Here is a 52,949-nt window from a genome sequence, read left to right on the forward strand (position 1 = left end):
TGAATGTCCATGATAATACTCCTAGGTTTGCGACCGAAGCAGGTCGCGTCTAGCAAGTATTTAGGATGAGGGGCAAAAGGATGGCTTTATCTTGTTCCTGCCGCAAAGCGGCTTCGTTCAACTAGTGGTTCAAATCGCTCGCTTCGTTCACTGGGACGGGCCCCGCCCCTTAACCAAACGTTAGGTTCCGAAACATGGTCGCACATCGACTGTTTTTGTTTTTATCCTGCACGGTCTATGTTGCGGGTTGTGCGGGTATCATGGGGAGTTCACACTAACTCATAATGGGGCAGAAGTGAGCTAAAGCAACCTGTCGGATCTAATTGCATCGTGATTTGAATATTGACAGGTTAAGTCACTAATCCAGTTCAATCGTGTGTTCAGTTCGACCTGTTCTTAGACCACTATTTTCACCTTCATACGTGTCACCCGATAACATTACGCTTCATGCCCTGTCGTCAGCTTTAACCAATCCCAATACACATAATGAGCCGTGGGCAGTAATGCACTAATGCCGGTGGCTGATGATGGCCGGTACCTAAGAGTGTTGTTCCGCTTGGTTCTATGATCCTGTCGTGTTTACCTGCAGTGGTGTCCGCTAATCTCACGCTGGCTAATTGCTTGTTGGGATAAAGGGAATGGATAGGGCGGATAGATGCTGATACCTCGCATCAATGTTCATGTTTACGTTTTTGTCAGCGGTTTTACCTGCAGATGTACTAGTCGTTCAGGCATTTGCTAATGTCTGTGGGTGAAGCCGGCATAAATAAGACTGATATAGGCGTGTTGAGCGACGATGACGAGTGAGAATACCACACGTTTTTCTTGCCTTAGTTGTTGCTTATATGTTGTATCATGATGGAGCTATTACACCATTATGCTTCAATAATTCTTCGATGCGGCCTAGATAATCCCTAGATCCCCTCAAAAAGTTGGGAGCACTCAAACCCATGCAGCAGTAAGGCTACAGGCATATCGTTGCATCAACCCTACAGGAGGATGCAATGACTCGCTTTTGTTGCTTTTGTGTTAACGTTTGAGGGGTGTAAAGGGTAGGGCAAAAGGTGAGGTTTTTGGCAGTTATGGGTGAATTGATGGCGCCCAAATGGATCCTTCTATTCGGCTCACTGATTCGGTCGCGGCCTCATCCTGCGAAGGCGTTATCCGCTCCCCGTTTTTAGTCATCGAAAGCAGGCGAACTGGGATGATCTGCACACTGTTTCTGGGTGATTGAACGCGTTTTTAGGCTCATGCGGCCTTAACCTTAATTGTTATTGATATGTTTCTATTCAATGGGTGTTGTTCAGTGTGTTGCACCAATATGGTTCAACCGTTTTTCGATGCGGCCTAGATAATCCCTAGATAGCCTCAAAAAGTTGGGAGCACTCTAGCCCATGCAGCAGTAAGGCTACAGGCGAGTCATTGCATCAACCCTAGTGGAGGATGCAATAGTGTGCATTTGTTGCTTTGGTGTTAAATATTGGCAATAGGGTTAAGAGGGTAAAAGCCAAGGTTTTAAACGGTTTTAGACGGTTTTAGGTGAATTGCTTCTGTCTAGGACTAGGCTCATTTTAACCGAGTGTCACTTTACCTATATTAGTCATCATGCATGGATAGAAAGGGAGCGATGATCATGTGCAATTATGATGAATTTAGATTTTCAGATGGGCGGATTTTGTGTCTCGCCGATACTCACGGTTTGATTGAAGGCGAACGCGACACCTTATGGTGATGAGAATCACTCTCAACTCGATGTAGATGCGAACCATTATCATCACGGGTCCTTCTGGCGCGGTTGATTGCGGGGGCGGCGACACGCAGTGCTTCACTACATATGAGGATTTTAGAGGGCTTGGTTGTTGTTTTATTAGCGGGCTTTTAGGGGGCGTTCATAATTTTGAACGCTATATATGGTATTGATTATAAATAATTATTTTCGCTACTTTCTCAGAGGGACAAAAATTAGGTATGCTCGGATATACCAACTTCAACAGATCGATTTTGTGATCCTTTGATCCTTTCTTAATTATTGACTTTGGTTCTGACAATGTATGTTTTTCGTGAGGTTGTTGCTGATATGTGAGCGATGTATCGATTGTTGCATAGGGAATCAAATGGTTCTAAGTTACTATTGCTTGAATTAGGACGATAGCTTTGATTAGTTAAAGCTTTTCATTCCACATGGAGGTATTTATGGACGATCTTTCTCCCTCGGATTTAAAAACGATACTGCATTCTAAACGAGCTAATGTTTATTACCTCGAATACTGCCGAGTGATGCAGAAAGACGGTCGTGTGCTTTACTTAACTGAAGCAAAAAACGAAAACCAATATTTCAATATCCCCATCGCCAACACCACAGTTTTGTTATTGGGCAATGGCACGTCCATCACCCAAGCTGCCATGCGAATGCTGGCGCAGGCAGGTGTCTTAGTCGGCTTTTGTGGCGGTGGCGGCACGCCACTTTATATGACCTGCGAAGTGGAATGGCTGACGCCCCAGAGTGAATACCGGCCCACTGAATATTTGCACGGTTGGATGCAATTTTGGTTCGATGATGAAAAACGATTACTCGCCGCGAAAACCTTTCAGCAAGCCCGCATCCAATTTATCGAGCAAGTGTGGCAGAGGGATCGCGAACTCAAAACGGAAGGCTTTATTTTTAAGGATCCGGCAATCCAAGCTGCGCTTGAGACTTTTCATGCCCGCACAGAGGTGGCAACCAAACAGTCGGACCTGCTATTGACCGAAGCTCAGTTAACCAAAGTGCTATACAAGCACGCCGCCAATAATACCCAACTCAAAGATTTTACCCGTCAACACCAAAGCACCGATATCGCTAATGACTTTTTAAACCACGGCAATTATTTAGCCTATGGACTTGCAGCTAGTTGCCTCTGGGTGTTGGGCATTCCGCATGGTTTTGCCGTGATGCACGGGAAAACTCGCCGCGGAGCATTAGTGTTCGATGTCGCTGATCTCATCAAAGACGCCATAGTGCTGCCGTGGGCTTTTGTTTGCGCCAAAGAGAACGCCACTGAACAAGAATTTCGTCAGCAAGTATTGCAGGCATTTACCGATCATAAAGCATTAGATTTTATGTTTAATACGGTGAAAGACGTTGCACTTCAGGACTACAGTGCAGAGCAAATTGCAGCCCAAGGCTTATAAGGTACAACAGCTATGATGGTGACATTCATCAGTCAGTGCGAGAAAAATGCCCTGAAAAAGACCCGCCGTGTGCTTGATGCTTTTGCTAACCGGATAGGCGATAACACTTGGCAAACCCTGATCACCGAAGATGGCCTGTTAACGGTTAAGAAAATGCTCAAACAAACTGCAAGTCGAAGTACTGCAGTGAGTTGCCACTGGATCCGCTCACGTTCTAGAACTCAGCTCTTGTGGGTCGTGGGAAATCGATTGAAATTTAATGAACAAGGCATAGTGCCGGTGAATCGCACTCAGCTTAATTTGGAACATAAAGAATGGGAGCAGGGCTGGCATTTAAATGAAGTAATTGTCCTTGCGTCGAGTATTGCTGGATTATTTCATGATTTTGGAAAAGCGAATGATTTATTTCAGCTAAAGCTTAAAGGGTTAACCGAGTCTAAGGGGGAACCCTATCGGCATGAGTGGGTGTCTCTGCGATTATTTGAAGCCTTTGCTAATGGTTTAGTGGATAAGGATTGGCTGGAGAAATTGGCCAACATTGATAAAAACAGTACTGATATAGAACAGCAGGTTTTGTCTAGGCTGTTTAAAGAAGATTCCGGATATCAGCGACCTTTTGATCAACTTGCACCATTTGCTAAATTGGTGGCTTGGTTGATTGTATCGCACCACCGACTTCCGCTCGCCCATGTAGGTAGCGTACATACAAAGGAAATAGACTGCTGGCTCTCTCATTGTTTTAGTTGCCATTGGAATTCAGCGAATGCAGAAAACATGACGGCAATAGATACGGATCTTATCAGGCAAAATTGGCAGTTTAGTCAAGGTACGCCACTCTTAAGTCGGCCTTGGCAGCATAAAGCCCGAAACTTATCCGAACGTGCGCTCAATTGTCCATTGATATTTACTGAACAAGTTTGGCTTGAGCAACGCTTTGTTGGACATATGGCGCGCTTGTCGTTGATGCTCGCCGATCATTATTATTCCTCTCTTCCCGCTGAAAAATCTAAAGTTCAGTGGCGAGATAAAACTTACAACGCCTTTGCTAATACTGATCATAATAGAGTGCCACAGGCGGGTAATGCGTTAAAGCAACAGCTTGATGAGCATAATATTGGTGTAGCGGTGAATGCCCAGCGCTTTGCACAAAACTTACCTGCTTTAAAATATACTTTACCAGCGATTGCCCAACATAAGTTATTTAGTCAGAACGCGACAAACGGCAAGTATCGCTGGCAAGATAAGGCTTTTGCTCAAGCTAAGTTGATAGCTAAAGGCAGTGAGAGACAAGGTTTTTTCGGGGTTAATATGGCCTCAACCGGATGCGGGAAAACCATAGCCAATGCCCGCATTATGTATGGTTTAGCAGATGAACGAGAAGGTTGCCGTTTTTCAGTCGCACTAGGTTTACGAACGCTTACCTTACAAACGGGTGATGCTTATCGGGATTTACTTAAACTTGGGGATGATGAGCTAGCGGTACTGATTGGTTCACAGGCCGTTAGCACCTTACATCAACTGAACAATGCAACACCGCAGCATAAGCAGATTGGTAGTGAGTCGGCAGAGGATCTTTTCGAACAATTATTTATTAGTTATCAAGGTCAAATTTATGATGGGCGGTTAAAGCACTGGCTTGCTGCGAGTCCTAAATTGGAGCAATTAGTGAGTGCGCCCATTTTGGTTAGCACCATTGATCATCTAATGCCTGCAACTGAAAGCTTGCGAGGAGGTAAACAAATTGCGCCTATGTTGCGATTACTCACCTCTGATTTAATTTTAGATGAGCCGGATGATTTTGGACTTGAGGACTTACCCGCACTATGTCGCTTAGTGAACTGGGCAGGCATGTTAGGTTCTAGAGTTTTACTGTCATCAGCGACACTGCCGCCATCGTTGATCAAAACACTATTTGATGCCTATCATGCTGGCCGCCAGCATTTTAATCGGGCGCATTTCGCCACGACCGAACAGCCTCCAATCTGGTGTGCTTGGTTTGATGAATATAAAAGTGAAACTTTAGAGATATCCAACTCAAGATCTTATATTGAGCAACATAAAATTTTTGTGAGTAAAAGAGTTAAAAAGCTCGCTTGCCAACAAGTCGTTCGTAGGGGAGAGCTGGTAAAGCTTGAATTAGCATCGCCAACCACCCTTGAACAGTGTGTTGCCACCACGCTACACAGATGTCTACACCAGCTACATGATATGCACCATGTTGTACATCCATCAGGGCGTAAGGTGTCTTTAGGTGTTGTGCGTATGGCTAATATAAATCCAATGATCGCTGTTGCTAAGTTACTGATTAACATGTCACCGCAAGCCGATTACAGTATCCATTACTGTGTTTACCATTCGCAGTTCCCATTAGCACATCGCTCTTACAAAGAAAGTCGCCTCGATAACGCCTTATCACGTCACGATGAAGCCAATTTGTGGCGCCAGCCTGAAATTCAGCAGGCATTATCAATGACCAATACTTCGAATAATATTTTCATCGTGTTAGGCACTTCAGTCGTTGAAGTGGGGCGCGATCATGACTATGACTGGGCTATTGCTGAACCTAGTTCATTGCGAGCTTTAATCCAACTTGCAGGACGTATTCAACGTCATCGTCAGCAGGTACCTAAGACGGCTAATTTATTAGTTTTAAATAAAAATATTCGGGCACTAAAAAATGAGCATCCAGCGTACTGTAAGCCAGGGTTTGAAAGTGCCGCTTTACCCTTACTACAACATGATTTAACCCAATTACTGACTACTGAACTCGATGCCATTTCGGCAATTCCAAGAATTATGGAGCCTGTGCCCAGTGCTAATGGCAGTGAATTTCAATATAGCGATCTGCACAAAAAACAACATGCTCAGGCAGTAAACTCCTTTTGGGGGCAGGAACATCGTGCTTTGCAACTGGCGTTAGGACCTGTTGGCAAAGACAAAGCTGGAGTCATTTTTTATCGCAGTTATAAAGAGGCCAATCTGTGGTGGAAGCATGATGTTGCTTGGAGCGGGGAGTTTATTCGCCAAACCGCATTTCGCCAATCGCAACCCCAAGAGGCATTTTTATTGCGATTACCAGAAGATGAAATATTAACCTGGTGTCAATTAGATACCACACATAAACCCTATCAATATCCCACGTTAAACCATCGTTTTAACTCTGAAATAGTCCCGTTAGCTAAAGGATGTTTCTGGTGGTTTAAACCATCGACCGAACAAATATATCAAGACTTGGCTGACTTACTGGACAGTTCGATCACTAAAGTGAGTGAGCAATTTGGTGAGATTAACCTTCGAATGGCAAATAAAGATCAACCCGCCCTAGTGTGGGCATGGCACGAACAACTTGGTGTGTACGAATGTAAAGACAATAAGGACAGCCCATGGAATTAACTTTAAGCGATGCGCTTGCCGATTATATCGCTCAGCGTAAGCAAACCAAGCTTGAACCGCTACAAAAAGCACGGGATAAGATACTTGAAAAAACACAGGATCCTATCGAAATAGCAACAGCAAATAGGGAATATGCCGAAGTTGCAGCACCGATTGAAACGGACTTTAATCCGGTGAATTGGTTAACTGATGCTGCAAAACGCGCCAAACAGATTAGTCTAGCAACCCATGCGGCTAAGTTTACCCACAGTGATGCTAAAGCCAGCAGTATATTGGTAGCGGATACTGCGCCAGAATCGCAGAGCTATCTGAACACGGCGAGTCTAGCGAATAAAGCGATAGATGCTGTCGGTAATGCGGCGGCACTTGATGTGGCAAAACTGCTGAAAATATCAGTCAATGGTGAAAGTCTCATCAAGCAGCTACAAGCTCAGCATGTTGATGCTTTAACTGCATTTACTCAAGATACTGAATTACTTAAAGAGTGGCAGCTTGGATTTGCTAGAGCATTGGCAGATGAAAAACTAACGGGACATACCTTAACTAAGCAATTGTACTTTCCAGTATCAACGGCGCTTAATGGCGATGAATCACAACACTATCACTTACTGTGTCCTTTGTTTTCTTCATCCTTAGCCCATGAGTTATATCATCACGTCACATCAACTCGTTTTGGCGATGAGCCCAAAGCAATTAGAGAGGCGCGTAAAAAAGGTCATTTTCACGCATCGCTCGAGAAGATATTCCCGGCAACAGCAGTGCAAAACTTTGGTGGCTCAAAACCACAAAATATCTCTCAACTTAATAGCGAGCGGTATGGACAAAGTTTCTTACTCAATTGCGCGCCACCGCATTATCAAGCTCAAAGCAAGCCGCCGCTCACGAGTGCCAGTATTTTTAGCCGCCAATTGCGGTTTAAAACCGCAGGTTTTATTCGCGAATTTAAAGCGTTTTTGGCTGGGGTAACCGCGCAAGAAAACAATTTTAAAGCGCGATATCAACGGGATTATGGTTTTGTGTTGCCAATTATCGATGTGCTACTTAATGAGGCCGCCATTATTCAAAATATGACGGAATTTGCAGGTTGGGCAACGTCGGCTGAGTGTCAATTAAAAACCGCTCACGGTCTTTGGCTCGATGTCGCCAACCCAGAACCGCGTTTTCAGCAGGAGCGTGCCAAAGGCGATTGGCAAGACATCATCGCCAACGATTTTGCGACTTGGTTATTGGCTCAGCTGCAAGATAAAGAACGATATGTGCTAGGTGATATTGAACATCAGTATGTTAAGAAATTATGTCTAGTGCAGCTTAAAACCTTTGAGCGTCATACACCTAAACATGGAGATGCATAGAATGTCGCAGTATTTATTAATTAAAAAACTCGATGTGCAAAATGCGAATGCCATTGCAGGGTTGACCTATGGGTTTCCGGCGATAACGAATTTTTTAGGTTTTGCCCATGCTTTATCACGCAAGTTATCTCGTGAGCTTGATGTGAGCTTAGGTGGCGTTTGCGTCGTGAGTCACAAAAACAGGGTGCATGCTCGCCAACCTAAAGGCTGGGGAGATTATGTTTTTGCCTTGACTCGTAATCCATTAACTCAACAAGGAAATACCGCACCAATCAATGAAGAAGGGCGCATGAACTTGCAAGTTTCTTTATTGATCGAAATTAAGGGGTTAATTCAAGGCGATAATCAAACAGAGCAAATGCTCATAGACCAGATTAACGCTTTGTTACCTGCAATGAGGCTAGCGGGAGGGCAGATCACTCACTACGGGCAAATTGAGATATTGAGCGACCACGAACAGCAGCAAAAAGCACTACGGCGTTTAATGCCGGGATTTATCTTAATCGATCGTAGCGATTACCTTGCGAGCCATGTTAATGGATTACAGCAAGAGGTCGTTCATGGTGCTAAGCCAAGCCTATTTGATGCTTGGTGTGATTTTGCCACCCTAAATTATCAGGCAACTCGGTTAGATACGGAACCTGAAATAAGCGGACCATCAGATACCATCAAAGCGGATTGGCATTATGTGCCAAAGCCTCAAGCGGGTTATTTAGTTCCTATTGCAACAGGTTATTGTGCTATCTCGCCAGTATACGAAGCGGGGCAGGTTGCCAATGTGCGGGATAAGTCAGTCCCTGTGGCATTTGCCGAAACCGCTTACAGCGTAGGCGAATGGCTAAGTATTCATCGGTTAATTGATATTAGCGCGGGAATATGGCGCTACAGCTACCAACATCCTTGGTACTTAGCAAAGACAGAACCATTTCAAGTAGATATACCATCCATTGCAGATGTTGACGCTGCATTAACCTCATTTAATTTAGATGACTATTAATTAATAACGGAGCATTAATCATGGCAGATATCAAACTGAGTACACCATCAGTGTTAGCTTTTGAAGCAAAATTGCTTCCATCCGACGCCCTTATGTTTGCGGGCAATTGGGATGAAAATGTATGGCAACCTATCATAGTGGGAGAAAAAGCCGTAAGAGGAACGATTTCAAACCGATTAAAAGCCGCAACGGCAAACGATCCTGCAAAACTTGATGCCGAAGTCTCTAAGGCGAATTTACAAACGGTTGATATTGCAGCGCTTCCCCACCATACAGACACGCTAAAATTAGTGTTTACCCTACGCATCCTGAGTGACTTACACATACCGTCAACGTGTAACGATCCAGCCTATCAGGAAGCCTTAGCCGCAAAAGTGAAGCAATATCAAATTGAAACTCAATTTAGTGAACTGGCAAAACGCTATGCGCAGAATATCGCTAATGGCCGTTTTTTATGGCGCAACCGTGTTGGAGCACAAGCGGTGAAAATTGTCGTAACAGCCAATAATCAGCACTTTACCTTTGATAGTTATGATTTCAATCTACGTGATTTTGCCGATGATCAGCAGATAAACGAGCTGGCGAAAATAATTCAATTTGGCTTAATGGAAAAACACGCCCTGATTAAGGTCGAGGCATACAGCCAACTTGGACAAGGCCAAGCGGTATTCCCTTCACAGGAATTAGTGATGGGCGGTGGTAAGGGAGATAAGAGTAAGTTCCTTTATCAACTTGATGGACAAGCGGCAATGCACTCGCAAAAAATCGGTAATGCATTGCGTACGATTGACACTTGGCACCCCGATTTTGAAGAAATTGGACCGATTGCGGTTGAACCCTACGGTTCTGTGACTAACCGCGGTGCGGCCTACCGTCAACCGAAAGAAAAAAACGATTTTTATAATTTGTTAGATGCTTGGATGCTCAAAGACAAGATCCCTAGCATTGAACAACAACACTATGTTATGGCCATGCTGATCCGTGGCGGTGTGTTTGGTGAATAAGGAGTTGCGATGAATCATTATCTAGACATTACCTTATTGCCCAACGAGGAAGTGGGGCATTATTTCCTCTGGGAGAAACTCTATCATCAAGTGCATCTTGCTTTGGTCGAGCATAAAAATCGGGTAGGGCAATTTGAGATTGCTGCTGCATTTCCACAGTTTAATGAAATGGATAACAGTTTAGGCTCAAAATTACGTTTGCTGGCAACTCAACCTCAGCATTTGGAAGATCTAAAGGTAAGCAATTGGCTGCGTCATTTTACCGACTACTTGCATATCAGTAGTATCCGTCCCGTGCCCGAAAAAATAGAAGTTTATGTAGCTTATTCGCGCCCAGCAATCCGTGCGAATAAAGCGCGGGAAATCGCTCGAAGAATGAAGCGTCATAATGAAACGTTAGTGCAAGCTACAGCGCATTTTGAAGGTTTTAAGCCTAAAAAGACCAAAGCGCCCTTTGTTTATATGCAAAGTTACACTAAGGATTCGCGCTTTCCTTTATTTATTCAACAAACACATAGTGCTGTAGTAAAGGAGGGAAGTGTTTCGTTTGACAGTTATGGATTATCAAGCAGAGGCTATTTACCCAAGTTTTAACCTTATAATTTATGCTCTTTAACAAATTAAATAGAAACAGTGAGTTACTGCAGTGTGTTTTTCGTAAGGGAAAATAATGTTTTTTATCCTAACGAATTGTAGTTACTCACTTTTAAACTAGTAATCTATTGTTCACCGCCGCACAGGCGGCTTAGAAATAACGTATCCCAAGAACCCGCTAAGCCCTTAGGTTCACCGCCGCACAGGCGGCTTAGAAACGTTCGGGCCTTTGCCTCAGGTAATGATCCCTGTTCACCGCCGCACAGGCGGCTTAGAAATGATGCTCCGCCTCCTGTAGCTCCAAGTGATGGTTCACCGCCGCACAGGCGGCTTAGAAATTACCGTCAAGCAGGACAGCAAGGCCTTGAGTGTTCACCGCCGCACAGGCGGCTTAGAAAACCAAGCGCTGACATCAATAGATGGCTGACTTGTTCACCGCCGCACAGGCGGCTTAGAAAACCGGCACAGAACAGAGCACAGCCACCGGCACGTTCACCGCCGCACAGGCGGCTTAGAAAAATAGGTGCCCAACAAAAGAAATTGCGCATTAGTTCACCGCCGCACAGGCGGCTTAGAAAACCTATTTTTGGTGAACTATTAAGGACTCGCTGTTCACCGCCGCACAGGCGGCTTAGAAATTTCGACTGGTCATTATGCGCACCAGTCGCGGGTTCACCGCCGCACAGGCGGCTTAGAAAACAATGCGCCAGCGCAGGGGACGCCAAAGGCGGTTCACCGCCGCACAGGCGGCTTAGAAATGAGTGTGACGCTGCTTTTAGTGAAAAAGGTGGTTCACCGCCGCACAGGCGGCTTAGAAATTACCGAGTGGCAGGAAATAAACTGTATTTGAGTTCACCGCCGCACAGGCGGCTTAGAAAACGGAGAAACGAATGAAACTTAACGATGTTGCGTTCACCGCCGCACAGGCGGCTTAGAAAAGTGAGATACAACTCCTTGGAGTTATAAGGCAGTTCACCGCCGCACAGGCGGCTTAGAAATGTCATACTGCGCAGCGACAGGGGACGGGCACGTTCACCGCCGCACAGGCGGCTTAGAAATATAGAACGTGCCAAGGCGCATTCTGACCAGCGTTCACCGCCGCACAGGCGGCTTAGAAAAAATCCCCGCCAAGTACCAACGCCAAGCGGCCGTTCACCGCCGCACAGGCGGCTTAGAAAATCGGGTCTTGTAACGGTGTTCTTCCAGATGCGTTCACCGCCGCACAGGCGGCTTAGAAAGCAAAAATCACTCAAGGCCATAACGTGTTTGGGTTCACCGCCGCACAGGCGGCTTAGAAATTGTATCGAGTTAAAAGCATCACCCGCAAAAAGTTCACCGCCGCACAGGCGGCTTAGAAAGTGTTGAGCGCGGGCTTTGCGGAATTGCTGACGTTCACCGCCGCACAGGCGGCTTAGAAACACCATAGCCCAAACCCCTTTTGCCTCACTTTGTTCACCGCCGCACAGGCGGCTTAGAAATTGATGCGATCAACAAGGCGACTGCAGCTAAGGTTCACCGCCGCACAGGCGGCTTAGAAATGCAAATAATTGACCTGACAACTCAACATATTGTTCACCGCCGCACAGGCGGCTTAGAAAATGGTATGGGTTCCTTTGTCTTAGTTCTGTTTGTTCACCGCCGCACAGGCGGCTTAGAAAGTAAAGCCAGCCCTGGCTTGCTCTAAATGAATGTTCACCGCCGCACAGGCGGCTTAGAAAAGTAGAGGCACCGCCACCTTGCTCCATCTTGCGTTCACCGCCGCACAGGCGGCTTAGAAAAAATGTTGGTTCACCTTTTCCGGCTTCATCATGTTCACCGCCGCACAGGCGGCTTAGAAATTGGGAATATAAATGGTAACGCTGGAATATCAGTTCACCGCCGCACAGGCGGCTTAGAAACGGCTCTTATAAGACTTCAACGGCGGTATGGTGTTCACCGCCGCACAGGCGGCTTAGAAAAGAACCCGAAATTAATAGCGTTGGTTCTGTTAGTTCACCGCCGCACAGGCGGCTTAGAAATTGGAGCATAGCGAGTCGGCCGCCAGACCTAAGTTCACCGCCGCACAGGCGGCTTAGAAAATCGATGCCAGCAATGCCAGCTATGCCTTGTAGTTCACCGCCGCACAGGCGGCTTAGAAATAAAGGTAAGCGCCTTGCTACGGCCATCGAGTGTTCACCGCCGCACAGGCGGCTTAGAAAACCATGCGCTTGATGATGCAATGCATGAGGCTGTTCACCGCCGCACAGGCGGCTTAGAAAAACTTGGGCTGAAATCCCGAGCAAACCAGTTCGTTCACCGCCGCACAGGCGGCTTAGAAAGCCTAACCCTTCATAAATGGCTTGAGCAAGTGGTTCACCGCCGCACAGGCGGCTTAGAAAGCCAACGGCGCACGTATTGCCAAGGTCGAGTTGTTCACCGCCGCACAGGCGGCTTAGAAAGGTGATGAAGATGATCGATGTGGTGGAAGGTAGTTCACCGCCGCACAGGCGGCTTAGAAAAACGAATAGCATTTTAACTTGAGATAGGTCTAGTTCACCGCCGCACAGGCGGCTTAGAAATGACTAGGGTTTGAAATGTTATCCGCTGTTTTGTTCACCGCCGCACAGGCGGCTTAGAAAACCTGGCGCATTCCAATTGCATACACCAAGAAGTTCACCGCCGCACAGGCGGCTTAGAAAAACTTCCAGCCATCTTGGTTCGTTGCGCTCATGTTCACCGCCGCACAGGCGGCTTAGAAACGGCTAAAGGGCAGGTTATCATTGCCACGATGGTTCACCGCCGCACAGGCGGCTTAGAAAAAGCGACAATGGCCCAAATCAATACCGGTGCTGTTCACCGCCGCACAGGCGGCTTAGAAATTACCTTCGAGCTTGCGCAAAATAATAGAGACGTTCACCGCCGCACAGGCGGCTTAGAAATATGAAGGAAAGCCGCTTGATGTTGACGCTCTGTTCACCGCCGCACAGGCGGCTTAGAAACGTCAAAAATGACATACCGAAATTACTTCGCACGTTCACCGCCGCACAGGCGGCTTAGAAAAGCTAGAGCGATTCTCGCAAGCTCGCCCACCCGTTCACCGCCGCACAGGCGGCTTAGAAAGCCATTCACTCAGTCACCATTGCTAAATAACTGTTCACCGCCGCACAGGCGGCTTAGAAATATGTAAGATTGACAGACAGGGCAATGGGATTGTTCACCGCCGCACAGGCGGCTTAGAAATTCTAGCCACTCCACCAGCTCAATGCCAATTTGTTCACCGCCGCACAGGCGGCTTAGAAATTCTCAATAACATCTAGAGGCTTCATGCCCTCGTTCACCGCCGCACAGGCGGCTTAGAAACTAATAACACCTCGATAAAAGCCCCTACCTCTGTTCACCGCCGCACAGGCGGCTTAGAAAGTGATGAAACGGTACGCCAGGATGTTTGCACAGTTCACCGCCGCACAGGCGGCTTAGAAAGCAGAAACCACATCAATGAAAATGACACTATCGTTCACCGCCGCACAGGCGGCTTAGAAATTAGACACTTCTTGCCAGCGCTGGCGCAATAGGTTCACCGCCGCACAGGCGGCTTAGAAAACGAACAGGAGCTTGATTACTTTGAGTATCAGGTTCACCGCCGCACAGGCGGCTTAGAAAAATTAAAGGATATTAATAGCAAGCTTGATTTTGTTCACCGCCGCACAGGCGGCTTAGAAACAGGAATAAAAAGTGATAGCAAAAAACAATCAGTTCACCGCCGCACAGGCGGCTTAGAAAACCATTCCAGCCGTGCCAAAACTGCGCCCTAAGTTCACCGCCGCACAGGCGGCTTAGAAATGCTGTCCAATTTTGCCCTATCCGTGCTCTAGGTTCACCGCCGCACAGGCGGCTTAGAAAAGTTACCCACTCGTGTAATTGATTTACTTGAGGTTCACCGCCGCACAGGCGGCTTAGAAATGTTAGTAATTCGGTTTATGGTGACGAGAAGCGTTCACCGCCGCACAGGCGGCTTAGAAAAACCCGCCTATCCTATGGCGTAGTGCCTAAACGTTCACCGCCGCACAGGCGGCTTAGAAATGGATACACTTTCAGGAGTTGCCGGCTCAGACGTTCACCGCCGCACAGGCGGCTTAGAAAAATGGTTCGTGGGCAGTCTTCGGCATACACGCGTTCACCGCCGCACAGGCGGCTTAGAAAATAACGCTAATGTCCCCGACGCATAATTGGTAGTTCACCGCCGCACAGGCGGCTTAGAAATGAGTGTGAAAGCGGGTTAGTTCGCAGACGTAGTTCACCGCCGCACAGGCGGCTTAGAAAATTGGAGTTCATCACATAAATGTGGCCGTGACGTTCACCGCCGCACAGGCGGCTTAGAAAAATCCAGCGATCCGTCACTGTATCGCTAAATCGTTCACCGCCGCACAGGCGGCTTAGAAATGTTTCGCCATGGCGGTTTAGTCTTACAATGAGTTCACCGCCGCACAGGCGGCTTAGAAATTTCTAGAGAGGATTTGAAATGTATCATAAAGGTTCACCGCCGCACAGGCGGCTTAGAAAGTACACGTTGTCAACTAGCATCAGGGAATTATGTTCACCGCCGCACAGGCGGCTTAGAAATCGGGAAGTGGTTAAGGAAGTTATGCAATATAGTTCACCGCCGCACAGGCGGCTTAGAAAAGAATATTATCATCCTCGCCGTTTTCATTAAAGTTCACCGCCGCACAGGCGGCTTAGAAATGCCAGCGCAACAGCACATGGCAATGCGGGTTGTTCACCGCCGCACAGGCGGCTTAGAAAATAATGGCCGAAGATATTTAAATTTGGCTTAAGTTCACCGCCGCACAGGCGGCTTAGAAAAACTTTTACAGCAGTCACATCGATGTCATTAGGTTCACCGCCGCACAGGCGGCTTAGAAACAAGGCACGATTAATCGCTGTGTCACTGAATTGTTCACCGCCGCACAGGCGGCTTAGAAAATTACGGGGCGCACTTTTTTAACGGGTCTGGCGTTCACCGCCGCACAGGCGGCTTAGAAAACAACTGCGCACAATGTGTTAACAGATTCATGGTTCACCGCCGCACAGGCGGCTTAGAAACAAAGGGCAGATGACGCATATTTTACGCCACAGTTCACCGCCGCACAGGCGGCTTAGAAAATGCCATTACGCCAAGGCCCCATGCTGTCATTGTTCACCGCCGCACAGGCGGCTTAGAAATGCCGTGCAAGTCATGCCAACGCTGGATTAACGTTCACCGCCGCACAGGCGGCTTAGAAATTGTCAGCGCTTAGCTGTGTACGGCAAGCAAAGTTCACCGCCGCACAGGCGGCTTAGAAAGCTAAAAACGGTTATCCGCCCTTTAGTTTTACGTTCACCGCCGCACAGGCGGCTTAGAAATAAAGCGCTTAGATATCGAAAGTCTGTGCGCTGTTCACCGCCGCACAGGCGGCTTAGAAAGATCACATGGTCGAAGAAAGAATCAGAAGCGGGTTCACCGCCGCACAGGCGGCTTAGAAAAGTGATAAACGTCGTATCAGTGACATCGCAATGTTCACCGCCGCACAGGCGGCTTAGAAATAAGACTTTATCAGGTAAAAACATTTTACGTAGTTCACCGCCGCACAGGCGGCTTAGAAAAAGGAGCACAACGACTATCGGGACAGTATTCAGTTCACCGCCGCACAGGCGGCTTAGAAAAGTGTAAATCTTGCCGTTAATCATCGAGTGAAGTTCACCGCCGCACAGGCGGCTTAGAAAATAGGCTCTAGCAGCCCTGCTAACGTGATTGGGTTCACCGCCGCACAGGCGGCTTAGAAACAACCACGGGCGACATTGTGACAAGTGGTGTGGTTCACCGCCGCACAGGCGGCTTAGAAAACACAACAGGGGTTGTACGAGGTAACAGGGACGTTCACCGCCGCACAGGCGGCTTAGAAATGTATATGGCGGCAGGTCTGGAATAGCAATCAGTTCACCGCCGCACAGGCGGCTTAGAAACTGAACCAGCATAAATAACTGTTGGAACTGTAGTTCACCGCCGCACAGGCGGCTTAGAAAAATTGAAGCCCGAGCATAATAATCGCTTTAGTGTTCACCGCCGCACAGGCGGCTTAGAAATGTAAGGACTACAGCTTAAGGCGTTTGCAATGGTTCACCGCCGCACAGGCGGCTTAGAAAATCGATATCAATTGCGCTATCCGCTAATAGCTGTTCACCGCCGCACAGGCGGCTTAGAAATAACCAAGTACCGCTAAACGCAGAAGCAGCGTGTTCACCGCCGCACAGGCGGCTTAGAAAATGCTGCGCCGTGGAAAACCAATTATCCAAGAGTTCACCGCCGCACAGGCGGCTTAGAAAGAGCGCCGTGACAGCATAGTGCAACGTAACGGGTTCACCGCCGCACAGGCGGCTTAGAAATTCTCGGCTGCTAACTGGGCATCAATATAATCGTTCACCGCCGCACAGGCGGCTTAGAAAAGTTAGCGGAGATGCTAAAAGGCATCAAAGCAGTTCACCGCCGCACAGGCGGCTTAGAAATGACAGGCTTTGTAACAAACAGCATTTCACAAGTTCACCGCCGCGCAGGCGGCTTAGAAACGGCTGGCGGTTAGAAACTCGTTTAAATGAGGGTTCACCGCCGCACAGGCAGCTCAGAGATTCATCAGTATGCGATTGTTCAATGCCATACAGGCTGTTCATAAAATCTATGGCAAGTTGATTTTTGAGCGCGATTTTAATGGAGTGATTCTGCTATACTCCGCGCCAAGATATCAAATGACAAATCATTATTTTAGTTTTGTGTACAAGCGTGTGTACAAACTGATTGAACAACGAGTAAGACTTAATAAATATGTCTATAGAAATCAATAAGCGACGCACTTTTGCTATTATATCGCACCCCGACGCGGGTAAAACAACCATTACCGAAAAAGTGCTGTTATTCGGAAACGCTTTGCAAAAAGCGGGAACGGTTAAAGGCAAAAAATCGGGTCAGCATGCTAAGTCTGACTGGATGGAAATGGAGAAGGACCGTGGTATTTCTATTACTACGTCTGTGATGCAATTCCCCTATGGTGGCGCCCTCGTTAACCTACTCGACACGCCTGGTCACGAAGACTTCTCTGAAGATACCTATCGTACACTGACCGCTGTTGACTCTTGTCTGATGGTCATCGACTCTGCTAAAGGTGTTGAAGAGCGTACTATTAAGTTGATGGAAGTGACACGTCTGCGCGATACGCCGATCGTGACTTTCATGAACAAACTCGACCGCGATATCCGTGATCCTATCGATCTGATGGATGAAGTCGAAAGCGTGCTGAATATTGCCTGCGCACCTATTACTTGGCCTATTGGCAGCGGTAAAGAATTCAAAGGTATTTACCATATACTGCGTGATGAAGTGGTCTTGTATCAAGGCGGTATGGGACACACTATTCAAGAGCGTCGTGTAATTAAAGGCATTAATAACCCTGATCTTGAGAAAGCGATTGGCAGTTACGCTGCTGATTTGCGCGATGAGATGGAATTAGTGCGCGGCGCGTCGCATGAATTTGACCATGCGGCTTTCTTGAAAGGTGAGCTGACGCCAGTGTTCTTCGGTACCGCGTTAGGTAACTTTGGTGTGGATCATATTCTTGACGGTATCGTTGAGTGGGCACCTAAGCCATTACCGCGCGAAAGCGATGCACGCGTAGTTATGCCTGAAGAAGAGAAATTCACCGGTTTCGTGTTCAAGATCCAAGCTAACATGGATCCAAAACACCGTGACCGTGTCGCCTTTATGCGTGTGTGTTCTGGCCGTTACGAGCAAGGCATGAAAATGCACCATGTGCGTATTGGTAAAGATGTTAACGTTAGCGATGCATTAACCTTTATGGCGGGCGATCGTGAGCGTGCCGAGGAAGCTTACCCAGGCGATATCATCGGTTTACATAACCATGGCACTATCCGTATTGGCGATACTTTTACCCAAGGCGAAAAATTCCGTTTCACTGGTGTGCCTAACTTCGCCCCTGAAATGTTCCGCCGTATTCGTCTGCGCGATCCGCTTAAGCAAAAGCAACTGTTAAAAGGCTTAGTACAGTTGTCAGAAGAAGGCGCTGTGCAAGTATTCCGCCCAATCGATACTAACGATTTAATTGTTGGCGCCGTGGGTGTGCTGCAGTTTGAAGTGGTTGTTGGTCGTCTTAAGAGCGAATATAACGTTGAAGCCATTTACGAAGGTATTAGCGTTTCGACTGCTCGCTGGGTTTATTGTAAGGATGAGCGTAAGCTTGAAGAGTTCCGCCGCAAGTGTAGCCAAAACTTAGCACTCGATGGTGGTGACAACTTAACCTATATTGCGCCAACTATGGTCAACCTGAATCTTTCGATGGAAAGGTATCCTGATATTGAGTTTGCGAAAACCCGCGAGCACTAATTAGGTTCGGTTTAGAATAGTTGTTGAAATGGCGGTGAATTCACCGCCATTTTTGTATCTAATGAAATCTAAAAACGGTTCTGGATGTGAATGATGGCGAATTGGATCACAAAAACATGGCAGGTTTATATTCAGTGGTGCGACCGCATGGGGCTGACACCTGAAAATCGTCGTTGTTGTATGCCACGCCTTGAAGATCCGCCATTAGCGGTAAAATGCGCTAAAGCGACTACGGCTGACGAAACTGCATTGCCGCCTGAAGCGCATTCAAACGGCAAATCGACCACAGAGTGAGGTATTTGCAGTGATTGATACCCACGCACATCTAGATTTTGCCGAGTTTGATCTTGACCGTGATACTGTAGTGCAGCGAATGCACAGTGTTGGGGTTAATAATCTGATTATTCCTGGCGTGTCCCCGCAGCACTGGCACAAACAGCTCGCTGTTGCCGCACAATATCAAACCTATTTTGCCCTTGGCATCCATCCTTGGTTTTGCCCAGAGAATGTTGATGCAGGGATCTTAGCATTAACATCTAAAGTTGCCGCGTTGCTCGAATGTCCTCGTTTTGTTGCTATTGGTGAATGTGGCTTAGATAAACTTTATTCCGCTACTTGGCCGCAGCAGTTAGCGTTTTTTGAGGCGCAATTGACGTTAGCTAAATCCGTTAATCTGCCGGTGATTATTCATAGTGTTAAAGCACATCCCGAGGTTTTGGCCTGTTTAAAAAAGTATCAATTGCCTAGAGGCGGTGTGATACATGCTTTTTCTGGCAGTGTTGAGATAGCACAGGAATATATTAAGTTAGGTTTTAAGCTGGGAATTGGTGGTTTGATTATGAATCCCAATGCCAAAAAATTACTCAAAACAGTCACTGAACTCCCACTCGAACACCTCATACTTGAGACTGATTCTCCGGCAATGACGCCGATAAATGTTACTGAAAAACGTAACCAACCCGCTAACCTTGTTCTTTTTATAGACAAAATCGCTACTTTGCAAAAAAAATCAAGTGTTCTAATATCAGAACACTTGATGTCGAATGCTGTGCAACTGTTTGACCTTTAGTTGTTTTTAAATAAACAGGTGTAGGTCGCACTAGCATTCTGCACTAAGCGATTGAAATTAAACTCCAAAAATATGATCAAAACGACGATTTTCGACTTAGGCTCGGGTATAATCTGACTCGGAAATAGGTTGATTAACAACATAATTAAAAAGTGTTAACAATAGGGTGATGGTTAATGGATATATTAATGAGTTTAGTAGGGGTGGTCACCCTACTTGCGATAGGTTTCCTCCTATCGAATAACAAAAAAGCAATTAATTTGCGTACAGTGGGTGGCGCGTTAGCTATTCAGGCCGCTTTCGGTGGTTTTGTACTGTACGTTCCAGTTGGTAAAGATATCCTGAAAAGTGTATCTGATTTTGTGTCAAGTATTATTAGTTATGCACAAAACGGTATCGGTTTCCTGTTTGGTGATTTAGCTAATTTTAAACTTGGCTTCATCTTCGCAGTGAACGTGTTACCCGTTATCGTGTTCTTCTCTTCTCTGATCGCGGTTCTATATTACTTAGGCGTTATGCAGTGGATCATCCGTATCATCGGTGGTGGTTTACAAATAGCATTGGGCACAAGCCGTACAGAATCAATGTCAGCAACAGCTAACATCTTCGTGGGTCAAACTGAAGCTCCTCTGGTTGTTCGTCCATTCATCCCAACTATGACGCAGTCTGAACTGTTTGCGATCATGGTCGGTGGTTTGGCATCAATCGCGGGTTCAGTATTAGCTGGTTACGCGCAGATGGGTGTACCTATCGAGTACTTAGTTGCCGCATCATTCATGGCAGCACCAGGTGGTCTATTAATGGCTAAACTGATGCACCCTGAAACTGAAGTCGCTAAAAATGACATGAGCGATTTGCCAGAAGATCCTGACAAACCAGCTAACGTGTTGGACGCAGCTGCAGCAGGTGCTTCATCTGGTATGCATTTAGCGCTGAACGTAGGTGCTATGTTGTTAGCCTTCGTTGGTTTAATTGCCATGCTCAACGGTTTGCTTGGTTGGCTTGGTGGATGGGTTGGTCTTGAAGGGCTAACACTTGAATTGATCCTCGGTTATGTGTTCATGCCTTTAGCATTCCTTATCGGTGTGCCTTGGAATGAAGCATTAGTCGCTGGTTCTTTCATTGGTCAAAAGATCATTGTTAACGAATTCGTTGCTTACTTAAACTTTGCTCCATACCTGAAAGACATCGCTGATGGCGGTATGGTTGTGGCTGAAACAGGTTTAGCAATGACAGACAGAACAAAAGCGATTATCTCGTTTGCTCTGTGTGGTTTCGCTAACTTGTCATCAATCGCGATTCTGCTTGGTGGTTTAGGTGCAATGGCTCCTAACCGTCGTCATGATTTAGCTACTATGGGTATTCGTGCGGTTATCGCCGGCTCTTTAGCTAACTTAATGAGTGCGACACTTGCTGGTCTGTTCTTAGCTATCTAAGTCAATGAACGGCAGTAGGGGGAAACCCCACTAACTGGGTCCTGACCATGCAGGGCAGGACCTAAGTTAATTCAACCATTTTCCAGTAGTGCCAGTAGTGATTCCTGTAGTGAATAGTTTCTCCAATTGAAAGACACAGAATGCAACTGAGATGTCGCTGTTATTCTGTCTTAAATGTCGCGGGAACACGGTTAAGTTAATTAATCGTAATGCAGAAGTCGCGACTTTGTTCACAATTAAGAATTTTGTGTTTGTGATTTTACGCTAGATTATTGAGATTTTATTTAATCTAGGTAGAATGCGAGCGCCACAAAAAGAACGCTACCCTCGATGGTAGTAAACAAGATAAATGGGGTTGATGATGAAAAACGTTAAAACTTTAGCTTTAGCTGCTACAGCAGTAGCTGCAATCTCTGGCAACGCATTTGCCGCTGATCGTTCTGATATTTATGCCACTGATTATAAGTGGATGCAGTTTAATGCTATGTATGCTGTTAATGAATTACCACGTGGTGATGCTGATGATGGCGGCCATGACTACTTAGAAATGGAATTTGGTGGTCGTAAGGGGATCGTTGATTTATATGGTTATGTAGACGTCTTCAATTTAGCTAACAGCAGCTCAGGTGATAAAACTGGTGGCGATAGCAAGATGTTTATGAAATTTGCGCCACGTTTCTCTTTAGATGCTATTACTGGTAAAGATTTATCTTTTGGCCCAGTACAAGAAGTTTACTTCTCTACTCTGTTCAACTGGGGCGGTGGTGCAATCCAAGGCCAAAGCATTTCTTTTGATGTTGAAGATCATCCAGGTCCACAAAAAATTAATAATCCAGGCGATGTCAATATGTCGTTTTGGGGTATTGGTGCCGATGTAATGGTACCATGGTTAGGCAAAACAGGTATGAACCTGTATGCAACCTACGATTTTAATGCTAAGGATTGGAATGGTTACCAATTCTCTATGAACTGGTTCAAGCCTTTCTATTTCTTCGACAACAAGAGCTTTGTTTCCTTCCAAGGCTATGTTGATTATCAGTTTGGTGCTGATGAAGTAAATAAATACGACTCTAATGGCCAATTTGTAAGTACTACATTTACTTCTAATGGTGGTGCTGCATACTTCGGTCTGCACTGGCATTCAGATAACTATGCGCTTGGTTACGGCCTGAAAGCATATAGCGATGTTTATTTGCTGAAGGATGAAGGCACATTTGGTTTAGAGACCAAAGGTTTTGCTCACTACTTCACTGCAACTTACAAGTTCTAATCTCTTGTAATCATTGCTTGTTGGAGCCGCATTATGCGGCTCCATCTTTGTTTTACCATGAGTCTTTATCTAAGCCTATTAGGCTAACAAGTGGGTTTATATAAAGGTTTGTGTTTTTCTCGCGCTAAAATGGATTTTTCGCGGAAAAGTAGGTGCAAGATTTTATTCGTATCCTCTCTTCCGGTCTTCAAGGATTCAAGTCGTGGTCACTTATAAGTTATTTTAAGTGTCAGGATGCCTATTGTTCTTTATGACTTAGGCAAGATTGAATACCTACAACAAGGTAGTTTGTACAAGCAAATTACTCGGCACCGCCTGAAGGCCCGGCCATATAAAAATAATCAAAATAATGCCACCTCTCAAGCGTTGCTTTTATGCGACTGATTTCTATTCATTTAATTTTTATTTTGGAGAGCTATTATGACTGATTTAAAAAAAGCAGCACAACGCGCCATTGAGTTGATGGACTTAACGACTTTGAATGATGACGACACAGATCAAAAAGTGATCGACCTGTGCCACAAAGCGAAAACGGCTGCGGGCAATACTGCCGCTATCTGCATTTACCCACGTTTCATCCCGATTGCACGCAAGACGTTAGATGAAATTGGTGCTGAAGATATCCAAATTGCCACTGTGACTAATTTTCCCCATGGCAATGATGACATTGCCATTGCTGTGCTAGAAACTCGCGCTGCCGTTGCCTATGGTGCTGACGAAGTTGACGTGGTATTCCCATACCGCGCACTGATGGAAGGCAATGAAACAATTGGTTTTGAATTAGTTAAAGCCTGTAAAGAAGCCTGTGGTGAAGTCTTGTTAAAAGTCATCATCGAATCTGGCGTGTTAGCTGATCCTGCGCTTATCCGCCGTGCATCTGAGCTTTCAATCGATGCAGGTGCTGACTTTATTAAAACCTCTACTGGTAAAGTGCCTGTAAACGCCACACTCGAAGCGGCTGAAATCATGTTAACTGTGATCAGCGAGAAGAATACCCAAGTAGGCTTCAAGCCTGCCGGTGGTGTGCGTGATGCTGCACAAGCAGCTGAATTCCTCGGTGTTGCTGAGCGTATTTTAGGTGCTGATTGGGTTTCACCACGTACCTTTAGATTTGGTGCTTCAAGTTTACTAAACAGCTTGTTACACACACTAGAATTAGCTGATACGCCTAAGCCGACTCAAGGCTATTAATTGCAAACTATCGCTGATTAATACTATCAGCGTATAGCGAGCCTAATTAAGTGTGACCTAAATCTATTTGGCAAACTCAAAACTTCGATAGTATGAACTTGTAATATTGCTACAGTTTTGATGTTTCATTGCAAAGATAAGCACTAGCGACAGGGTTGTTAGTGCCTATCTTGGAGGCAGTATCATGTTTCTAGCTCAAGAGATTATTCGTAAAAAACGTAATGGTTTAGCGCTAAGTTCCGCAGAAATACAGTTCTTTGTTCAAGGTATCACTACTAACGCAGTGTCCGAAGGCCAGATCGCGGCATTAGGCATGGCTGTGTACTTTAATGACATGAATATGGATGAAAGAATCGCTTTAACAACAGCGATGCGTGATTCTGGCACTGTACTTAATTGGCAGTCATTGGGACTCAATGGCCCTGTTATTGACAAGCACAGCACTGGCGGTGTGGGCGATGTGATTAGCCTCATGCTCGGCCCTATGGCTGCGGCTTGTGGCGGTTATGTGCCTATGATTTCTGGGCGCGGCCTAGGTCATACGGGCGGCACGCTCGATAAGTTTGATGCCATTCCGGGTTACCAAACTGAGCCTTCAAGTGAATTGTTCCGTAAAGTGGTTAAAGAAGTCGGAGTGGCGATTATTGGCCAAACGGGCGATCTCGTTCCTGCCGATAAACGCTTCTATTCTATCCGCGATAATACCGCCACCGTTGAATCCATTTCCCTCATCACAGCATCGATTCTGTCTAAGAAATTAGCCTGTAATTTAGATGCGCTGGCGATGGACGTGAAAGTTGGTAGCGGCGCTTTTATGCCAACCTATGAGGCATCGGAAGAATTAGCTCGCAGTATCGCCGCCGTTGCTAATGGCGCGGGCACTAAAACGACAGCTTTGCTTACCGATATGAATCAAGTGCTTGCATCTTGTGCAGGTAACGCGGTTGAAGTGAAAGAAGCCATCGATTTTTTAACGGGTGCTTACCGTAACCCGCGTTTATATGAAGTCACTATGGGTCTTTGTGCTGAGATGCTGCTCCTTGGCGGTCTTGCAAGCAATGAAGCCGATGCTCGCGCTAAACTGAATCGTGTACTCGACAATGGCCGCGCTGCAGAACTCTTTGGCAAGATGGTGTCGGGTCTTGGTGGTCCGGTTGATTTTGTTGAAAACTACAGTAAATACCTGCCGCAGTCACAAATTATTCGTCCCGTCTTTGCCGATATGCAAGGTTATGCCTATAGCATGGATACCCGTGAATTAGGTTTAGCGGTTGTGACCTTAGGTGGCGGCCGCCGTAAGCCCGGCGATGCACTAGACTATAGTGTTGGCTTAACCCAAGTGTGTGCCCTAGGCGATAAAGTGGATTCATCGACGCCGATTGCCGTTATCCATGCACAATCTGAAGCCGCCTTCGCGGAAGCGGAACTCGCGGTGAAAAAAGCGATTCACATTGGTGAAACCGCTCCAGAAAAAACACCTGAGATCTATGCCTATATTCGTGCATCGGATCTTTAAGGAAGAATTATGAAACGTACCATTATTATGATGTTGGACTCCTTTGGAGTCGGTGCTTCTGCTGATGCAGCAAGTTTTGGTGATGTCGGTTCCGATACCTTTGGCCATATTGCTAAAGTATGCGCCGAAGGCAAAGCCGATATTGGCCGTGAAGGCCCGCTGAAATTACCTAACTTAGCGCGCTTAGGTTTAGGCCATGCAGCGATGGAAAGTACTGGCGCCTTTGCCCCCGGTTTTGGCGATAATGTTGAGCTGATTGGTGCTTATGGTCATGCACAAGAGTTAAGTTCGGGTAAAGATACGCCGAGCGGTCACTGGGAGATGGCGGGCGTGCCCGTACTATTCGAGTGGGGTTATTTCAGCGAGCATCAAAATTCTTTTCCTAAAGAACTGACGGATAAGATCTTAGCCCGTGCAGGTCTGGATGGATTCTTAGGTAATTGCCATGCCTCAGGTACAACTATTTTAGAAGAGTTAGGCGAAGAGCACATGCGCTCTGGCAAGCCTATTTTCTACACCTCTGCTGATTCAGTATTCCAAATCGCTTGTCATGAAGAAACCTTCGGTTTAGACAATCTCTATCGTCTTTGCGAAATAACCCGTGAAGAGTTAGAGCCTTACAACATAGGTCGCGTCATTGCCCGTCCATTTGATGGTACTGGTCCAAGTGATTTTGCCCGTACTGGCAATCGTAAGGATTATTCGCTCGCGCCACCTGCAAAAACTGTACTCGATAAGCTGAAAGAGGCTGGCGGTGAAGTAGTGAGTGTGGGCAAGATTGCCGACATTTATGCTTACTGTGGTATCACTAAAAAAGTGAAGGCGAACGGCTTAGAAGCACTTTTCGATGCGACCTTAGCCGAAGTGAAATCTGCGGGTGATAGCACTATAGTGTTTACTAACTTCGTTGATTTCGACTCTCACTACGGTCATCGCCGTGATGTTGCTGGCTACGCCAAAGGGCTGGAATATTTCGATGCCCGTTTGCCTGAAATGCTCGCATTATTAGGTGAAGACGATCTGCTGATTTTAACGGCGGATCACGGTTGCGATCCAACATGGCAAGGCACTGATCATACCCGTGAATATGTGCCAGTATTAGCTTTTGGCGCTGGATTGAAAGCGGGATCGCTGGGGCGTCGTAACAGCTTTGCCGATATCGGCCAATCTATTGCGAGCCACTTTAAGCTTGAACCTATGGCCTATGGCGAATCGTTCCTTTAGGCAAATTAGCATTTATTTCGATTTGGCGGCTGACATTTGCCGTCAGTAAACAAAGACTTAAGTCTTAATAAAATAAACAGGGGTTATTTCGATGGCAACACCACACATTAATGCTGTAGAGGGCGCATTCGCTGAGACAATGCTGTTTCCAGGCGATCCATTACGTGCAAAATATATTGCTGAAACATTCTTAGAAAATGTTGAGCAAGTGACTGATGTTCGAAACATGCTAGGTTTTACTGGTACTTACAAAGGTAAGCGTATTTCAGTAATGGGTTCTGGCATGGGTATTCCTTCATGCTCTATTTATGCAACTGAATTAATTCGTGATTACGGCGTTAAGAACCTGATCCGTGTGGGTACTTGTGGTGCGATCAGCACTGACGTTAAAGTACGTGACGTGATCATCGGTATGGGTGCATGTACTGACTCAGCGGTTAACCGTTTACGTTTTAAAGGCCAAGATTTTGCCGCTATCGCTAACTATGAGCTGATGAATGCGGTTATCGAATCTGCGAAAGTTCGTGGCACTAAAGTTCGCGTAGGTAACATTTTCTCTGCGGACCTGTTCTACACTCCTGATCCACAAATGTTTGACGTGATGGAGAAGATGGGCGTATTAGGCGTAGAAATGGAAGCGGCGGGTTTGTACGGCGTTGCCCATGAGTTTGGTGCGCGTGCCCTGTGCGTTGTGACTGTATCTGACCACATCCGCACCGGTGAAAAGACTTCTGCAGAAGAACGTCAAACCACATTCAATGACATGATCATCATGACATTAGAAGCGGCGATTACACTGTAACTGTTACGCTGTAAGAGTGTGCTACTGAAAAAGGGTTCGCAATGCGAACCCTTTTTTATGCCAATTTTTAGCGGCTGTTCTATTCGACTTTGTTATTAATGGTTTGGTTATTAGAAATTGCTTGTTTATGGCTTATCTAGAGCTTAGCTATCAATAGATTAGTGATTTACCTTATCTATCGAAATAGATATTAACCTGTTGAATCTGTGTCGAGATCACTTGGTTCACTGGGTGTTTTTGGCGTCGAGGTTTCGGCCGCAGCGGCTGTTGCTTTAGTCGCGTGTTTTACCCGACGGACACTTTTCACTTTAGGTTTAACCTTAACAGGTGCCGCTTGTTCCGCATCGTTTGCCGCGTTTTCAACTGCTGTATTATCCTGTAATTCCAATGATTTTTTTGACGTTTTTTCGGCCTTAGTTTGCACGCTGGTCTGAGTGAGCTTATCGGTATTTGCCTCTGTCACTGCTTTTGGCGCCTTAGTGGGTTTAGCCGCTTTTTCTTGTGGGTTATCAGTGGTCGACACCAGTTGATCTTCGGTTAGCTCTTGCGCCAAACCATCATTAACACTTTCTGATGGCTCTTCAGCTATGGATCGTTTCTCAGGTTTTTTCGGCGCTTGACGCAACTTAACCCGAAAGCGGCGGCGGTCGAAGTCGGCACGTTTGAAAGACAAAGAGCGTGAAAGCAACATACCAATCAAGCCTGCAACCAGCAGCATGATTTGTTGTTGCTCCATGTTTAAATTATGGGCTTCTTTGATTTCATTGAAAAATAACTTGGTATCAAGCCTGACTTCGACATAACCTAGATTTTTCCCTTCTTGGATCACGGGCTCTACATAGGGAGGATATTTGCTTAGCAGCAAATTCATTTCTTCCGAGTCAGGATCAACTACATCCTTAGTGATGCTTTGAGCGAAGGATAGCCGCATGCCTTGGTCACTGAAGATGGCGGCGGACATCACCTTAGGATCTTCCACTAAAGCGCTGGCGAGCCATTGCAACTGCTCATCATTTTGCAGTTGTAGCGCGGGTGCTGCACCATAAGCAGTTTGCTGTACCAGTAATCTGGCCATCTTTTGAGTTTGGGACTTTAGAAGCAACTGACCTTGTAGTAGGCTTGTCTGCCATAATTGCACTAAGCCGAATATTAAGGCGAAGGCGGCGGCAATTTGGATCAGTCTACTGATTTTATGGCTTTTCTTTAGCCCTTTAAGATATAACACTTTGACCCTTAAAATGTAGAGCGCTTGCCTAATCATAATTGATTCTGAGTGAGCCCGATAGTTGGAGAATTTAAGTCCGATGGAAAGCTTGAACCAAGATGCGCTTTTTTTGTGGTTAGTCTCTGACCATTCCCCAAGGTTTGAACACCAAGGGCAAGTGTTTGAACGTTATCAAGAGTCAGCATATCCCGCTGGTGTTTCACGTGTGCGAATTATTTATCAAGATGCCGCGGTAGAGGGCGCAATATCGGCCTGGATTGCGGCATTGCCTTCGTCTGATGTTATCGGTATTTCACATATCGAACGCCAAGTCGGCTTACATTGTATCGAGTTGGCACTGGTAAATTTGCCTTCTCAGGCGCAGTTAGTAGCATTCCCGCAGTCTTTGGCTGAACTGCATGTCATCAATTTTGATTTACCTCGTTTGAACCATCCCGGCTTATTAGTGATGGACATGGACTCCACGGCGATTCAGATTGAATGTATTGATGAATTAGCGGCCATGGCGGGTGTTGGCGAGCGCGTGGCGGCGATTACTGAACGTGCTATGCAAGGTGAGCTAGATTTTGAGCAGAGTCTGCGTCAGCGCGTGGCACAGCTTAAGGGCGCCGATGCCAGTATTATCACGACCTTGTGCGACAACTTGCCTTTAATGCCTGGGCTTGAGTCCATACTGTTAGAACTTAAATCCCATGACTGGCGTTTAGTGGTGGCATCTGGCGGCTTTACGCCTTTTGTGGGTCATTTAAAACAGCTTCTAAGCTTAGATGCGGCCTTTGCTAATGAGTTAGTCATCACTGATGGCAAACTCGCGGGTGAAGTGACGGGTAAAGTCGTGGATGCGCAGTTTAAGGCGGATGTGGTTGAGCGTTGCAGTGAGCAGTGGGACATTCCCAAAGGTCAAAGCGTCGCTATCGGCGATGGCGCCAATGATATCCCTATGGTGATGGCAGCGGATTTTGGTATCGCTTTCCATGCTAAACCTAAGCTGGCAGCGGCGGCGGATGCCAATATTCGCCACCTCGACCTGCGCGTTTTACCTTATCTGTTGCAAATCTAGGTTATTCATTTATTTGAAATATGAGTCGAGATGAAAGCCTAAATCAGGGCTGAGTTAGAGTAATGACTCTTGTCTTTTATTGATGAGCTGGTAGTTTAGGGAGATTGATAAACTACCAGTGACTCATTTTGACTCAGCTCGCTCAAGGCTCAACATCACCCATTTCACAGTCTTCAATCTTTCTGCAGTACCGCGATGGCCAACTGCATCTACGTCAGTTATTACCGTCGGTGCCTGATTTTTCTAAGACGCCTATTCTCATGCTCCATGGTGCCATGTCTAACGGTCGGGTGTTCTATAGCCAAAGTGGCCGTGGCCTAGGTTGTTTTTTGGTTAAGGCGGGATTTGTGGTGTATGTGTTGGATACCGCTGGCAGAGGGCTCAGTTTGCCGAAAATCGATCGGGATTTTACCTTAGGGCAAGGTGAAGTGATCCGCGAGCAATTACCTTTAGTGCAGCAGGCGATTCTCGAGTTACATCAAAAAGCCTGCCAAGAACAGGCGGCTAAGCATGATTGCAAAATCGTGCCGCCTTCGCAGGTGCATTGGTGCGCCCATTCATGGGGCGGGGTGTTAATGGCGAGCAGTCTGGCCCGTTATCCTGAGTTACAACAAAGTGTTCGTTCATTGCTGACCTTCGGTAGCAAGCGGACGATTCGGGTTAAATCCTTCAAAAAGTGGTTAATGGTTGATGTTTTTTGGAATCGTTTAGCGCCAGGTTTAGCTATGGGCCAAGGTTACCTTGCTGCCGATAAGCTGCGCATCGGTATGGACAATGAGAGTCGCGCCTCATTAGTTCAAAGTATCGATTGGGTGCGAGGAGATTGGCTCGATCACGACGATGGATTTGATTATGCGAAAGCGGCAACATTCGCTAATTGGCCACCAGCTTGGTTTATCTCAGGGCAGAGCGATACTGTGCTTGGGCATCCAGAAGATGTGGCTGATATGGTCGCAGAGTGCGGCTTTAAACGGGTGAAATCAACGCTTCTTTCTAAGGATAATGGTTTTAAACATGATTATGGTCATGCCGATATGCTGACGCATATAGATGCTAGCAGTGATCATTTTCCTAAGATTAGGGATTGGTATTTAAGTTTTGATCTGGCGGTATTAAACAATTAAGACTGTTTTTTATGGATTGCAGGGTATCTTAGTTCAACCTCTTGGGTAATATCTAACAGTTCACCGACACCAATTATCCGCCATAACTGTTCTTCTAATTGTTTAGCTTTATGGTTTGCATGAATATTAATGTATTCCAATTCGCGACGCAGATAACTCATGTCTGGCTTTTCAGTCGCACCTCGGTAAACGCGTAGGGCGAGGAATCGGCCTAACGCTTTGCTCTGATTGATAAAGGTTATCTGAGCATCCACATCACCGACTTCTGTGGCTGAAGTGCATTTCAAAAAGATTTTGCCACGAGATTGACGTATCAACTGGACAAACACTTCAATGAAATCCATATCTTGCTGGGGTTTCATCTGGCGAATAGGTTCGAGGATATCCCGCTTAAAGAATCCATCCTTTAGCAGCGGTGCTAAATTATATTGCAGAGTATCTGACGTGCCAGCGGCAAAAATATCGCTGATCTCATCCTGTTGTGTACCTACGCCTAAACACGCGACTTGAGCCGATTTTGTCGTTTTTTCAACAAAGTAGGGCACAGAATGCAAATCATGCATCAAAATATTTTTTAAACCATCGGCAAGTTCATTCGCTTCACTATTGTTCTCAGTCAGTTGTTCTAACTTTTCCTTATTATGGGCAATCAGTTTATTTAAAAACTCGACCCCCACATGGGGTGTATGGCCCATGACTGCGGTTAAATGCAGTGTTACACCATTCTTACGGGTGCGCACTAAACGGTAAGGGAGATTATCTAACTGTGTTTTCCCCGCAATGGTTTGTAGTTTAGGGAAGCTTAACAGTAGAGGTTTATTCGATGAGAACTCTGTCGGATTGTCTAAGGTTAATTGCATGCCACGGCTAGAAATATCTAAAGTAATGCCCGTGGCTTTTAGCTTGTCTTGCGTCACGTTGACTAAGGTTTTAAAGGCGAAACGAGCCTCTTGGCGTCGCTCGCTAAACTGCATGGAAACTAACTTAATTTGATTGGCGGTTAATCGTTGTTGACCAAAGGTTTTAAGGGCATTGGCATTACTGTTGTCTTGCCAGGCTTTGTAATGCCCTCTGGCATCTTCATTGCTGATATCGATGAGCTGCAGTAAATGACTAAACTGCGATAACTGCTGTTCGACCAGTGGGCTGAATTTAGCCTCATCGCCCGGCAGGGTTGCGCGGCGATAGCCCTTATCATGATAAATTTTATCTTGGGTAACTTTAAAGATCCGCCAGCTAGGTTTGGTCGATGCAAAGCCTAGGAATAAAGGCATCATGCCCTTAGCTTTAAGCTCCGCTAAGGTGGCAGAGTAAAAATATAAGCAGCCTTGGGCATTATAGGTAAAGCTAAAAAATAGCCCGTGGTCGGGATTTTCTGGATGACTCAGCAATGCCGATACTCGGCTTGGGGTCAGCATGGCTGGTAATTGGCTGACATCATTTTCATCTTGAAAGTAATGCACTATCTGTTGGTTGTCACGGCTGAGCAGCATGTGACTCAAACCTTGGGTTTGAGTATTGAAATACAAAGGCAAGTGGGGCAGGTGAGGTAAATAATGGCGTTCAAATCCGAGTCCTGTTGCACTCACTATCACATCATTGACATCTACCTTGTAACGCAGTTTATAGCCGCGGATTAAATTGCCGAGCATTTCACTTAAGGCTTCACTGCCACCAAGGCGTTTGAGCCTTAGCCAAATATATTCGCCATTGGTTTGGCTATCGACAATCTGATAATCCACGCCGAGCTGGAGATCGGGATAGTAAAACTCTTCACTGAGTTCCAGTAACTTAACTTTGAGTGGTTGGTCGAGATCGAAGGGATGATTGGCGGCGAGGCGAATACGGGCACCGCCGATAGATAAATCTGCCGTGATCCCAGGTACTTCACCTCGACCGGATTGTGATGCCGCAATGCGAATACTGTAATTCATCCGCTCCTCAGCGCGGTTGAAATAACTGCCTAATACTACGCCTGGCACCATAAAAGGTTCTGGTTCGGCGGCTTCAACCTGAGTCACACCTTGGCGTAATTTTACCCGACGCTGTTGATGGGCATTGAGCACATATTCATACACACCTAAGGTATATTGGTTGCGAAACAGTGACATGGCCTCATGCATACTGCTTTTGGCTGGCTCATCTAAAAAATGTCGCTGTTGACCTAACATGACTTCAGTACAAGGAAGCTCTGATTTATCCCTGAGATCGATAATTCGGGTGCAAGGCGAAGCCAAACGACTCAATTCCATTTTCACAAGAAAACGGGTCGAATTGGTTTCATCTATCGTCAGCTGCTGAAAAATCTCTTGGAAGTTAGGTTCCATGAGTAACGGCTTGAGCTGTTCGATGAGTGCACTGTGGTTATCTAGACTCATGTAGGGTTCTTTTCTAATGCTGATTTTATGCCGTGCTGTGTTAGTCTTATGTCGGCAGTATTCATCGTTACTTAAATTGATTTTATACAGATTTTAATAAGTTATGGCAAAGAATAAAACGGCGTACGTATGTAATGAGTGTGGACAAGACTTTCCCCGTTGGCAAGGGCAATGCAGTGCTTGTCAGGAATGGAATACGATTACTGAGGTCAGGCTCGGTGCGGCTTCTCCTGGGCGCAGCACTAAGTTTGTCGGTTACGCTGGTGCGAGCAGCAATGAAGTGAAGACATTAGATCAAATCGATCTTAATGCTCTGCCGCGAATATTGAGTCATTTCGGGGAGTTAGACCGAGTGCTCGGTGGCGGAATCGTGCCAGGTTCTGCCATTTTGATTGGCGGTCATCCAGGCGCGGGTAAGAGTACGCTTTTATTGCAAACCCTGTGTCATCTGGCCGAGCAAATGCCTGCACTCTATGTCACAGGTGAAGAATCCTTGCAGCAAGTGGCCATGCGCGCCCATCGCCTTGGTTTACCAACCAATAAACTGCGGATGTTGTCTGAAACCAGCGTTGAACAAATTTGCGAAGTGGCCCTCAAAGAATTACCAAAGGTCATAGTGGTTGATTCGATTCAAGTGATGCACATGAGCGATGTGGCATCGAGCCCAGGCAGTGTGTCGCAAGTACGTGAATCCGCCTCTTACTTAACGCGTTTTGCGAAGGAAAATGGTATTGCCGTGATCATGGTCGGCCATGTGACTAAAGATGGTAGTCTGGCAGGGCCTAAGGTATTGGAGCATTGTATTGACTGTTCAGTGATGTTCGAAGGCGATAGCGATAGTCGTTATCGCACCTTGCGTTCCCACAAAAACCGTTTCGGTGCGATCAACGAGTTAGGCGTATTTGCCATGACAGAGCGCGGCTTAAAAGAAGTCGCCAATCCTTCGGCAATTTTCCTTTCCCGTGGTGAAGAAGAATCTTCTGGCTCGCTTGTTATGGTGGTCTGGGAAGGCACGCGGCCGCTACTGGTGGAACTGCAAGTGTTGGTGGATAACTCGGCCATGTCTAACCCGCGGCGCGTGGCGGTGGGTATGGATGCTAACCGTTTAGCTATGCTGCTTGCCGTGATGCACCGCCACGGCGGTTTACAGATGTCGGATCAGGATGTGTTTGTGAACGTGGTGGGCGGCGTGAAAGTGACAGAAACCAGTGCCGACTTAACGTTACTCTTGGCTATGGTATCGAGTTTTCGCGGTGATATTTTGCCTAGCGATTTAGTGGCCTTTGGTGAGGTCGGGTTGTCCGGTGAAATTCGTCCTGTGCCCAATGGGCAAGAGCGATTAGTTGAAGCCGCTAAACATGGTTTTAAGCGCGCCATCGTGCCTAAGGCCAATGTGCCGAAAAAGCCTCCTGCGGGAATGGAGGTCGTGGGTGTGTCTAAGTTATCTGAAGCGCTAGAAGCGATTTAGCATCAAACGCTCTCAAGCGAGATAAACGCCCGCAAGCAAAACAGCGCCATTAGGCGCTGTTTGTGTTTATGAGCGAGTGTTTTAATCTGTGATATTGTGTTTTTCGATAAACAACATAAGTTCGCGATTCAGCAAGGAAGCATCGCCTAAGTTAAGCTCCACCATACGTTTTAGGTGGCTGATACTGTCGACGTCGATAAAGTTACACTTCAAGCCTAATTGGGCATTTTTTTGATGGACCAACTCAGTTTCCATACGGATCTCTATGTCAGATTCGGGCAAGATAAAGCTGAGGGTAATAGCATCACCCGAGTGAATAAAATTTTGCGGCTCTTCGACCAGGGCACCATTTAGACTCAAATCGAGAATGGTTGTCTCCCACTGTGCAACACCTTGTTGTAGATGTGCATTCGTGGCAAATAGAATCCGCGAAAACTTGCGCCTTTCGTCCATACCCAATCCTTTTTCTTTCATAGTCTGCTAAGTGTAGTCCCATCAGTGTCCCTAAGCATATGTCATATTGATGTGACTGTAAAAGCAGAGCAATTTTTTGTTCAATAAAGCTACCGAGATCGCATATTTAACCTTTCACTCATATGCAAATATGAAAAAGTATGAATAATTCACGTAAGTAAAATAAGAGAAATTGAAAATGGCTTACAGTGTGCTGGTTGTCGACGATGAAGCGGTTATCCGTGCGCGATTAAAGGGATATTTTGAAAAGGAAGGTTATCGCGTCGTTGAGGCGGCCGATGGCGAGCAGATGTGGTACGAGTTTAATCGCCAACATATCGATTTGATCATGCTAGATATCAATTTGCCCGGTGTCGATGGTTTGAGCCTGACCCGTGAGCTGCGCAGCCGCTCCCATGTGGGCATAATTCTGGTCTCTGGGCGGGATGAATCTATCGACAAAATCGTTGGTCTCGAAATGGGCGCCGATGATTATGTGACTAAACCTTTCGAGCTGAGGGAGTTGCTGGTTAGGGTTAAAAACCTTCTATGGCGGATTTCCCTTGTGAAGCAAGCCGAGCTGGCGGTCGCCGAAGAATTATCCCAACCGGACGATGTGTTAAGTTTCGAAGGTTATCAACTCGAACTCAACAGCCGTAAATTACGCCATGGCGATGTGTTGATCAAACTCACCAAAGCGGAATTTGAGTTACTGGTCGCATTTGCTCTGCATCCGCAGCAGGTCTTATCCCGTGAGCGTTTAATGCAGCAAACCAGTCACCGTAATCTGGATGTCAATGACAGAACCATAGATGTGATCATTCGCCGCCTTCGCAATAAACTCGACACTGAATTGTTTGTCACTGTTCATGGGGAAGGTTATTTATTTGCCGCTAAAGTGGACGATTAATGCGAGTGAGGTCGCACTTGGTACAGAGGGTAAAAGTCGGCCTCCGCTAGACTGAAATCTAATTGAGACAAAGTGTTAGAGGATGATGTTCGCTTGATGATCGCAGGGCCTATATCGCCAAATGGCTGAGCGCCTTCGAGTTGTTTCACTGTAACATCAATGGCGAGTTTTCCCTGTAATACGACTAGATCATCATTACTGTAGATGACTTTTTCCCGTTTGAGCCCACGCACAATGGCGGGGGACAAGTAACTGCTTACTAGCTTGACTCTGTTACTTAATCCCTTTTGTTTCAAGGTACTAATGGCGGCCTCAATCGCCACTGCGCTGCCGAGAATATAATCTGGCTGCTGAGCTTTAAGTAGCATCTGCAACTGGTCACGATACAAATTGCGATTATTATCGGCGTGCTGAATGGCACTAATCTTGACTTGGCTCCCTTCAAGCGCCTGACGTATACCTTGCTCAACTAAATCAGTGCCACCTAAGTTTTCTGGTCCGGCTAAGAGTGCCAAATTTGCCGTTTGTTGCGGATGTTGTGATGTTGCATCGGCTTTGATGAAGTTACCCGCCAGTAGCCCCATTTGATACCAGTTGACGCCAATATGAGTTTTGACTTGGTCGCTATTAAGTTTATTGACTAGGGCTAACACGGGTTTAGTCAGTGGCGCGGTAAATTGGGCAAGTAAATTAGGGCTGACTGAGCCCAGTAAGATGGCATCATAGTCGCCTTGCATACAGCTTTGCAGCTGAGCCAGTTGTTTATCTTTATGGTAATAACTGCCTGCTTCGAAGAGATCGAGTGAGACGCCAAGTGCTTTCGCATGTTGGATCAGTCCATAATCAATGCCAATCCAGTAGGCATCTTTAAGGTGTGGAACTAGGGCGCAGATCCGCCAAGGCTTTTGAGCTTTTGTCAGCGGTAAGTAGTTTAATGTTTGGGATTGCTGGATTTTGACATTGAATGGCGTGCGCTGCTCTAATGGCCAAGTGAGGGTTTCACTTGTCGCATAGCCTGAAAACACGAGGCCAAATGTGGCGAGTGTGAACAATCGTTGCCAATATTTTCGCATCATCCCGTATTATCCGCTAAGCATAATCTTGGATGGCATTGTAACAGTTTAAGGAAGATGTGTGGCTCCTTTATCTTTATCGCGAACCAGTTTAACCGGTCGATTAATGCTCGCCTTCAGTGTGTTAGGCGTATTGCTGATGCTGCTTGTTAGCTTAGGTAGCTTGAGTCTACATTGGCTAAAACAGGCCGATAGATACTTGTACGAAGAGTCACTCCCCGCATCCCAAGCGGCGAGGCAGCTAGTGCAAGCTTCTAATGCCTTGTCCGATGGTGTGCAGCAGTTAGGGCGGGTAGAAGATGAGCGTCAACGGGAGTTTATTGGTCGTAAACTGAGCCTTGAAAGTGTCAATATGTTTAATGGCATCAAAACCTTAACTATATTGGATGTTAACGAAGGCCAAAATCTTAACCAGCTGGCCGAACAAATCATCAGCCAATTAACCTCACTGGGCAAAAGTGTGGGTAGGCGTTTGACCATGGGCGATGAACTGCAGCTTAAGGCCCATGATTTGTCCATCGCCGCAGGACATGCCTCCGAATTACTTCAATCTGAGCTCGCCGTCGTGAATTCTGCCATCTTGGCGAAGTTGAGTCAGGCCTATCCTGATATGGCAGGCGCGAAGCGCAGCGGCCGATTACTCGACGATGTGATTGAGGGCGAACTTGATATTCAAGAGCAGCTCAATCGTGCCCTTAAGTTAGTTCATCAAATTGCCTTGTTAAGTCAGTTATTTGAATCCTCCGAATTGCAGTCAGAATTGCAATTAAGTGTGCCGAATTTGCTGGCGACGTTTGCAAGCACGAATCCTTCCCCGAGTTTTACGCTTCCTGAGCCTGAGATGGCGACGGCAATGGACAGGGCGCTTGCCCATAAGACGGATTCAGCGCTTGCTTCGAGTGACATCAATATCGATTTGATGGCACTCGATAATGTGCCCGAGATAATTCGCGATCCGGGGCGTTTGCAGGCGTTAAAAACCGAATTAGCAGTGTTAGCGCACACACCACAAATCATTAAATTACAGCGGGAATTAAGCCAAACACTGCAGCAGCAACAGCGTCAGCAGCAAGAATTAGCCGAAAAACTTTATGGACTCAATACGCTGGTGGATAGAGCCCTAAATCAACAGCAACAACAGGCTGAATTAGCACGTAGTGATTATCTACACCAATTGTCCCTTGCTAGGCTTGGGCTTTGGGGCACAGGTGCCTTGATGTTTGTGGTAATTGGCTTTGTGATCTATCGAGTCATTTATCGCGGTATCGCCCTTAGGTTAAATCAGGCGACCGAGGCTATGTCCCGCTTGAGCTTAGGTGACACGGACGTGAGTTTAGAGGCCCACGGGGATGATGAACTGACTGCGATGGCAAATGCTATCGAAGCCTTCAAGCGTAAAACTGCCCATAATCTTAAATTACAGGCTGATTTACGTCAGGTGGCAGATGAGTTGACCGAGCATAAAAAGGCGTTGGAGCAAACGGTTGCTGCCCGTACGCAAGAGCTGGCCGATACCAATAATCGCCTCGATGCCGAAGCTAAGGGCCATGCTAAAGCAAGGCAAATAGCTGAAGAGGCTAGTCAGGCAAAATCCCAATTCCTTGCGACCATGAGCCACGAAATTCGTACGCCTCTCAACGGTTTACTCGGTACATTAACTTTGCTCGGTCACAGTGAACTACCACCAGCGCAGCAGCAAATGTTAGCGCTATCGCAATATAGCGGCACTTTATTGCAAACCGTGTTGAACGACATTTTGGATTTTTCGCGCCTTGAACAAGGGAAACTCAGCCACGAGCCAAGGCCGACCGATATCAATACCTTGCTCGATGAAGTGCTGGCGATCATGGTTGCGGGTGCAAATTTAGCTGGGCTCAGCCTCAAAATGAACAAGCCTAAGTTACCAAGCTGCATCAATATCGATGGGCCTAAGTTGCGCCAAGTATTGTTCAACCTAATCGGCAATGGCATTAAATTTACGCAAGAGGGCTGCGTGACGCTAACTGTGAGTCTGCAAGGCACTCAACTGTCTTTTGTTGTGCAGGACACGGGCGTTGGTATTGTGCCTGCGGCACTTGATAAACTTTTTGTGCCCTACAGTGCTTTACCTAATCAAGGTCGCAGTCGCGGCACGGGTTTAGGGCTCGCCATTTGTAAGCAATTGGTTGAGTTAATGGATGCTAGCGGCCGCGGGATTTGGGTTAAAAGTCAGCCAGGAAAAGGCAGTGAGTTTGGTTTTGAACTCGCCTTTAATGAATGCGATATGACCAATACCAAAGCGGTAAAAGAGAGGGTGTTAGTGCCAGCTCGCCAAGTGATGGTGGTAGAAGACAATAAAGTGAATGCTATGGTGGCGCAGGGATTTTTAGCGCACTTAGGTCACAAGTCAGTTCTTGCTGTCAGTTGCCAACAGGCGCTTGAATTTGTTGAGTCTAGCGGCGTGGTTTTCGATGCTGTGATGCTGGATATTCAGCTCAGTGATGGCACTGGAATCGATTTATTGCCGCAGTTAAAAATGTTGATTGCCAATCCTAGTGTGAAATTTGCAGCCTTTACCGCCCAAATGCAGAGCGAGGATTTACAGCATTACCGCGAGGCGGGATTTGATGCTGTATTGGCTAAGCCTCTAAGTCTACAAACCCTTACAGAATGGCTTGGTGTTGCGGTTTCTCCCTTGTCTGCATCCATTTCATCATCGACCGTGAATGACCTGTTATCTGCGCCGCTTCAAGTCACAACGGAAGCTAAGATTGCAACGACAATAGCGGATGTCGATGATGAGCCGTTATTAGATCTCAAGCAGTTAGCGCAGGATAAGGATGTACTCGGCAGCGAAGCTATGATGTCTATGCTCGATCTTTTTAGTGATTCGAGTCGTGAGCAGCTTGCCAAACTGTCTCTAGCTAATCCCAAGGAAGAGGTCGCCAAATTGCTGCACGGGCTTAAGGGCAGCAGTGCCAGTATGGGATTGATAGCGTTAGCTAAATTATGTAAGGAGTTAGAGCTGGCGCTAAAAGCCAGTGCAAATAAAGACAGTGTAGATAAAGCCAGTGCAAATAACGCGTTGGAGCTTAGTGAATTTCAACGCCTTGAGTCTTGCTGGCAGACATCGATTGCCGCCTTGAGCCAATGGTTAGCTGCACAAAACGACTGAACTTGCCTGCTTATAAAACCACCTGCTCATCAACCTATTGGATAGCGTTAGCCTAAAGATAAGTCGTTCTAGAATGTTTAGCTAATTATCGCCTAAGCGGGTTCAAGCTGTGCGATATCTTGCTTAACCCAAGCTAAGGTGAGTGTGGCAACGGCACTATAAAAACCGTTTTTATCGCATTGAGTGAGTTGGTTAATAAATTTTGCTAACCAAGAGTCGATGCAGGTTTGCAAAAAGCTTAATTGGACACTGTCTTCACTGTGACAACATAAGTGCGCCATATAGGCGAGCATCACGGCCAAATGGTCGGCGGGCTCAGGGAAATGACTCTGCACTTGCAGTTTACTCTGGTGTAAAAATTCACTCATCTGCTGATGTTGCTGGCCAAACAGCATCGGTTCATCCTCACCACTTAAATACAGGCTAGCGTAGGGTGAAGCGCTGTGTTTGGTGCCAACGAGAAATAAGCCGCAGTAATCCGCCGCGAGTTCGAGTAACGCCTCATCATCTTTTATCCCATTGAGCGTGCTGCGAATTTTATCTACTGACTGAGTTAAATTAGCCTCTAGGCTAAGCTGTTCCCAGAATTGCTGCGCCGCTTCGCTGGTGAGTTCCTTAAGTCTTTGCTCGTCAACTTCGCGGGCGAACAGTGATGATAACAGCTGATAAACCAAGGCTCTGGCGTGGTTGATATCGACTTGACTCATTGTATATTCCTCAACACGCCCTAGTTTTGGCGCTAAGATTGGATGCAGAGACGCGCCGCGTTCGGCGCATCCAGCGTTTCGGTTCTAAAGTTAGATTTCGACTTCGATAGGGCCATCGAAGGAGCTGATCTTAGGCACTTTGCCTTGGTATTTCTCAAACTCGACTAAGCAAGTATAGGCTGAGCAAGCTTGGGCAAGTTTAGAGGTGCCTATGTCTAAAGTGAGGGTGTTAGGATCGCCATAACTACACAGGGCGCCGACTTCAGCCCCACCTTCAGTGCTACCATCTTTACCTACTGGCCCATACCATGCGCCTTCGTGAATCCGCACAATACCAGTAGGGAAGTTGTCCGATACCACAGCGCCCGCCAACAGTTGGCCACGGTCGTTAAAGACTCTCACTATATCGCCATCTTTGATGCCGCGCGCTTTTGCGTCGACAGGGCTGATATACACAGGCTCACGGCCATTGACTGCGTAGGTCTCGCGGTATTCTCGCGACTCACACATTTGCGAGTGTAAGCGTTTGTCTGGGTGGCATGACTGCAACCAAATCGGATGCTTGTCAGAGCCAGGGCCGCCATGGCTACGCTCGGTTTTCTCCATCCAAGTTGGGTGACCTTTACAGTCATCGTAACCGAATTGATCAATCTTACGGCTAAAGATTTCAATCAAACCTGAAGGCGTGCCTAGTGGATTGATTTCAGGATCGTTTCTAAAGTCTGCATGGCGCGTCCAGACTTCACCGTCACCAAAATGCACATAACCTTGTTTCCAGAACGTCGCAAAGTCAGGCATCTCAAACTTGCCCGCGTTGGCGGCTTTACATTCGTTATAGAGGGTTTCTAGCCACTCCATTTCGCCCATGTTACGGGTGTATTCTTTCTCTTTACCAAGTACGGCGGCAAAGCGAGTGAAAATTTCAAAATCCGACAAGCTATCAAACAGTGGCTCAACCATTTTCTGCATGGCTAAAATACCGCGGTTAGCATAGGCGCCGTAAACGTCGATATCGTTGCGCTCATAAGTAGTACAAGCGGGTAGTACGATATCCGAGAAGCGGCAAGTTGCCGTCCAGTTCACATCAACAGTGACCACACACTCAAGCTTATGGAAGGCTTGCTTCATACGGTTTCTGTCTTGGTGATGGTTCCAAGGATTATTACCCGAGAAAATCATCATCTTGATATCGGGATAAACCACTTTCGAGCCGTTAGCATCAATGGTTTTACCAGGTTCGAGAATCGCATCAATCCAGCGGGCAACCGGAATTGTGCTGCTCGCGCCCTTGAAGTCTGAGCTATCAAAGAGTGGCTTTTGATTTTCGTCCAAGTTACGGGGGAAAGCACCAGGTGCTGCGGCACCCGATGAAGGCACGCCGATACTCGAGTAGTGGTGACCATAGCTGATGCCACCACCGGGAAGCCCTATTTGGCCTATCATGGTCGCCAGTACCGCCGCCATCCAATAGGGTTGTTCGCCGTGTTGTTGGCGCTGGATACACCAACCCATCATGAATTGAGTGCGACCCTTGACTAAGGTTTTGGCTAAGTCGCGAATAACATGGGCTTCAACGCCACAGATAGGCGCGGCCCATTCTGGGGTTTTGGCGACGCCATCTTTAGTACCCATCACATAGGGCACAAACTCTTCAAAACCTAAACTGTAGCCTTGGATAAATTTATCGTCGTAGAGCTTTTTGCTGATCATCTCGTGGGCGATGGCCAGCATTAAAGTCACGTCTGTCTGTGGGTTAACGTAGAGTTGCTCACAGCCCAAATAGGCTTGGGTTTTAGTCACCACAGGGTCGATACTGATAACGCGGATCTTGCCTTGCTTCACTTTCTCTTTTAACTGCGCAAGATAGGCAAAAGATTCATGGGTTTCCGCGTTCCAACCCACTTGCAGGTTCTTGTATGGATCGTTCGACCAGAGCACGATAGTGTCACTGTGTTCTAAGATCAGCGGCCATGAGGTGCCTTGGGCATACACTTCGGTTGAACCTAACACATAGGGCAGAATCGTTTGGCCTGCACCTGTGGAGTAGTCGCCGATTTTCTTCACATAGTTGCCGTGCATCCCCACAGCACGTTGCATATGGCTAGTGCTGGAGTGCAGTTGACCCGTGGCGCGCCAACCAGTTTGCCCCGCATGCAGACCCGATGGACCGTATTGGGTTTGGACCTCATCGAGTGAGTGTTTAAACAGTGTTAATGCCTTGTCCCACGTCACGCGAACAAAGCGGAAATCACCCCTTTGTTGGGTATTGCTCTTATGGCCTTTGAGTAAAAAATCTAAGCGCACCATAGGGTAACGCACGCGGGATGGGTTATAGACCATACCCCGGATACCGTTAATCATATCCGTTGGATACTTATCTAAGTCGAAGGGTTTTACTTCGGCAATCACGCCGTTTTTGCGCTTCATTTTAAAGGCGCCGAAGTGTGAACCTGTGGTTAGCCATTCGTCTTCATTGATGCCCGTTTTGGCTAAGGCATTTAAGGGCGCTAACACTGAGCTGCCACCTAATACAACGAAAGAGGATGAGGCGATACCCTTTAAAAAGTCTCTTCTGTTCATGGTATTACTCCCGAATTAGTGCTCTTTTTTCACAAAAGTTGACGAATGTTCCTGCAGATATTTCTGCACTAGCGCTTGAGTGTCTTGGTCCATATTCACGAAGGCCAACATGCCTTGGAACATTCCCGGCCAAGTATTGGCGTCAAAGTGCGCCTCATCGGGTTGGGTATGACAAACACTGCAGCTGGAGCGGAAGGTATCGCGGGCATAACCCCAAAGTGGTTGCAGCTCGGTCAGCAGATAATCCCTATCGGTCCAGATTTGTGCTTCGATACGCTGCCATTTAAGGCCTGTCATAGGATCTTCTTTTTCTTCAAAGGTTTGGATAACACCTTCGGTTTCGGCGGCGTCTTTGGTTAACTGTGCCGACAAAATGTTCACGCCAAAGTCCATGTAGATCACGCGGCCAGCACCAATCTTTTTACGCCAGCCATCGATGCCGATCTTGATGCGTTTGCCTTGGGTTTCGAGCACTTTGACTTTCGTTGCTACGTTGAGCGTGCCAGCTTCCACATCGCCTTTATCAGTGAAGAATAAGGGTTTAGTCAGGGCGCTATAGTAAGTTTGATTCGTTTCAACTGAGCTAACACCCGATCCGACTTCTGCAATCAGTTCTGGTGCGCGGGCAGTGCCCATTTCCGGTAAATGGTGCGCAATACCTTTATGGCAATCGATACAGCTTTGGTCGATTTCTGCGGCGCGTTTCATCTGTTTTTGTGCCAGCGGTGACATGGCTTCCCATTTCATCGAGTTGTAGTTGTGGCAGTTTTTGCAGGCTAAGGAGTTGTCGCGGTCGAAACGTTTCCATTCACGGCTCGCCATTTCTAAGCGTTTAGCTTCGAATTTTTCAGGGGTGTTGACTGTGTTAAATAACCAGCCCCAGACGTCGTGGGAGGCTTCCATCTTACGGGCGATTTTACGGCTCCAATTATGGGGCACGTGGCAATCGGGGCAGGTGGCACGAACGCCAGAGTGATTCGACCAATGCACAGTTTCCTGCAGCTCTTGGTAGGGTTTGCTTTCCATACTGTGGCAGCTAATACAAAAAGCTTCGGTATTGGTGGCTTCGAGTGCAGTGTTAAATCCGCCCCAGAAGATGATACCCATGATAAAAGCGCTGATGCTGACGGCGCCTAAGGTCAGCGCTTTGGTGGGTTTGTTCAGTGTGCGCCAGAGGTTGGTTAACCACTTCATAATCGCGTCCTCAAAAAGTAACTATATGTTAAATAGATATAAATTAGTGGCCGACAACGCCGCCGAAGGCTTGGATCATCCAAATGATGAAGCCGTAAATACTGATCCCTGCGATAGTGAGCGCGGGGAAGAGTAAAAAGATGATGAACCCGAGCGCTTTTAATTCATTTTTGCGCGTGGATTTCTCTGATGTAGGTGTTTGTATGTTTGGCTTTGTCATTGGGGTCGACTCCGATCGAAAGCGATTTTTGATAGGAGCACTATAGAGGGGAGATATGAATGGACTTGCTTGCTGTGATGAATGGGGTTTGACAATATATGAAAGATTATGAAAACTTTTTAAGGGCGTAAGCTTAGCGCTGCTCTGGCAGACTTTGGTGGTGATTAATGTGAGTTCAATGGGCAGTTATTGCCTAGGTTTGGACGGTTTTTTGAACAACTGATTTCGGCTTTTGCCGCTAATTTTTTATCGAAGTGCAGGTGATGTCTTAGCTATCTTTGGGAGATTCCAGTATCATCCGCGGCCAACAACGGCTGCGTCTACATGATTAATGGCTTTTTAATCATCGCGAAGCATCACTGCTTGCAGATCATGGATTTTTCCCACAGTAGGAAAATGATGTGGATCTCTCACCCAAGTCTGATGGATTTGGGGCTCTAATCTGCCGCAGCCAGCGTCGCCAATTGCGTTTTAGGGTAATTGGTACCGACCCCATTTTAAGAGATCACAAGGTATAACAACATTATGTCTGAGCAATTGAGTTCAACAGCCGTACCCTCTGGTTCGTTTCTGGACCGTTATTTTTCTATTCAACAACGTGGCAGCACAGTTCGCCAAGAAGTGATTGCGGGATTGACGACTTTCCTCGCTATGGTCTACTCAGTGATTGTGGTGCCAAACATGTTAGGCCAAGCGGGATTTGATCCTGGTGCCGTGTTTATCGCCACCTGTTTAATTGCTTCATTTGGTTCTTTGCTCATGGGTTTATGGGCAAATTTACCTATGGCGATTGGCTGCGCGATTTCGCTCACCGCCTTTACTGCCTTTAGCTTAGTGCTAGGTCAGGGAATGTCGATTCCGGTTACCTTAGGTGCGATTTTCCTAATGGGCGTGACTTTCACGCTTGTGAGTGTGACGGGTATTCGTCAGTGGGTGCTGGCTAATTTACCTAAGGGCATTGCCCACGGTACTGGCATAGGTATCGGCTTGTTTTTACTCTTGATTGCGACTAACAGCGTGCAATTGATTGTGGCTAATAGCGCAGGCTTACCGGTGAAGTTGGGCGACATTAATAGCCTACCTGTTATTGCTACTATTCTAGGTTTAGCGGCAACTATCGGTTTAGAGCGCCGTGGTGTACCTGGCGGTATTCTGTTGGTGATTATCGCGTTATCGGTATTTGGTTTAGTGTTCGATCCGAGCGTGAAATACCAAGGTTTGTTTGCCTTGCCTGATTTAACCTCAGAGCATTCACTGATTGGTCAGCTCGATATCATGGGCGCCTTTAATCCTGTGGTATTGCCTATCGTATTAGCGTTAGTGATGACGGCGATTTTCGATGCGACCGGCACCATCCGTGCTGTGGCTGGCCAAGCGAATTTGCTCGATAAAGACGACAATATTGTCGGCGGCGGCAAAGCCTTAACCTCAGACTCGGTCAGCAGCATGGTGGCGGGTTTAGTGGGCGGCGCACCTGCGGCTGTGTATATCGAGTCGGCGGCGGGGACTGCGGCGGGCGGTAAGACAGGTTTAACTGCGACTATCGTTGGCGTACTGTTTTTATTGATGATGTTTTTAGCGCCATTAAGCTATTTAGTGCCAGCTTATGCGACAGCACCTGCTTTAATGTACGTCGGTTTGTTGATGCTGAGTAACGTGGCAAAACTTGATTTTGACGATAAAGTCGATGCCATGGCAGGCTTAACCTGCGCTGTGTTTATCATCTTAAGTTGTAATATCGTCACAGGTATTATGCTGGGCTTCGTGACCTTAGTTGTCGGCCGTATCTGTAGCGGCGAATGGCGCAAACTGAAAGTAGGCGTGCTCGCCATTACCTTAGGTTTAGTGGTGTTCTATATGGGTGGTTGGGCGATTTAAGTTAGGCAAACTGAGTGATTTAAACTGAGTTATTGTAAACAGAAGCGAGTGCAGTCTTAGGATTAGCACTCGCTTTGATTTTGTGCCCGGTATTCACAATAGGCCCGCAGTAAGTCTTTCCAAGTGACAATTCCAACCAATTTACCGTCTTCTAACACCGGCAAGCAGCCTATGTCGTTGTCTAACAAGATGCGGGTTGCTGTATCTAAATTGATGTGAGGCGCAACGGTAACCGGATTACGGGTCATCACTTGATGCACACGTTTTTGCAGGGTTTCTAAATCTCTTGCGGTTTCGGCGCTACTGCCCAAGTTGGGGCTAATGGCACGCAGCAGATCCCGCTCCGATAACACGCCTTCAAGTTGATACTCATCGACGACCAACAAGTGATGAAAGCTCGCTTGGTCGAAGATTTCCTTCGCCACAGTTAATCGGTCGTCCATTTCAACCGTGACGACTCGGGTACTCATAATATCGGCGATAATGATCGGCATGATGATCCCCTGATAAGCTTGCGCATCCTAGGATGCACTCTGTTAATGCGCTGCATTACAGTTACTTATAACAGAGTGGTGCATGTTTAGCCAACACCCATTACAAAGTTTTAACTCAAAGATCTTGGACCTCTGGCTCATCATCCGCTGTGATTGGCATCCGCTCCGATTCGGGCAAGTGCGCGCCTATGTAGCGTTGATACTTTTTGCCTTTCAGTTTGTGGGTGTCCACCAGCACTAAGCCATCGATACAATCGCCAAAGTCGGCGTCGATACCAAAGGCGAGAAACTTAACCCCATCAGCCTTACACAGCTCACCATATTGCTTGTAGAGCGTCGGCACGGCGGCGCCCATACTCGCGAGCACTTGTTTGAGCTGCTTGAAGTTACTCTGATAATCCTCGGAGAAATACAAATCATCTAACTTGGCTTTTTGGGATTTGGATAAACCAAAGGGCGACATGGAAACCGCCATCTGCTGCGCAGGCGCAAATTCCCGCGAGTAAAAGTGTACGAGCATTTCTCTGGCGCTGCCGGGCAATTGATTGCTGATAGACACTGGGCCAAATAGGTAGCGGTATTCAGGGTGTTTGGCGAGATAAGCGCCTATGCCAAACCACAGATAATCTAAGCTGCGTTTACCCCAATATTTAGGCTGCACAAAACTACGGCCAAGTTCTAAGCCTTGCTTCACGAAGGGCATAAAGCTGTCGGCGTATTGAAACAGCGATTGGCTGTAGAGGGCATTATCACCGTATTTTTCTAAGACTTTGTCGCCACTGGCAAAACGGTAGGCGCCGACAATTTCAAATTGCTCTTTATCCCACAGCACTAAGTGCTGGTAGTAGGAATCGTATTTGTCGATATCGCGGCGTTTGCCCGAACCCTCACCCACGGCGCGAAAGGCGATTTCCCTCAGGCGACCAATTTCCCGCATGATGGGATTGCTGTCGTGGTGCTGGTACAGGTAAATCAACTTGTTATCTTGCGTTTCCCCTAGCAGTTCGCATTGCTGTAGCGCCGCTTGCAGTTCACGGCGCGATTCAGGGTGGGCGATAGCACTTTGGGTGATAAACAGCGGATCTTTATCTTTGCCGATACGATACAAGTGATTTTTAAGCAGTTTTATCTTGGTCTTGAGTGGAAAGTCCATCGTGCGCACGGCTTCATTGGGAATAAGCTCGCCAATGCGGATCGGCATATTACGTTTGGCCTGTTTGAACATTTCCTTCACCAGTAGCAGTGTGGCGAGTGGCTTGTAAATCATAGATGCGCCGTAGAAGGTCGCAGAGTTTTTGGCATCTAAAAATATCGGCAGTAAGGGCGCATTACAGGAAATCGCCATTTTTAAAAAGCCAGAGTGCCATTGGGTATCACGCACGCCGTTAGGACGCAATCGCGAAACTTCGCCCGACGGGAAAATCAGCACAGCGCCTTCGTTACGCAGGTGCTGGTGGATTTTTTCTAAATGCTGTTTCGGTGTGCCGCCCGTCATATTGCGCACTGGCAGTAAGATTGAGTGCAGCGGTTCCAGCGCCATCAAGAGTTCATTGGCGACGACTTTGATATCAGGGCGAATTTCACTGATCAGTTTGATCAGCGCTAAGCCATCGAGCGAACCTATGGGATGGTTGGCGAAGATCACCACTCGGCCTTCACAGGGAATATTTGCTATCTCGTTGGCGGGCACAGTAAAGCTAAAGTCGAAACTCGCCAGCACTTGCTCGACAAAGTCCACCCCCTGTAAATAGGCATATTGATTGGCGATATCATTGCATTGTTTTTCATTGAGCAGGTAACGCAGCATGGCCTTGGCGGGTTTAGCGAGCCAAGGTTTGTCGTTGATAGAAGGCAGATTTTGTTCAACCATATTATCAACGGTAAAAATCATGCTCTTCGCCTTAAGCGCTGGTGGCTGCACGGCATGGTTATTATGGTTAAGGTTGCTGTTTAGCGTCTGGTCATTATGTTCCATAGCGTTATCTGATTGATGAGTCATGTTATTTAGTTGATTCATAGTGTTAGGCAACATCCCTTGGGCGAGTTTCGCCGGTATTTGTGTTTGGCATTTGCTGCGCTGCCGTTTTTTGTTGTTTGTTTTTGTGCGTCTCAGGTGGCTGTTGCACTAACGCTATGCTGCTGAGAATATCGAGATTGAGTGTCTGTTCATTCCAGCGACACAGCTGTAATTCACCGTTAAGGGTTTCGGTGATTAAGCTGCAGTTTTCAACCCAGTCACCGTCGTTGGCGTAGATGATCTGCCGCTGCTCAGGCGTACTTTGGGGCGTGCAGTATTGTGCTGCTCTGGGGTGAGTTGAGAGTTCTGGCTGATGGATATGGCCGCAGATTACGCCGTCAACATCGAAATGCTGGGCATAGTTGAGCACCGCTTGGCGATAATGTCCGATAGCGGCTTGAGCCTTACCCACTTTGGATTTGATGTAACTTGCCAGTGACCAATAGGGATAACCTAAGCGCTCCCGAAGGCTGTGGAGATTGCGATTAAGGAACAGCAATAAGTCATATAAATGGTCGCCCAATATGGCGTAGAAACGGCCGACACACACATCGGCATCAAACTGATCCCCGTGGAGCATCAACAATTTATGGCCGCCAATTCCGTGGTGAATATGTTGGCGGGCTATTTTGATATTCCACAGGCTTAGCTCGGCATAGGGTTTGATCAGTTCGTCGTGGTTGCCCGGCAGATAAATCACTTGGGTGCCGTTTTGTGCCAGTTCAATGAATTTTTGTAGCACCTTATTGTGGCTATCGGGCCAATGCAGCTTACGTTTCAGCGCCCATAAATCGACTATGTCACCGACCAGATACAAGTGCTGACAATGCACGGTTTCAAGCAAACTGAGCAGGTAGTCGGCCTTGCAATCCTTACAGCCTAAATGGATATCCGATAGCCAGAGGGCGTTAACTGTGATGCTTGGGGTAAGGGGTGAAGCTGTCTGGTCTGAAGTTAATGCGGATGGGGTAAAAGAAGCTGAATTGAAACGATTTGAGGATGTTGGTGAAGCTGTCGGAACTGATGTAGGTGTTTGCGTCGAGCGGTTAAAGATAGGAGGTGAAAGGCTGGGGTCATTTATCTGTCCCTGCGCTGTTGTTTCAAATTCCTTGAAATTAAATCCTGTCATCTCGTATTCACCCCATTAGGCTGTTAACGAATATGAGCTTAGTGAGGGGCTTTGACTGAATGATGAAGTTTAGATGACATGCAGATGACAAAAGGTGGATTAGCCTAGACTGAACCTGTCAAGATTCACATCAGGATGCAATTAGAACCGACAGGTTGATTTAACTCACTTCTGCCTTAAAGTAAGACAGTTGATCTACGCGCATTACGCATCAATTGACATTGTTTCCCCAGTGACACGCCGCCCTTGCATTTAACAAGAAGCGTCCCTGAGGGCTCTACTAAAACATCCTGTTTTAGAAGGTCACAGGTGCAACAATGCCAATCTTAATTAACACTTCTGCTGTTCGTTTAGCTAAAAAGCTATTGCCCCATTCCTTGTTTCGGCCCGTTAGGTCAACCGAAAATTCCCACACCTGCTGCCATACAAATTCTTATCTATTTGCCTATGTTTGGACTTACCAGAAATCGGCTAACAATGTATGGGTATACAGTCATATTTAAATTTAGGTGTTTTGGTATGATTTTCAGACAAAATCAGTGTGCACTAATTCCATCCGCAATAAATAAAACTTCATAAAATCAACTAACTATATCGACTGGCTTTTAGTTAATAGGTTTGGAAAACGCGCATGCGCGTTTTCCCAGATGGTGTATTTGATAAAAAGCTGATAACTTCTGCATAAACATATAGTTAACTGTGCGCGTTTTTACTGGTCTAACGTGATAAACGCGCATGCGCACTAATAAAATGTTATGCAGAATGGTGTGTACTAAAATATATCTATGTTATAATTCAGAGGGTTAGAGAAGGTATTCGAAAAATGATTAAACCGATTCAGTACATAGTCGATCCCTTTAAAGTGATCAAAAATGATAAAACAGAGTTTTTTATATGGTTTGTTTTTACTATCCTTGCGGGTCAATTAGGTATATTGGCTAATATAATAATCCGCTATTTTTCATATTCTATACCCGTATCGCAGTCAATATACCTAGACTCTGCTACGGGGAGTTTTTATACGTATGCAATAGCAATAGCGGCGTCTGCACTAGGACCGCTTTTTGCTAATTTTATAAAAAACAAGAAACCAGAATTTACATCTTTAAAGATTGTCTCAATTATTCTTGTTATCTTCTTTTTGGTTTTATCTGGTATAACTTATGCGGCAGTACAGATGAAATCTCTTTCATCAGCTCCTTTAGCGTTTGATTTAACAATAGATTTACCACAGTTTACAATTTATATAATTGCAATATTTATTGGTTTATACACATATTGTTTGCTAAAAATTTCCTCTCCGGACTATGGCCATCTAGATGATAGTTTTAACAAGCAAGATGATGCTACAGTTAAAGAAGTAGTATCCGAAAGTAAAAAATTGAAAGATGATGGCACAGGTGTGAAATTATAATGAAAACTAGATACCTATCAGTGAAACAGCCAATTGGAGATTTCTATCTCACATCTTTGGAGGCTTCAATTTTAGCCAAGATCGCTGATGCAACTGCCCGAGGAGAGCATCCTGATGCAGTGCAACGTGAGCAGTCCAAGGCAAGAATAAAAGAAATTGCTGAATACACGTCTGATACAGATGCAACATTTCCTACACCAATCATTGTTGCTGTTGACATGTCAGCCAATGTTAGGATTGATGAGGATTATATTTATTTTGATGAGAATGATATTATTGGTGATGTAATTGATGGACAACATAGATTAGAAGGTTTGAAGAGTTCTAGCTATATTAATGATTTTCAATTGCCCGTAGTTTTTATGTTTAATCTTGAGCCATATCAGAGAGCATATGTTTTTTCCATTATAAATAGTAAACAAACACGTGTGAATATGTCACTCATTTATGACTTGTTTGCACTCAGTAAAACAAGAAGTCCTTACAAAACCTGTCATGAAATTGCTCGAGCATTGAATAAAGAATCCACTTCACCATTCTATCGAAGATTGAAAATGCTAGGTAAAAAAGAAAAAGATCAAGAGCTTGCATCTTTATCACAGGGAACTTTTATTAAGTATTTTTTAGAGCTAATATCCAAGAATCCCGATAAGGATAGTCGTGATATTAAGAGATGCATAACCCTTGAGGATGATCAAAGTCTGCCCCTTAGAAGTTATTTTATTGATGAGAATGATTCTGTTATTCACAAGATAATTTTAAACTTATTCTCTGGGCTTCGTGATGTATTTACCCAGGAGTGGGAAGACCCAAATAGATTTATACTATCCAAATCGATTGGTTTTGGTGCAATTATTAAAATTTATCCAGAATTACACAAAGCTGGTATAAAGGAAAATGATCTCAGTCGTGATTTTTTCATTAAAGAGTTTACTAAAATCAAGAAAAATCTTGATTTTAAAGGTATTAAAATTACTTCTGAAAACTATGGTTCTAATGAGCAGGCTCGCACAAAGTTAGCTCAAGACTTGCTAGATGCATATTCTGC

34 protein-coding genes and 1 CRISPR repeat array are annotated in these 52,949 nt (G+C 46.3%); of the genes, 23 read left to right on the top strand and 11 right to left on the bottom strand.

Features of this window, described 5'->3' with window-relative positions:
- Nucleotides 1-2,193 precede the first annotated feature (2,193 nt).
- From cas1f to deoD, 15 genes are all read left to right on the top strand, one after another.
- Nucleotides 2,194-3,171, top strand: a complete 978-nt coding sequence (gene cas1f, locus Q4Q57_RS17750) for a type I-F CRISPR-associated endonuclease Cas1f (protein ID WP_012197496.1) — start codon at nt 2,194-2,196, stop codon at nt 3,169-3,171.
- Nucleotides 3,172-3,183: 12 nt separating this feature from the next.
- On the top strand, nt 3,184-6,564 hold the full coding sequence (cas3f, locus tag Q4Q57_RS17755; RefSeq protein WP_311891577.1) for a type I-F CRISPR-associated helicase Cas3f: 3,381 nt from the start codon (nt 3,184-3,186) through the stop codon (nt 6,562-6,564).
- Nucleotides 6,555-7,916, top strand: a complete 1,362-nt coding sequence (gene csy1 / locus Q4Q57_RS17760; RefSeq protein ID WP_311891578.1) for a type I-F CRISPR-associated protein Csy1 — start codon at nt 6,555-6,557, stop codon at nt 7,914-7,916. The genes cas3f and csy1 overlap by 10 nt, the downstream gene beginning before the upstream one ends.
- A 1-nt stretch (nt 7,917) precedes the next feature.
- Nucleotides 7,918-8,913, top strand: a complete 996-nt coding sequence (gene csy2 / locus Q4Q57_RS17765) for a type I-F CRISPR-associated protein Csy2 (RefSeq protein ID WP_012089884.1) — start codon at nt 7,918-7,920, stop codon at nt 8,911-8,913.
- 20 nt (nt 8,914-8,933) lie between these two features.
- Nucleotides 8,934-9,917 carry a type I-F CRISPR-associated protein Csy3 gene (csy3, locus tag Q4Q57_RS17770; protein ID WP_012089883.1) on the top strand — a complete coding sequence of 328 codons (984 nt, stop codon included), beginning with the start codon at nt 8,934-8,936 and terminating at the stop codon, nt 9,915-9,917.
- A gap of 9 nt (nt 9,918-9,926) precedes the next feature.
- On the top strand, nt 9,927-10,511 hold the full coding sequence (gene cas6f / locus Q4Q57_RS17775) for a type I-F CRISPR-associated endoribonuclease Cas6/Csy4 (protein WP_263164452.1): 585 nt from the start codon (nt 9,927-9,929) through the stop codon (nt 10,509-10,511).
- A 130-nt stretch (nt 10,512-10,641) separates the two neighbouring features.
- A CRISPR array of direct repeats spans nt 10,642-17,150; the repeat unit is 28 nt; unit sequence GTTCACCGCCGCACAGGCGGCTTAGAAA.
- A 193-nt stretch (nt 17,151-17,343) separates the two neighbouring features.
- Nucleotides 17,344-18,915, top strand: a complete 1,572-nt coding sequence (gene prfC, locus Q4Q57_RS17780) for a peptide chain release factor 3 (RefSeq protein WP_012197490.1) — start codon at nt 17,344-17,346, stop codon at nt 18,913-18,915.
- A 90-nt stretch (nt 18,916-19,005) separates the two neighbouring features.
- Complete coding sequence (locus Q4Q57_RS17785) at nt 19,006-19,209, top strand: hypothetical protein (protein WP_310796059.1); 204 nt, start codon at nt 19,006-19,008, stop codon at nt 19,207-19,209.
- 10 nt (nt 19,210-19,219) lie between these two features.
- Nucleotides 19,220-19,984, top strand: a complete 765-nt coding sequence (locus Q4Q57_RS17790) for a TatD family hydrolase (protein WP_311891579.1) — start codon at nt 19,220-19,222, stop codon at nt 19,982-19,984.
- Nucleotides 19,985-20,160: 176 nt separating this feature from the next.
- Nucleotides 20,161-21,420: a NupC/NupG family nucleoside CNT transporter gene (locus tag Q4Q57_RS17795; protein ID WP_311891580.1), complete on the top strand. Its 1,260-nt coding sequence runs from the start codon at nt 20,161-20,163 to the stop codon at nt 21,418-21,420.
- Nucleotides 21,421-21,781: 361 nt separating this feature from the next.
- Nucleotides 21,782-22,690, top strand: a complete 909-nt coding sequence (locus Q4Q57_RS17800; RefSeq protein WP_311891581.1) for an outer membrane protein OmpK — start codon at nt 21,782-21,784, stop codon at nt 22,688-22,690.
- Nucleotides 22,691-23,110: 420 nt separating this feature from the next.
- Nucleotides 23,111-23,881 (top strand): deoxyribose-phosphate aldolase, encoded by a 771-nt coding sequence (deoC, locus tag Q4Q57_RS17805; RefSeq protein ID WP_311891582.1) that lies wholly within the window; start codon nt 23,111-23,113, stop codon nt 23,879-23,881.
- Nucleotides 23,882-24,065: 184 nt separating this feature from the next.
- The gene (gene deoA / locus Q4Q57_RS17810) at nt 24,066-25,397 is read left to right on the top strand and encodes a thymidine phosphorylase (RefSeq protein ID WP_173243376.1); all 1,332 of its coding nucleotides are present in this window, start codon (nt 24,066-24,068) and stop codon (nt 25,395-25,397) included.
- Nucleotides 25,398-25,406: 9 nt separating this feature from the next.
- Nucleotides 25,407-26,621 (top strand): phosphopentomutase, encoded by a 1,215-nt coding sequence (locus Q4Q57_RS17815; protein ID WP_311891583.1) that lies wholly within the window; start codon nt 25,407-25,409, stop codon nt 26,619-26,621.
- 91 nt (nt 26,622-26,712) lie between these two features.
- The gene (deoD, locus tag Q4Q57_RS17820) at nt 26,713-27,423 is read left to right on the top strand and encodes a purine-nucleoside phosphorylase (RefSeq protein WP_006086929.1); all 711 of its coding nucleotides are present in this window, start codon (nt 26,713-26,715) and stop codon (nt 27,421-27,423) included.
- Nucleotides 27,424-27,613: 190 nt separating this feature from the next.
- Here the strand turns inward: deoD and Q4Q57_RS17825 are convergent, their stop codons facing one another.
- Complete coding sequence (locus Q4Q57_RS17825; RefSeq protein ID WP_409438199.1) at nt 27,614-28,648, bottom strand: YtjB family periplasmic protein; 1,035 nt, start codon at nt 28,646-28,648, stop codon at nt 27,614-27,616.
- Nucleotides 28,649-28,727: 79 nt separating this feature from the next.
- On the opposite strand from Q4Q57_RS17825, the gene serB reads away from it, so the two are divergent.
- Both serB and Q4Q57_RS17835 read left to right on the top strand, forming a co-directional pair.
- On the top strand, nt 28,728-29,708 hold the full coding sequence (serB, locus tag Q4Q57_RS17830; RefSeq protein ID WP_311891585.1) for a phosphoserine phosphatase SerB: 981 nt from the start codon (nt 28,728-28,730) through the stop codon (nt 29,706-29,708).
- A 128-nt stretch (nt 29,709-29,836) separates the two neighbouring features.
- Entirely contained in the window at nt 29,837-30,832 is a 996-nt protein-coding gene (locus Q4Q57_RS17835) for an alpha/beta hydrolase (protein WP_311891586.1), read from the top strand.
- Here the strand turns inward: Q4Q57_RS17835 and Q4Q57_RS17840 are convergent.
- A complete protein-coding gene (locus Q4Q57_RS17840; RefSeq protein ID WP_106651294.1) occupies nt 30,829-33,210 on the bottom strand; it encodes a PilZ domain-containing protein in 2,382 nt (793 codons plus the stop codon). The genes Q4Q57_RS17835 and Q4Q57_RS17840 overlap by 4 nt on opposite strands.
- Before the next feature lie 103 nt (nt 33,211-33,313).
- Between Q4Q57_RS17840 and radA the strand changes: the two genes are divergently transcribed.
- Nucleotides 33,314-34,678 (top strand): DNA repair protein RadA, encoded by a 1,365-nt coding sequence (gene radA, locus Q4Q57_RS17845; RefSeq protein WP_311891587.1) that lies wholly within the window; start codon nt 33,314-33,316, stop codon nt 34,676-34,678.
- Nucleotides 34,679-34,759: 81 nt separating this feature from the next.
- Here the strand turns inward: radA and Q4Q57_RS17850 are convergent, their stop codons facing one another.
- Complete coding sequence (locus Q4Q57_RS17850) at nt 34,760-35,131, bottom strand: PilZ domain-containing protein (RefSeq protein ID WP_006082695.1); 372 nt, start codon at nt 35,129-35,131, stop codon at nt 34,760-34,762.
- 199 nt (nt 35,132-35,330) lie between these two features.
- Here Q4Q57_RS17850 and torR point away from each other — a divergent pair, with 199 nt between their 5' ends.
- Nucleotides 35,331-36,041, top strand: a complete 711-nt coding sequence (torR, locus tag Q4Q57_RS17855) for a two-component system response regulator TorR (protein WP_106651293.1) — start codon at nt 35,331-35,333, stop codon at nt 36,039-36,041.
- Here the strand turns inward: torR and torT are convergent.
- Complete coding sequence (gene torT, locus Q4Q57_RS17860) at nt 36,038-37,117, bottom strand: TMAO reductase system periplasmic protein TorT (RefSeq protein ID WP_409438198.1); 1,080 nt, start codon at nt 37,115-37,117, stop codon at nt 36,038-36,040. The genes torR and torT overlap by 4 nt on opposite strands.
- A 58-nt stretch (nt 37,118-37,175) precedes the next feature.
- Here torT and torS point away from each other — a divergent pair, with 58 nt between their 5' ends.
- Complete coding sequence (gene torS / locus Q4Q57_RS17865) at nt 37,176-40,268, top strand: TMAO reductase system sensor histidine kinase/response regulator TorS (protein ID WP_311891588.1); 3,093 nt, start codon at nt 37,176-37,178, stop codon at nt 40,266-40,268.
- Between the two features lie 92 nt (nt 40,269-40,360).
- Here the strand turns inward: torS and torD are convergent, their stop codons facing one another.
- From torD to torE, 4 genes are all read right to left on the bottom strand, one after another.
- Nucleotides 40,361-40,975, bottom strand: coding sequence for a molecular chaperone TorD (torD, locus tag Q4Q57_RS17870; RefSeq protein WP_311891589.1), 615 nt, complete (start codon nt 40,973-40,975; stop codon nt 40,361-40,363).
- Between the two features lie 90 nt (nt 40,976-41,065).
- The gene (gene torA, locus Q4Q57_RS17875) at nt 41,066-43,555 is read right to left on the bottom strand and encodes a trimethylamine-N-oxide reductase TorA (protein WP_311891590.1); all 2,490 of its coding nucleotides are present in this window, start codon (nt 43,553-43,555) and stop codon (nt 41,066-41,068) included.
- A 15-nt stretch (nt 43,556-43,570) separates the two neighbouring features.
- Nucleotides 43,571-44,749 carry a pentaheme c-type cytochrome TorC gene (torC, locus tag Q4Q57_RS17880; protein ID WP_311891591.1) on the bottom strand — a complete coding sequence of 393 codons (1,179 nt, stop codon included), beginning with the start codon at nt 44,747-44,749 and terminating at the stop codon, nt 43,571-43,573.
- Between the two features lie 43 nt (nt 44,750-44,792).
- Nucleotides 44,793-44,969 carry a trimethylamine N-oxide reductase system protein TorE gene (torE, locus tag Q4Q57_RS17885; protein ID WP_006082688.1) on the bottom strand — a complete coding sequence of 59 codons (177 nt, stop codon included), beginning with the start codon at nt 44,967-44,969 and terminating at the stop codon, nt 44,793-44,795.
- 525 nt (nt 44,970-45,494) lie between these two features.
- Between torE and Q4Q57_RS17890 the strand changes: the two genes are divergently transcribed.
- Nucleotides 45,495-46,847 (top strand): NCS2 family permease, encoded by a 1,353-nt coding sequence (locus tag Q4Q57_RS17890; RefSeq protein ID WP_006082687.1) that lies wholly within the window; start codon nt 45,495-45,497, stop codon nt 46,845-46,847.
- 62 nt (nt 46,848-46,909) lie between these two features.
- Here the strand turns inward: Q4Q57_RS17890 and Q4Q57_RS17895 are convergent, their stop codons facing one another.
- From Q4Q57_RS17895 to Q4Q57_RS17905, 3 genes are all read right to left on the bottom strand, one after another.
- Entirely contained in the window at nt 46,910-47,341 is a 432-nt protein-coding gene (locus Q4Q57_RS17895) for a CBS domain-containing protein (RefSeq protein WP_006082686.1), read from the bottom strand.
- A gap of 115 nt (nt 47,342-47,456) precedes the next feature.
- Nucleotides 47,457-49,358 (bottom strand): GNAT family N-acyltransferase, encoded by a 1,902-nt coding sequence (locus Q4Q57_RS17900; RefSeq protein WP_012587052.1) that lies wholly within the window; start codon nt 49,356-49,358, stop codon nt 47,457-47,459.
- A 4-nt stretch (nt 49,359-49,362) separates the two neighbouring features.
- Nucleotides 49,363-50,487, bottom strand: coding sequence for a UDP-2,3-diacylglucosamine diphosphatase (locus Q4Q57_RS17905; protein WP_311891592.1), 1,125 nt, complete (start codon nt 50,485-50,487; stop codon nt 49,363-49,365).
- Nucleotides 50,488-51,310: 823 nt separating this feature from the next.
- Between Q4Q57_RS17905 and Q4Q57_RS17910 the strand changes: the two genes are divergently transcribed.
- Both Q4Q57_RS17910 and Q4Q57_RS17915 read left to right on the top strand, forming a co-directional pair.
- Entirely contained in the window at nt 51,311-51,901 is a 591-nt protein-coding gene (locus Q4Q57_RS17910) for a hypothetical protein (RefSeq protein ID WP_311891593.1), read from the top strand.
- On the top strand, nt 51,901-52,949 hold a 1,049-nt coding region (locus Q4Q57_RS17915; protein ID WP_311891594.1), incomplete at its 3' end, for a DGQHR domain-containing protein. The genes Q4Q57_RS17910 and Q4Q57_RS17915, both read left to right, overlap by 1 nt.

This window comes from Shewanella sp. SP2S2-6, from assembly GCF_031931965.1.
Classification (GTDB): Bacteria; Pseudomonadota; Gammaproteobacteria; order Enterobacterales; family Shewanellaceae; genus Shewanella; species Shewanella baltica.

Bases quoted from the DNA above. Each gene is read 5' to 3' on its own strand.
- cas1f (WP_012197496.1), top strand. From the start codon at position 2,194: ATGGACGATCTTTCTCCCTCGGATTTAAAAACGATACTGCATTCTAAA.
- cas3f (WP_311891577.1), top strand. From the start codon at position 3,184: ATGATGGTGACATTCATCAGTCAGTGCGAGAAAAATGCCCTGAAAAAG.
- csy1 (WP_311891578.1), top strand. From the start codon at position 6,555: ATGGAATTAACTTTAAGCGATGCGCTTGCCGATTATATCGCTCAGCGT.
- csy2 (WP_012089884.1), top strand. From the start codon at position 7,918: ATGTCGCAGTATTTATTAATTAAAAAACTCGATGTGCAAAATGCGAAT.
- csy3 (WP_012089883.1), top strand. From the start codon at position 8,934: ATGGCAGATATCAAACTGAGTACACCATCAGTGTTAGCTTTTGAAGCA.
- cas6f (WP_263164452.1), top strand. From the start codon at position 9,927: ATGAATCATTATCTAGACATTACCTTATTGCCCAACGAGGAAGTGGGG.
- prfC (WP_012197490.1), top strand. From the start codon at position 17,344: ATGTCTATAGAAATCAATAAGCGACGCACTTTTGCTATTATATCGCAC.
- Q4Q57_RS17785 (WP_310796059.1), top strand. From the start codon at position 19,006: ATGATGGCGAATTGGATCACAAAAACATGGCAGGTTTATATTCAGTGG.
- Q4Q57_RS17795 (WP_311891580.1), top strand. From the start codon at position 20,161: ATGGATATATTAATGAGTTTAGTAGGGGTGGTCACCCTACTTGCGATA.
- Q4Q57_RS17800 (WP_311891581.1), top strand. From the start codon at position 21,782: ATGAAAAACGTTAAAACTTTAGCTTTAGCTGCTACAGCAGTAGCTGCA.
- deoC (WP_311891582.1), top strand. From the start codon at position 23,111: ATGACTGATTTAAAAAAAGCAGCACAACGCGCCATTGAGTTGATGGAC.
- deoA (WP_173243376.1), top strand. From the start codon at position 24,066: ATGTTTCTAGCTCAAGAGATTATTCGTAAAAAACGTAATGGTTTAGCG.
- Q4Q57_RS17815 (WP_311891583.1), top strand. From the start codon at position 25,407: ATGAAACGTACCATTATTATGATGTTGGACTCCTTTGGAGTCGGTGCT.
- deoD (WP_006086929.1), top strand. From the start codon at position 26,713: ATGGCAACACCACACATTAATGCTGTAGAGGGCGCATTCGCTGAGACA.
- serB (WP_311891585.1), top strand. From the start codon at position 28,728: ATGGAAAGCTTGAACCAAGATGCGCTTTTTTTGTGGTTAGTCTCTGAC.
- Q4Q57_RS17840 (WP_106651294.1), bottom strand. From the start codon at position 33,210: ATGAGTCTAGATAACCACAGTGCACTCATCGAACAGCTCAAGCCGTTA.
- radA (WP_311891587.1), top strand. From the start codon at position 33,314: ATGGCAAAGAATAAAACGGCGTACGTATGTAATGAGTGTGGACAAGAC.
- Q4Q57_RS17850 (WP_006082695.1), bottom strand. From the start codon at position 35,131: ATGGACGAAAGGCGCAAGTTTTCGCGGATTCTATTTGCCACGAATGCA.
- torR (WP_106651293.1), top strand. From the start codon at position 35,331: ATGGCTTACAGTGTGCTGGTTGTCGACGATGAAGCGGTTATCCGTGCG.
- torT (WP_409438198.1), bottom strand. From the start codon at position 37,117: ATGATGCGAAAATATTGGCAACGATTGTTCACACTCGCCACATTTGGC.
- torD (WP_311891589.1), bottom strand. From the start codon at position 40,975: ATGAGTCAAGTCGATATCAACCACGCCAGAGCCTTGGTTTATCAGCTG.
- torA (WP_311891590.1), bottom strand. From the start codon at position 43,555: ATGAACAGAAGAGACTTTTTAAAGGGTATCGCCTCATCCTCTTTCGTT.
- torC (WP_311891591.1), bottom strand. From the start codon at position 44,749: ATGAAGTGGTTAACCAACCTCTGGCGCACACTGAACAAACCCACCAAA.
- torE (WP_006082688.1), bottom strand. From the start codon at position 44,969: ATGACAAAGCCAAACATACAAACACCTACATCAGAGAAATCCACGCGC.
- Q4Q57_RS17890 (WP_006082687.1), top strand. From the start codon at position 45,495: ATGTCTGAGCAATTGAGTTCAACAGCCGTACCCTCTGGTTCGTTTCTG.
- Q4Q57_RS17895 (WP_006082686.1), bottom strand. From the start codon at position 47,341: ATGCCGATCATTATCGCCGATATTATGAGTACCCGAGTCGTCACGGTT.
- Q4Q57_RS17900 (WP_012587052.1), bottom strand. From the start codon at position 49,358: ATGAATCAACTAAATAACATGACTCATCAATCAGATAACGCTATGGAA.
- Q4Q57_RS17905 (WP_311891592.1), bottom strand. From the start codon at position 50,487: ATGACAGGATTTAATTTCAAGGAATTTGAAACAACAGCGCAGGGACAG.
- Q4Q57_RS17910 (WP_311891593.1), top strand. From the start codon at position 51,311: ATGATTAAACCGATTCAGTACATAGTCGATCCCTTTAAAGTGATCAAA.